The organism is Neotamlana sargassicola (assembly GCF_020523965.1).
Taxonomy (GTDB): domain Bacteria; phylum Bacteroidota; class Bacteroidia; order Flavobacteriales; family Flavobacteriaceae; genus Neotamlana; species Neotamlana sargassicola.
In genome coordinates this window covers 1-57,671 of sequence record NZ_JAJAPX010000001.1, presented here as the reverse complement: position 1 = coordinate 57,671, position 57,671 = coordinate 1, and the positions used below count along the sequence as shown (strand labels likewise).

Annotated in this window: 53 protein-coding genes (1 of these 53 running past the window's edge); 25 read left to right on the top strand and 28 right to left on the bottom strand. The window is 33.1% G+C overall.

The window, feature by feature from the left end:
- The 5 genes from metH to LG651_RS00245 form a co-directional block, all read left to right on the top strand.
- Window positions 1-2,398 carry the 3' portion of a methionine synthase gene (gene metH, locus LG651_RS00265; RefSeq protein WP_226694164.1) on the top strand. Its footprint begins 275 nt before the window's first position, so 2,398 of the gene's 2,673 nt are visible here — the last part of the coding sequence; its start codon lies beyond the left edge, outside the window; it ends in the stop codon at window positions 2,396-2,398.
- A gap of 9 nt (window positions 2,399-2,407) precedes the next feature.
- On the top strand, window positions 2,408-2,644 hold the full coding sequence (locus LG651_RS00260; protein WP_226694163.1) for a hypothetical protein: 237 nt from the start codon (window positions 2,408-2,410) through the stop codon (window positions 2,642-2,644).
- A 534-nt stretch (window positions 2,645-3,178) separates the two neighbouring features.
- The gene (gene metF, locus LG651_RS00255) at window positions 3,179-4,132 is read left to right on the top strand and encodes a methylenetetrahydrofolate reductase [NAD(P)H] (protein WP_226694162.1); all 954 of its coding nucleotides are present in this window, start codon (window positions 3,179-3,181) and stop codon (window positions 4,130-4,132) included.
- Between the two features lie 30 nt (window positions 4,133-4,162).
- On the top strand, window positions 4,163-5,263 hold the full coding sequence (locus LG651_RS00250; RefSeq protein ID WP_226694161.1) for an acyloxyacyl hydrolase: 1,101 nt from the start codon (window positions 4,163-4,165) through the stop codon (window positions 5,261-5,263).
- A gap of 14 nt (window positions 5,264-5,277) precedes the next feature.
- Window positions 5,278-6,024, top strand: coding sequence for a head GIN domain-containing protein (locus LG651_RS00245; RefSeq protein ID WP_226694160.1), 747 nt, complete (start codon window positions 5,278-5,280; stop codon window positions 6,022-6,024).
- On the opposite strand, the gene LG651_RS00240 is transcribed toward LG651_RS00245, so the two are convergent.
- From LG651_RS00240 to gldA, 3 genes are all read right to left on the bottom strand, one after another.
- Window positions 6,010-7,197 carry an acetate/propionate family kinase gene (locus tag LG651_RS00240; RefSeq protein WP_226694159.1) on the bottom strand — a complete coding sequence of 396 codons (1,188 nt, stop codon included), beginning with the start codon at window positions 7,195-7,197 and terminating at the stop codon, window positions 6,010-6,012. The genes LG651_RS00245 and LG651_RS00240 overlap by 15 nt on opposite strands.
- Before the next feature lie 5 nt (window positions 7,198-7,202).
- A complete protein-coding gene (pta, locus tag LG651_RS00235) occupies window positions 7,203-9,293 on the bottom strand; it encodes a phosphate acetyltransferase (RefSeq protein ID WP_226694158.1) in 2,091 nt (696 codons plus the stop codon).
- Between the two features lie 146 nt (window positions 9,294-9,439).
- Window positions 9,440-10,333, bottom strand: coding sequence for a gliding motility-associated ABC transporter ATP-binding subunit GldA (gldA, locus tag LG651_RS00230; RefSeq protein WP_226694157.1), 894 nt, complete (start codon window positions 10,331-10,333; stop codon window positions 9,440-9,442).
- Between the two features lie 322 nt (window positions 10,334-10,655).
- Between gldA and LG651_RS00225 the strand changes: the two genes are divergently transcribed.
- The 4 genes from LG651_RS00225 to LG651_RS00210 all read left to right on the top strand — a co-directional run bounded on the left by LG651_RS00225 (window position 10,656) and on the right by LG651_RS00210 (window position 14,647).
- Window positions 10,656-11,483 (top strand): prephenate dehydratase, encoded by an 828-nt coding sequence (locus LG651_RS00225; RefSeq protein WP_226694156.1) that lies wholly within the window; start codon window positions 10,656-10,658, stop codon window positions 11,481-11,483.
- Window positions 11,480-12,625 carry a pyridoxal phosphate-dependent aminotransferase gene (locus LG651_RS00220; RefSeq protein WP_226694155.1) on the top strand — a complete coding sequence of 382 codons (1,146 nt, stop codon included), beginning with the start codon at window positions 11,480-11,482 and terminating at the stop codon, window positions 12,623-12,625. Before LG651_RS00225 ends, LG651_RS00220 begins: the two co-directional genes overlap by 4 nt.
- Complete coding sequence (locus tag LG651_RS00215) at window positions 12,626-13,477, top strand: prephenate dehydrogenase (RefSeq protein WP_226694154.1); 852 nt, start codon at window positions 12,626-12,628, stop codon at window positions 13,475-13,477.
- A gap of 87 nt (window positions 13,478-13,564) precedes the next feature.
- Complete coding sequence (locus LG651_RS00210) at window positions 13,565-14,647, top strand: bifunctional 3-deoxy-7-phosphoheptulonate synthase/chorismate mutase type II (protein WP_226694153.1); 1,083 nt, start codon at window positions 13,565-13,567, stop codon at window positions 14,645-14,647.
- A gap of 36 nt (window positions 14,648-14,683) precedes the next feature.
- On the opposite strand, the gene LG651_RS00205 is transcribed toward LG651_RS00210, so the two are convergent.
- The gene (locus LG651_RS00205; protein WP_226694152.1) at window positions 14,684-15,136 is read right to left on the bottom strand and encodes a hypothetical protein; all 453 of its coding nucleotides are present in this window, start codon (window positions 15,134-15,136) and stop codon (window positions 14,684-14,686) included.
- Between the two features lie 87 nt (window positions 15,137-15,223).
- Here LG651_RS00205 and rsgA point away from each other — a divergent pair, with 87 nt between their 5' ends.
- The 8 genes from rsgA to rlmN all read left to right on the top strand — a co-directional run bounded on the left by rsgA (window position 15,224) and on the right by rlmN (window position 24,869).
- Entirely contained in the window at window positions 15,224-16,174 is a 951-nt protein-coding gene (gene rsgA, locus LG651_RS00200) for a ribosome small subunit-dependent GTPase A (protein WP_226694151.1), read from the top strand.
- A 3-nt stretch (window positions 16,175-16,177) separates the two neighbouring features.
- Complete coding sequence (gene dtd, locus LG651_RS00195; RefSeq protein WP_226694150.1) at window positions 16,178-16,630, top strand: D-aminoacyl-tRNA deacylase; 453 nt, start codon at window positions 16,178-16,180, stop codon at window positions 16,628-16,630.
- A gap of 160 nt (window positions 16,631-16,790) precedes the next feature.
- Window positions 16,791-18,704: a DUF3857 domain-containing protein gene (locus tag LG651_RS00190; RefSeq protein WP_226694149.1), complete on the top strand. Its 1,914-nt coding sequence runs from the start codon at window positions 16,791-16,793 to the stop codon at window positions 18,702-18,704.
- Window positions 18,705-18,725: 21 nt separating this feature from the next.
- Window positions 18,726-20,648 carry a DUF3857 domain-containing protein gene (locus LG651_RS00185; RefSeq protein WP_226694148.1) on the top strand — a complete coding sequence of 641 codons (1,923 nt, stop codon included), beginning with the start codon at window positions 18,726-18,728 and terminating at the stop codon, window positions 20,646-20,648.
- A gap of 2 nt (window positions 20,649-20,650) precedes the next feature.
- On the top strand, window positions 20,651-20,977 hold the full coding sequence (locus tag LG651_RS00180; protein ID WP_226694147.1) for a nucleotide pyrophosphohydrolase: 327 nt from the start codon (window positions 20,651-20,653) through the stop codon (window positions 20,975-20,977).
- Window positions 20,978-21,263: 286 nt separating this feature from the next.
- A complete protein-coding gene (aroA, locus tag LG651_RS00175) occupies window positions 21,264-22,487 on the top strand; it encodes a 3-phosphoshikimate 1-carboxyvinyltransferase (RefSeq protein WP_226694146.1) in 1,224 nt (407 codons plus the stop codon).
- A gap of 77 nt (window positions 22,488-22,564) precedes the next feature.
- Window positions 22,565-23,614: a tRNA preQ1(34) S-adenosylmethionine ribosyltransferase-isomerase QueA gene (gene queA, locus LG651_RS00170; RefSeq protein ID WP_226694145.1), complete on the top strand. Its 1,050-nt coding sequence runs from the start codon at window positions 22,565-22,567 to the stop codon at window positions 23,612-23,614.
- Window positions 23,615-23,828: 214 nt separating this feature from the next.
- Window positions 23,829-24,869: a 23S rRNA (adenine(2503)-C(2))-methyltransferase RlmN gene (gene rlmN, locus LG651_RS00165; RefSeq protein WP_226694144.1), complete on the top strand. Its 1,041-nt coding sequence runs from the start codon at window positions 23,829-23,831 to the stop codon at window positions 24,867-24,869.
- Between the two features lie 65 nt (window positions 24,870-24,934).
- Here the strand turns inward: rlmN and LG651_RS00160 are convergent, their stop codons facing one another.
- Entirely contained in the window at window positions 24,935-25,750 is an 816-nt protein-coding gene (locus LG651_RS00160) for a T9SS type A sorting domain-containing protein (protein WP_226694143.1), read from the bottom strand.
- 266 nt (window positions 25,751-26,016) lie between these two features.
- Between LG651_RS00160 and LG651_RS00155 the strand changes: the two genes are divergently transcribed.
- Window positions 26,017-26,994: a polyprenyl synthetase family protein gene (locus LG651_RS00155; RefSeq protein WP_226694142.1), complete on the top strand. Its 978-nt coding sequence runs from the start codon at window positions 26,017-26,019 to the stop codon at window positions 26,992-26,994.
- 24 nt (window positions 26,995-27,018) lie between these two features.
- Here the strand turns inward: LG651_RS00155 and LG651_RS00150 are convergent, their stop codons facing one another.
- Both LG651_RS00150 and LG651_RS00145 read right to left on the bottom strand, forming a co-directional pair.
- Window positions 27,019-27,423, bottom strand: a complete 405-nt coding sequence (locus LG651_RS00150; RefSeq protein WP_226694141.1) for a nuclear transport factor 2-like protein — start codon at window positions 27,421-27,423, stop codon at window positions 27,019-27,021.
- Window positions 27,424-27,580: 157 nt separating this feature from the next.
- Window positions 27,581-28,444, bottom strand: a complete 864-nt coding sequence (locus tag LG651_RS00145) for a helix-turn-helix domain-containing protein (RefSeq protein ID WP_226694140.1) — start codon at window positions 28,442-28,444, stop codon at window positions 27,581-27,583.
- A gap of 247 nt (window positions 28,445-28,691) precedes the next feature.
- Between LG651_RS00145 and ctlX the strand changes: the two genes are divergently transcribed.
- The gene (ctlX, locus tag LG651_RS00140) at window positions 28,692-29,624 is read left to right on the top strand and encodes a citrulline utilization hydrolase CtlX (RefSeq protein WP_226694139.1); all 933 of its coding nucleotides are present in this window, start codon (window positions 28,692-28,694) and stop codon (window positions 29,622-29,624) included.
- Between the two features lie 6 nt (window positions 29,625-29,630).
- Here the strand turns inward: ctlX and LG651_RS00135 are convergent, their stop codons facing one another.
- Window positions 29,631-31,712, bottom strand: a complete 2,082-nt coding sequence (locus tag LG651_RS00135) for a tetratricopeptide repeat-containing sensor histidine kinase (RefSeq protein WP_226694138.1) — start codon at window positions 31,710-31,712, stop codon at window positions 29,631-29,633.
- Window positions 31,713-32,126: 414 nt separating this feature from the next.
- On the opposite strand from LG651_RS00135, the gene argS reads away from it, so the two are divergent.
- Window positions 32,127-33,908 carry an arginine--tRNA ligase gene (gene argS, locus LG651_RS00130; RefSeq protein WP_226694137.1) on the top strand — a complete coding sequence of 594 codons (1,782 nt, stop codon included), beginning with the start codon at window positions 32,127-32,129 and terminating at the stop codon, window positions 33,906-33,908.
- 14 nt (window positions 33,909-33,922) lie between these two features.
- Here argS and LG651_RS00125 read toward each other — a convergent pair whose 3' ends face one another.
- Genes LG651_RS00125 through LG651_RS00115 form a run of 3 tightly spaced genes read right to left on the bottom strand, consistent with a single transcriptional unit; the run spans window position 33,923 to window position 37,959 of the window.
- Entirely contained in the window at window positions 33,923-34,684 is a 762-nt protein-coding gene (locus LG651_RS00125) for an NHL repeat-containing protein (RefSeq protein ID WP_226694136.1), read from the bottom strand.
- 2 nt (window positions 34,685-34,686) lie between these two features.
- Window positions 34,687-36,315: a DUF1501 domain-containing protein gene (locus tag LG651_RS00120; RefSeq protein WP_226694135.1), complete on the bottom strand. Its 1,629-nt coding sequence runs from the start codon at window positions 36,313-36,315 to the stop codon at window positions 34,687-34,689.
- Between the two features lie 3 nt (window positions 36,316-36,318).
- The gene (locus tag LG651_RS00115) at window positions 36,319-37,959 is read right to left on the bottom strand and encodes a DUF1800 family protein (RefSeq protein WP_226694134.1); all 1,641 of its coding nucleotides are present in this window, start codon (window positions 37,957-37,959) and stop codon (window positions 36,319-36,321) included.
- Window positions 37,960-38,268: 309 nt separating this feature from the next.
- Here LG651_RS00115 and ffh point away from each other — a divergent pair, with 309 nt between their 5' ends.
- Together ffh and folD are read left to right on the top strand one after the other, a co-directional pair.
- Complete coding sequence (gene ffh, locus LG651_RS00110) at window positions 38,269-39,597, top strand: signal recognition particle protein (RefSeq protein WP_226694133.1); 1,329 nt, start codon at window positions 38,269-38,271, stop codon at window positions 39,595-39,597.
- Window positions 39,598-39,700: 103 nt separating this feature from the next.
- Complete coding sequence (gene folD, locus LG651_RS00105) at window positions 39,701-40,576, top strand: bifunctional methylenetetrahydrofolate dehydrogenase/methenyltetrahydrofolate cyclohydrolase FolD (protein WP_226694132.1); 876 nt, start codon at window positions 39,701-39,703, stop codon at window positions 40,574-40,576.
- Window positions 40,577-40,626: 50 nt separating this feature from the next.
- On the opposite strand, the gene rluF is transcribed toward folD, so the two are convergent.
- Genes rluF through LG651_RS00080 form a run of 5 tightly spaced genes read right to left on the bottom strand, consistent with a single transcriptional unit; the run spans window position 40,627 to window position 44,749 of the window.
- On the bottom strand, window positions 40,627-41,382 hold the full coding sequence (rluF, locus tag LG651_RS00100) for a 23S rRNA pseudouridine(2604) synthase RluF (protein ID WP_226694131.1): 756 nt from the start codon (window positions 41,380-41,382) through the stop codon (window positions 40,627-40,629).
- Between the two features lie 3 nt (window positions 41,383-41,385).
- A complete protein-coding gene (locus LG651_RS00095; protein ID WP_226694130.1) occupies window positions 41,386-42,225 on the bottom strand; it encodes an alpha/beta hydrolase in 840 nt (279 codons plus the stop codon).
- Window positions 42,226-42,228: 3 nt separating this feature from the next.
- The gene (locus LG651_RS00090; protein ID WP_226694129.1) at window positions 42,229-42,594 is read right to left on the bottom strand and encodes a cupin domain-containing protein; all 366 of its coding nucleotides are present in this window, start codon (window positions 42,592-42,594) and stop codon (window positions 42,229-42,231) included.
- Window positions 42,595-42,608: 14 nt separating this feature from the next.
- Window positions 42,609-43,160, bottom strand: a complete 552-nt coding sequence (locus tag LG651_RS00085) for a hypothetical protein (RefSeq protein ID WP_226694128.1) — start codon at window positions 43,158-43,160, stop codon at window positions 42,609-42,611.
- A gap of 44 nt (window positions 43,161-43,204) precedes the next feature.
- Entirely contained in the window at window positions 43,205-44,749 is a 1,545-nt protein-coding gene (locus tag LG651_RS00080) for a helicase HerA-like domain-containing protein (protein ID WP_226694127.1), read from the bottom strand.
- Between the two features lie 164 nt (window positions 44,750-44,913).
- Here LG651_RS00080 and LG651_RS00075 point away from each other — a divergent pair, with 164 nt between their 5' ends.
- The gene (locus LG651_RS00075; protein ID WP_226694126.1) at window positions 44,914-45,543 is read left to right on the top strand and encodes a 7-carboxy-7-deazaguanine synthase QueE; all 630 of its coding nucleotides are present in this window, start codon (window positions 44,914-44,916) and stop codon (window positions 45,541-45,543) included.
- A 21-nt stretch (window positions 45,544-45,564) separates the two neighbouring features.
- Entirely contained in the window at window positions 45,565-45,702 is a 138-nt protein-coding gene (locus LG651_RS00070; protein WP_044632745.1) for a hypothetical protein, read from the top strand.
- 51 nt (window positions 45,703-45,753) lie between these two features.
- Here the strand turns inward: LG651_RS00070 and LG651_RS00065 are convergent, their stop codons facing one another.
- From LG651_RS00065 to LG651_RS00035, 7 genes are all read right to left on the bottom strand, one after another.
- Window positions 45,754-46,278 carry a DUF2911 domain-containing protein gene (locus LG651_RS00065; RefSeq protein WP_226694125.1) on the bottom strand — a complete coding sequence of 175 codons (525 nt, stop codon included), beginning with the start codon at window positions 46,276-46,278 and terminating at the stop codon, window positions 45,754-45,756.
- Between the two features lie 84 nt (window positions 46,279-46,362).
- Window positions 46,363-48,537 (bottom strand): DUF4962 domain-containing protein, encoded by a 2,175-nt coding sequence (locus LG651_RS00060; protein WP_226694124.1) that lies wholly within the window; start codon window positions 48,535-48,537, stop codon window positions 46,363-46,365.
- A gap of 20 nt (window positions 48,538-48,557) precedes the next feature.
- A complete protein-coding gene (locus LG651_RS00055) occupies window positions 48,558-49,814 on the bottom strand; it encodes an NRAMP family divalent metal transporter (protein ID WP_226694123.1) in 1,257 nt (418 codons plus the stop codon).
- Window positions 49,815-49,977: 163 nt separating this feature from the next.
- Window positions 49,978-50,364 carry an SMU1112c/YaeR family gloxylase I-like metalloprotein gene (gene gloA2, locus LG651_RS00050; RefSeq protein WP_226694122.1) on the bottom strand — a complete coding sequence of 129 codons (387 nt, stop codon included), beginning with the start codon at window positions 50,362-50,364 and terminating at the stop codon, window positions 49,978-49,980.
- 97 nt (window positions 50,365-50,461) lie between these two features.
- Window positions 50,462-51,253 carry an aspartate dehydrogenase domain-containing protein gene (locus LG651_RS00045; RefSeq protein WP_226694121.1) on the bottom strand — a complete coding sequence of 264 codons (792 nt, stop codon included), beginning with the start codon at window positions 51,251-51,253 and terminating at the stop codon, window positions 50,462-50,464.
- Window positions 51,254-51,430: 177 nt separating this feature from the next.
- Entirely contained in the window at window positions 51,431-51,682 is a 252-nt protein-coding gene (locus LG651_RS00040; protein WP_226694120.1) for a hypothetical protein, read from the bottom strand.
- A 172-nt stretch (window positions 51,683-51,854) separates the two neighbouring features.
- Window positions 51,855-52,193, bottom strand: a complete 339-nt coding sequence (locus tag LG651_RS00035) for a winged helix-turn-helix transcriptional regulator (RefSeq protein WP_226694119.1) — start codon at window positions 52,191-52,193, stop codon at window positions 51,855-51,857.
- A gap of 108 nt (window positions 52,194-52,301) precedes the next feature.
- On the opposite strand from LG651_RS00035, the gene LG651_RS00030 reads away from it, so the two are divergent.
- Window positions 52,302-53,039 (top strand): SDR family oxidoreductase, encoded by a 738-nt coding sequence (locus LG651_RS00030; protein WP_226694118.1) that lies wholly within the window; start codon window positions 52,302-52,304, stop codon window positions 53,037-53,039.
- A 368-nt stretch (window positions 53,040-53,407) separates the two neighbouring features.
- On the opposite strand, the gene LG651_RS00025 is transcribed toward LG651_RS00030, so the two are convergent.
- From LG651_RS00025 to LG651_RS00005, 5 genes are all read right to left on the bottom strand, one after another.
- Window positions 53,408-53,680, bottom strand: a complete 273-nt coding sequence (locus LG651_RS00025; protein WP_226694117.1) for a hypothetical protein — start codon at window positions 53,678-53,680, stop codon at window positions 53,408-53,410.
- Between the two features lie 153 nt (window positions 53,681-53,833).
- The gene (locus LG651_RS00020; protein ID WP_226694116.1) at window positions 53,834-55,051 is read right to left on the bottom strand and encodes a PorT family protein; all 1,218 of its coding nucleotides are present in this window, start codon (window positions 55,049-55,051) and stop codon (window positions 53,834-53,836) included.
- Between the two features lie 286 nt (window positions 55,052-55,337).
- Complete coding sequence (locus tag LG651_RS00015) at window positions 55,338-55,928, bottom strand: outer membrane beta-barrel protein (RefSeq protein ID WP_226694115.1); 591 nt, start codon at window positions 55,926-55,928, stop codon at window positions 55,338-55,340.
- Between the two features lie 173 nt (window positions 55,929-56,101).
- On the bottom strand, window positions 56,102-56,743 hold the full coding sequence (locus LG651_RS00010; RefSeq protein WP_226694114.1) for a hypothetical protein: 642 nt from the start codon (window positions 56,741-56,743) through the stop codon (window positions 56,102-56,104).
- Between the two features lie 151 nt (window positions 56,744-56,894).
- The gene (locus LG651_RS00005) at window positions 56,895-57,515 is read right to left on the bottom strand and encodes a hypothetical protein (RefSeq protein ID WP_226694113.1); all 621 of its coding nucleotides are present in this window, start codon (window positions 57,513-57,515) and stop codon (window positions 56,895-56,897) included.
- Window positions 57,516-57,671 lie beyond the last annotated feature (156 nt).

Sequence of the window (57,671 nt, the reverse complement as noted above, 5' to 3'; positions counted from 1 at the left end):
GCCAGATATTTGTCGTGTGCCAATCATGATTGATAGTTCTAAGTGGGAAATTATCGAAGCTGGTCTTCAAGTGGTACAAGGTAAATGTGTGGTAAATTCTATCTCGTTAAAAGAAGGCGAAGAAAAATTTATTTGGGAAGCTAAACAAATAAAACGTTACGGTGCCGCAGTAATTGTAATGGCTTTTGACGAAGTTGGGCAAGCCGATAATTATGAAAGACGCATTGAAATAGCTCAACGATCTTACGATGTTTTGGTAAACAAAGTAGGTTTTCTATCAGAAGATATCATTTTCGATTTAAATATTTTTCCAGTTGCAACAGGAATGGAAGAGCATCGAAAAAATGCTATCGATTTTATTGAAGCCACCCGATGGGTGCGCCAAAACCTTGAAAATGTGAGTGTAAGTGGTGGTGTAAGTAACGTGTCGTTCTCGTTTAGAGGAAACAATGCGGTTCGCGAAGCGATGCATTCCGTATTTTTATATTATGCTATTCAAGCAGGTATGAATATGGGTATTGTAAACCCAACTATGTTGGAAGTTTACGACGATATTCCTAAAGATTTATTAGAGCACGTTGAAGATGTTATTTTAGATAGAAGAGACGATGCTACCGAACGTTTGTTAGAATTTGCCGAAACTGTAAAAGGCTCAAAAGCCGAAAAAACAGTCGATTTATCTTGGCGAGAAAACCCGTTACAAGACAGAATTACGCATGCTTTAGTAAAAGGTTTAGATGCTTTTATTATTGAAGATATTGAACAAGCGCGACAAGAATCCGAAAAACCAATTGATGTTATTGAAGGCCATTTAATGATTGGTATGAATGTGGTTGGCGATTTGTTTGGCGAAGGAAAAATGTTCTTGCCACAGGTAGTAAAATCGGCACGTGTAATGAAAAAAGCTGTGGCTTACTTAAATCCGTTTATTGAAGCCGAAAAAACTGAAGACTCAGAGCCTGTTGGTAAAATTTTAATGGCAACAGTAAAAGGCGATGTGCACGATATTGGTAAAAATATTGTAAGCGTGGTGCTGGCCTGTAATAACTACGAAATTGTAGATTTAGGCGTTATGGTTCCACCCGAAAAAATTATTGAAACAGCCATAAAAGAGCGTGTTGATGCTATTGGTTTGTCTGGTTTAATTACACCATCGTTAGACGAAATGGTGTATTTAGCTAAAGAAATGCAACGCGAAAATTTCGACATTCCATTGTTAATTGGTGGTGCAACAACATCTAAAGCGCATACGGCTGTAAAAATAGATACGCAGTATAAAAACGCGGTAGTTCATGTAAATGATGCTTCCAGAGCGGTAACAGTTGTGGGCGATTTGTTAAACAAACAAACAGCACATGAATATGTTGCTAAACTTAAACAAGATTACGACGAATTTAGAACCAAGTTTTTAAAACGAGGTAAAGAGAAATCGTATATAACTATAAACGAAGCTAGAGCGCGTAAATATAACATCGATTGGGAAACTTCCGAAATTGTAAAGCCTAAAGCTATGGGTGTGCAAATGTTTAAGCAATTAAGCTTAAAAGAATTGTTGCCGTTTATAGATTGGAGTCCGTTTTTTAGAAGTTGGGATTTGCACGGTAAATATCCAAATATTTTAAAAGATGATGTTGTTGGCGAGCAAGCTACGGTGCTTTTTAACGAAGCGCAAGACATGATTCAAGACATTATAGCTAAACAACTATTAAAGCCTAAAGCGGTTTTTGGTTTGTTTGAAGCTAATACCATAAACGATGATGATATTTCTGTTAAAAAGAAGGGTGAAGAAATTGCCGTTTTTAGGACATTAAGACAGCAATTAAAGAAACGTGAAGGTATTCCAAACCATGCTTTAGCTGATTTTATTGCACCAGAAAGTTCAGGAAAAACCGATTATATTGGCGCATTCTGTGTCGCTATTTTCGGGGCTCAAGAATTAGCAGAAAGTTATAAGGCTAAAGACGATGATTATAGTGCTATTATGGCTCAAGCTATTGCCGATCGTTTTGCTGAAGCTTTTGCTGAATATTTGCATAAGGAAGTAAGAACCAAACATTGGGGTTATGTCGAAAATGAAGATTTAACCAACGACGATTTAATTAAAGAAAGCTATAAAGGTATTCGTCCGGCGCCAGGTTATCCGGCGTGTCCAGATCATTTAGAAAAAGAAACCATTTGGGAATTGCTGGAGGTTGAAAAAATTATTGGCGTAACACTAACAGAAAGTTTAGCTATGTGGCCAGCTGCTGCGGTTTCGGGGTATTATTTTGCTAACCCAGAAGCAAAGTATTTTGGTTTAGGTAAAATAACCGATGACCAAGTTAAAGATTATGCAGAACGAAAAGGTATAGCTTTAGAGAAAGCTAGAAAATGGTTACACCCCAATTTAGCAGATTAGAAAATAAAGATGAAATTTATAGAGTTAACTTTAGGAAGCCATATGGTATGCCATGGTTTTGATGAAAACAATAAAGAAATATTAGAACGTGTTGATTTAGATGGTTTTTCAAAAAAGTTGGTTGCTGTATCTAGAATAAAATCGGTGAGTGAAAAATATGTTTTAATCGATTATTTAGATGGTCGATGGGTGTATTGGGAATATGAAGATGGTTACGAAACAGTAAAAAATCTATTGAATAGTTAACTTAACAATTTGTTGCTTTTTCGGTAACAAATTGAAGCTATATAAATAAGAATTTTGCAGCAAAAAAACGATGAAAATGAATAGACTTAAATTTTCTACAGAGGTTAAATTTTTTATTCAGCTTTTAATGTTAACTGTTGCTGCGTTAACTGTTTCTTATTTTGTGTAATAACACGTTGGATGTGTCATCCTGAACTCGTTTCAGGATCTTTTTAAAGTTAACGTTGTTTTCTTGTTCTGATTTTTGTCGGGATTGTAACAAGATTTCGTTTTTAGACCTGTAAAGTTTTTATAACTTGATAGGTTTGAAAAAAGCCTTATACCAAGGTTAGCCAAAAGTCATGATTTTTTGAAATTGTACCTTTGGCAAGCCCGCGTTAGCGATTGTAGTGGCATCCTTTTTTGAGGAACGAGAAAAAGATATAACGGAAAGCGCGACCCCGACCCCGAATATTCGGGGCGGGGTAACGCCAAAAAAATAAATAATAATCATTGAAGAGATTTCCGCCTTTGCGGAAATTATAAAAGCGAGTTATGAAGGTAACAGAACATATTAAAAAGGCCAACGGAAAAACCTTGTTTTCGTTTGAGATTGTAACACCGGTAAAGGGAAAAAATATTCAGGATTTGTATAACAATATCGATCCGCTAATGGAGTTTAATCCGCCATTTATTGATGTAACCACCTCGCGTGAAGAGTATGTTTATGTTGAAAAAAACGGACTTTTAGACCGCAAAACAGTTAGAAAACGCCCAGGAACTCTTGGTATTTCGGTAAGTTTAAAGCATAAATATAACGTTGATCCGGTGCCGCATATTTTGTGCGGTGGTTTTACCAAAGAAGAAACCGAGTATATGTTGGTAGATTGCCATTATCTGGAAATTGATAATGTGGTGGCGCTTCGTGGTGATGCTATGAAACACCAAAAATATTTCGAGCCAACTAAAGGTGGCCATACCTATGCTTGCGAATTGGTGCAACAAATCACCGACCTTAATAATGGTAAGTTTTTGCATGAAGAAAATTTAACCCAGTTTAAAACCGATTTTTGTATTGGTGTTGCAGGTTACCCAGAAAAACATATGGAAGCACCATCGTTACAAACCGATTTAAAGCGATTAAAAGCTAAGGTTGATGCTGGAGCAGATTATGTGGTAACTCAAATGTTTTTTGATAACCAAAAGTATTTCGATTTTGTTGAAATGGCTAAAGCAGCTGGCATTAATATTCCAATTATTCCAGGTATAAAACCGCTTGCTGTTAATAGGCATTTGCAATTATTGCCCCATGTGTTTAGTATAGATTTACCAGAAGAATTAATTAATGCTGTTGATGCTTGTAAGGATAATAAAGCGGTGCGACAAGTTGGTATTGAGTGGGCCATTAAACAATCGAAAGAATTAAAAGCTGCAGGAGTACCAGTTTTACACTATTATTCTATGGGAAAAAGTGATAATGTGCAGGCTATAGCCGAAGCTTTATTTTAAATAATTACTTTTACGGTACAAAACCTATTAATGAAGTTTTTATTATCTGCCCTGTTATGTGTTAGTTTTATTGCTGTTTTTGCACAGAATAAAACACAGTCGTCTTACGTTGATGTGAGTTATTTTAAGGGTAATATTGCTTTGCATAACAACGATATTTTACATTTAATACAAGGGCATCCGGAAGGTTATATTATTGGTTGGAGTAAAAAAACTTATGGTTTTAAAGATTGGGAACAGCGCTATAATTATCCAGATTATGGCGTAACTTATGCCTACCAAAACATGAAAAACCCCGATGTGTTAGGTACGTTAGCTTCGTTGTATGCGCATTATAATTTCTACTTTTTTAACAGAAACCTTATGTTTCGTATTGGTCAAGGTTTAGCTTACGCCGATAAAACTTACGATAAGGAAAGTAATTTTAGGAATGTAGCCTACGGAAGTCATTTAATGAGCAGTACGTTTGCTATGCTTAATTTTAAAAAGGAACGTATTTTTAATAGGTTTGGCTTTATGGCTGGTGTAAGTTTAATTCACTATTCCAACGCCAATGTAAAAGCGCCAAATGCCAGCACAAATACCGTGGCCTTTAATGCTGGAGTTACGTATAATTTAGATGCAGTTGAGCCAGAATACCAAAATACATTAGATTCCACAGATAGAAAATTTACAGAACTTTTAAAATATAATGTAGCATTTAGGTTTGGTGTAAACGAAAGCGACGTGGTTGGTATGGGGCAATTTCCTTTTTATATATTTTCTGGATATGTAGATAAACGAATTAACCGAAAAAGCGCACTGCAATTAGGAACCGATGTGTTTTTCTCGAAGTTTCTGGAAGAGTTAATTTATTACCAAAGCGTATCGGTGCCAGAAGAAAATGTGTCGGGAGATGAAGACTATAAACGTGTGGGTGTTTTTGCTGGCCATGAGTTGTTTATAAATAAAATGTCCTTATTAACCCAATTGGGATATTACGTATATTATCCTTTCGATTTTGAAGGGCGCATGTACATGCGAATAGGTTTAAAACGATATTTTGGCAATAAAATTTTTGGAGCAATAACCTTAAAATCGCACGGGGCTAAAGCTGAAGCGGTTGAATTTGGAGTTGGAGTTAGGTTGTAGTTTTTTTAATATAAATGAAAAAGTTAAGTTACATAATTTGTGCATTGTTTCTTTTGGCTTGTAATAGCGAAAATGCCAATGATTGTTTTCAGAAGTCTGGAGCTGTAGTAGAGCATGAATTTGTTGTAAATGAGTTTACTAAAATTTGGGTAAATCGAGATATTGAATTAATTCTAACAGAAGGAGCAACACAAAGCGTACAGGTTGAAACCGGTGAAAATTTATTAAATGATGTTACCGCAGTTGTTACAGACGGAGAATTAGTTTTAACCGATAACAATAGTTGTAATTATGTTCGCGATTACGGTGTAACTAAATTTTATGTTACAGCACCAAATATTACAGAAATAAGAAGTTCTACCCAATATGCGGTGCGTTCTAATGGTGTTTTAACTTATCCGAGTTTGACTATTTATTCTGAAGATTTTACCGAATCTGATACCTTTTTGAGTGGAGAGTTTTATTTGGAGATAGATAATAATAGTTTTAGGTTGGTGTTCAACGGGTTATCTAATTGTTTTGTTTCGGGTAAAACCAATAGCATGAATGTAACGTTTGCTGCAGGTACGTCGCGTTTTGAAGGTCGTAATTTAGAGGCGCAAAATGTAGTTATTTGGAATCGTAGTTCCAACGATATGGTATTAAACCCGATACAATCTTTAAGAGGGAAAATATCGGGCACTGGTGATGTTATTTTAGTAAATACGCCGCCAATTGTTGAGGTTGAACAACAATATACTGGGCGATTAATTTACGAATAATTGAACGGCTTGTTTTGCAATTTCTAACTCTTCGTTAGTTGGTACAACTAGTACTTTTACTTTTGAATCTTTCGTGTTAATGGCTCTAATACTTTGTGATCTTAAATCATTTTTAGCTTCATCTAATTGTATGCCTAAAAAGTCTAAATCGTCGCAAACTAACTTTCTAATGAGCGACGAGTTTTCCCCAATTCCAGCTGTAAATACAATGGCATCTAACCCGTTTAATATGGTAGCATAGCTTCCAATGTATTTTTTTATCCGGTAGGCATTCATTTCTAAAGCCAATTTGCAATCGTCGTTGCCTTCCGAAGCCTTAAGTTCAATATCTCTTAAATCGCTATAGCCAGTTAAACCAAGCATACCACTTTCTTTGTTTAAAAGTGTGTTTATTTGTTTCATGCTATAACCTAAAGTATCTTTTAGATGAAATAAAACAGATGGATCGATTTCTCCAGAACGCGTTCCCATAATTAAACCATCTAAAGGTGAAAAGCCCATGGAATGATCGATGCTTTTTCCATTTTTAATAGCCGTCATACTACACCCATTTCCTAAATGAATGGTAATTATTTTAGATTCTGTATTGCCTAAAAAGGCATTGGCTTGCTCTGAAACATATTTATGACTAGTACCATGAAAACCATAAACACGAATATGGTGTTCGGTTAAAAATTCGTTTGGTATAGCAAATTTATATGCTTTTTCAGGAATGGATTGTAAAAAAGCCGTATCGAATACAGCAACTTGTTTGGCACTAGGAAAAATGGTTTCGGCAACCATAATGCCTTCTAAGTTTGCCGGATTGTGAAGCGGAGCAAGTGATGATAAAGATTTAATTTTTTCTTTTACATCTGCGGTAATTTCAACTGTATCGTTAAAATACATCCCGCCGTGTACAACACGATGTCCTACAATGTTTATGTCGTCGGCAGATTTTAAAACACCTTCTTTTTTATCTAAAAGATTTTTGGAAACGAGTTTTAGTGCTGCTTTATGAGTTAATATTTTAGTTTCGGTTTCAATATTAATTTGGTTAGAACTAAATTTGAAAATGGCGTCTGTAAATCCGATGCGTTCTATGGCGCCAGCACATATAATTGTTTCTTCTGGCATAGAGAATAGTTGAAATTTTAAAGAAGAACTTCCGGAATTTAAAACAAGTACTTGCATATAGTTTAGTGGTCTTGTGCTTGAATAGCGGTTATTATTACGGTGCTGTAAATATCATCGACGGTACAGCCTCGGCTTAAATCGTTTACGGGTTTATTAAGGCCTTGAAGCATTGGGCCAATGGCTAAGGCACCAGTTTCACGTTGTACAGCTTTGTAGGTGTTGTTACCGGTGTTTAAATCTGGGAAAATTAATACGCTAGCTTGTCCTGCAACTTCAGAGTCTGGTAGTTTGCTTTTTCCAATACGCATATCAACTGCAGCGTCGTATTGAATTGGCCCTTCAATTTTTAAATGTGGTGCTAATGTTTTTGCAATTTCGGTGGCTTTTCTAACTTTATCCACTTCTTCACCTTTACCCGATGAACCTGAAGAGTAAGATAACATAGCAACTTTAGGTTCTACACCAAACTTTTTTGCTGTTTCTGCCGAAGCTATTGCTATTTCTGCTAATTGTTCGGCATTTGGGTTGGGGTTTATAGCGCAATCGCCAAAAATAGATACGCGATCTTCTAAACACATAAAAAATACAGACGATACAATATTAGCACCAGGTTTGGTTTTTATAAATTGTAGAGCCGGACGCAAGGTATGTTGTGTGGTATGTACTGCACCCGAAACCATGCCGTCGGCGTGTCCTTTATGTATCATCATAGTTGCAAAATACGACACATCGGACATGGCATCTTTTGCCATATCTAGATTTACATTTTTATGCTTTCGCAGTTCGTAAAAGGTATTTACATAATCATCGAAATGAGGTGATGTTGTTGGGGAAACTATATTCACTTTTTCGATATCTAAAGGAATGTCGTATCTAATTAATCGCTCTTTAATTTTATCTTCTTCACCAATTAAGGTAATGTTTACCACTTGCGTTGCAACTAATTTAGTTGTTGCGCGTAACACACGTTCGTCATGACCTTCGGGTAAAACAATATGTTTTTTATTTTTTAATGCAGTTTGTAATAAATTGTATTGAAACATTCTTGGTGTAAATATTTCTGAAGTAAAAGTTATTAAACTGTCTGCTAGTTTTTTAGTGTTTACATGCTTTTCAAAAGTGGCAATGGCAATATTAATTTTATCTGTGTTTTCTGCGTAAATTCTCGATTTTACTTTACCAATAGCATTTGTAGCATTAAAGGTGCCTTTGTTTACGCTTAAAATAGGGACTACACTAGAAAGCCCTTCAATTAATTTTAAAATGGATTCTTCAGGAATTAATCCACCAGTTAAAACAATTCCAGAAATGGCAGGGTAATTTTTAGAAATATGAGCTTGTAAGGAGCCTAAAATTATATCGGCACGATCGCCCGAAGTTATTACAAGCGAGCCTTCTTTTAATTTGGTAATATAATTGCGTAATTGCATGGCACCAACACCCGAGCTTTGTACTTGGTTGTTTAACATGTCTTTACCAAATAAAACTTTAGCATCTAAGGCTTTCGCAATTTCTTTTAAAGTTGGGTTTTCAAGACTATTTATTTTAGGGATTACCGAAATACTGGTTTTAGAGTTTATACGCTCTTTTAATTTACGTTTTAAGGTTTTAAGATCTTCTGCGTTTACCTTATTGGCCATTATGGAAAGTACATCGACTTCTTCGGTAAAGGTATCGTGGGCAAGTTGCACACTGTCTAATAAATCTTTTTCTTTTTTACCGCTTCCATTAATAACAATAATTACAGGTAACCCTAAGTTTTTAGATATTAGCATGTTAATGTCTAACTCTAAACTAGAATTTTCATGCGAAAAATCGGTGCCTTCAACTAAAACTAAATCGAAATTTTCTTCGAGGCGTTTGTATTTTTTTATAATCTCATCAATTACGAAACCTGCTTTACCTTGGTTATAAAGATCTAAAACTTCACTGCGTTTAAAAGCAAAGGTTTTTTTGTAGTTTAAATCTATTTCGAAATGCGAAATAACCGTGTTAATATGGTTGTCCATCTGGCCTTCTTCAACATCTTCTATAATGGGGCGAAAATAGCCTACTTTTGCTGTTTTACCTAGTAGCATACGCATAAGACCTAAAACTACAACAGATTTTCCGCTGTTCGATTCCATGGTTGCTACATAAATACCTTTACTCATTTTGTTTTCTTTTGGGTTTGCAAATATAGTTATTTAGAATGAGTTTGAATAACGGTATTTGCTTTTTGAGTTATTAATATTACAAAATTAAAACTAAAAATAAGGGTGAGAGTTGATAATTGTCATTTAATTAAAACTAAGCTTTGTTATGAGGTTAAATCTCGAAATAGGCTTTCTAAATTTGCGTTTTTTTGATTTAGTTGAAGAATTTTTAGTTGGTTATCGTGTGCAAAATCGAATACATGTGACCTCATGTCTTCTGAGGTTTTAAACGTAATTTCATAAACAAAATCGTGCGTGTTTACAACATGACTAACCTTTGGTAATCGTTTTAAAAAGGCATCTTCAACACGGTAATCAAATTCTACAATTACGACTTGTTCTTGTTCGTTACGCAAATCTTTAAGTTTTTTATCGGCAACAATTTCTCCTTTATTAATTATTATTACACGTTCGCATATGGCTTCAACCTCTTGCATAATATGTGTAGATAAAAATATAGTTTTTGTTTGGCCAATGGTTTTTATTAATTGTCTAATATCAACCAACTGGTTTGGGTCTAAACCAGTAGTGGGTTCATCTAAAATTAAAACATCCGGATCGTGTAACATGGCATTTGCTAAACCAACCCGTTGACGATATCCTTTTGAGAGTTGTCCTATTTTTTTATCAGATTCGGGCGTTAATCCGGTGAGTTCTATAACCTCTTTTATTCGTTGTTTGCCAACCGTATAAATAGATGCGTTAAACGCTAAATATTCTTTTACATACATATCTAAGTATAGCGGATTGTGCTCGGGTAAATAGCCTACACTTTGCTGTACTTGTTTTTTATTTTGGTTAACATCATGGTTGTTAACTTTTGCTTCACCTTGATTTGCATTAATATAAGTAGTTAAAATCTTCATCATTGTCGATTTTCCAGCACCATTAGGTCCCAAAAAACCAACAATTTCAGGTTTGTTTACTTTAAATGTTACATTGTTTAGAGCTTTTTGGCTTCCGTAAAGTTTAGTTATCCCGTTAACTTCAATAGACATATTTAAAAATATTTATTCAAAAATAAATTATTATACAATGTAATGCGAGTTTTGCTGTAAAATCTTAAAAAATTTTAATATGTACATAAAAAATCTATACAAGTGCTTTGTGTTTTTAAATAAATAACTACTTTAGCAGCATAATTAAGACGATGACAGTACATTATACATATTTTATCAATTTCTTTTATTTCTTTTTTAGCGGAAGAAACGAGGCGTTGTATGTATAATTTATAAAATAAATTTTAATATGAGTCTCGATGAAAATCGGGACTTTTTTTTGTTCAAGAATTACTTGAAAAATTAAAATAACTAAATAAAGTTGATTAAAACAGTAGCTATACAAGGTGTAAAAGGGTCGTTTCATCATATTGTTTCAGAGCAATTTTTTGAAAACCAAGTGTCTCTTATCGAGTGTTTAACGTTCGATAGAGTGGTAGATGCCTTAATAACTAAAGAATGTGATGCCGCAATTATGGCGTTAGAGAATTCTATAGCGGGTTCTATAATTCCTAATTATGCGTTAATCGATAATTATGGTTTACATGTAGTTGGTGAGCATTATTTAGATATTCAGCACAATTTAATGGCGCTAAAAGGACAAAATATTGAAGATATAAAAGAGGTTTATTCGCACCCTATGGCATTATTGCAGTGTAAGGCCTTTTTTAGAAAATATCCGCACATTAAATTGGTTGAAGACAAAGATACAGCCGAGGTTGCGCAACGTATTAGCGAAAAGCAATTAAAAGGAGTAGGAGCAATAGCTAGTGTTTTGGCAGCAGAAATTTTTGATTTAGATATTGTAGCACATAGCATACAAACTATAAAGCATAATGAAACGCGTTTTGCCATTGTAAAACGTAAAAATTCTGAAGTGCCTCAGAATGAAATTAACAAAGTGTCGTTAAAGTTTACTGCAAATCATAAACGCGGTAGTTTGGCAACAATTTTAAATGTGATGAGCGATTGTAAATTAAATTTAACCAAAATACAATCGTTACCCATTGCCGAAACACCGTGGAAATACGCCTTTTTTGTTGATGTTACTTTTGAAAGATATTCAGATTTCGATAAAGCGAAATCGATAATAAACATAATGGCCGAAGACTTTAAAGTTTTAGGCGAATATAAAAATGCAAAGCTATGATTGAAGTAGCAAACCGATTACATACCGTTGAAGAATACTACTTCTCGAAAAAATTACGGGAGGTTAATTTAATGATTGCCAATGGTAAACCCGTAATTAATTTAGGTATAGGAAGCCCAGATTTACAACCACCACAAAAGGTTGTTGATGCTATTGTAGATAGCTTAAAAAATCCTGCGGCACACAAATACCAAAGTTACCAAGGTTTACCAGAGCTAAGACAAGCCATGGCTAATTTTTATAAATCAAACTTTAAGGTAAGTCTTAGTCCAAATACCGAAATATTACCGCTTATTGGTAGTAAAGAAGGTATTATGCATATTTCAATGGCATTTTTAAACGAAGGCGACGAAGTGTTAATTCCAAATCCAGGTTATCCTACATACCAATCGGTAACAAAATTAGTAGGCGCAAAAGGTGTTTTGTACAACTTAGATGCGGCGAATAATTGGATGCCAGATTTTGAAGCTTTAGAGCAACAAGATTTAAGTAAAGTAAAATTAATGTGGGTTAATTATCCGCATATGCCAACAGGAGCAAAACCTTCAAAATACGTGTTTGAAACGTTAGTGGCTTTTGCTAAAAAGCATAATATTTTAATTGTTAACGACAATCCTTATGCGTTTATTTTAAACCAAGAACCAACAAGTATTTTAAGTGTTGAAGGTGCCAAAGAGGTGTGTTTAGAGTTAAACTCTTTAAGTAAAACATTTAATATGGCTGGCTGGCGTGTTGGTATGGTTGTTGGCGATGGTGAGCTAATTAGCCATGTGTTAAAGGTAAAGAGTAATATGGACTCTGGAATGTTTTACGGTATTCAAAAAGGTGCTATAGAAGCTTTAAACTGTTCTAATATGTGGTTTGCAACCTTAAACAGTGTGTACCAAAAACGTCGCGAATTAGTTTGGCAATTAGCCGAAGCTTTAAATTGTACATTTAGTAAAGAGGCATCGGGTATGTTTGTTTGGGCAAAATTACCGGCATATATGAAGTCCGAGGAATATATAGATATGATTTTAAAAGAGCATTATATTTTTATAACACCAGGTACTATTTTTGGTAGTCAAGGCGAGGGATATATTCGTTTTTCACTTTGTGCCTCAACCGAAGATTTACAAGAAGCCATAACACGAGTTAGTTAAATGAAAAACATATTTGTAATAGGCATTGGTTTAATAGGAGGAAGTCTTGTAAAGGATATTAAAAAACAAGACCCGAGCGTTACGGTTTACGGAATCGATAAAAAGGATGCGGTTTTAAGCGAAGCATTATCATTAAGTTTAATTGATGAAAAAGCCACTTTAGACGATCTTGAAAATGCCGATTTGGTGATTGTTTCGATTCCTGTTGATGCTACCGAAAAATTATTGCCAGTTATTTTAAATAAAGTAAATGACAATGCTTTAGTTGTAGATGTTGGTTCAACAAAACTAGATATTTGTAAAGCGGTTGAAAACCATGAAAAACGTCGTAATTATTTAGCAATGCACCCTATAGCCGGAACCGAATTTTCTGGCCCGAGCGCAGCAATTAACGATTTGTTTGTTGGTAAAACAAATATTATTTGCGAAGTAGAAAAAACAGCATTTAAGCTTCAAGAAAAGGCTCTAGAACTGTTTAGAAATATAGGCATGCGTATGTGTTACATGAATCCGGAAGCACACGATAAACACATTGCTTACGTGTCACATTTATCGCACATAAGTTCGTTTATGTTGGGTAAAACGGTAATAGAAAAAGAAAAAAACGAGCGCGATATTTTCGATATGGCAGGAAGTGGTTTTGCTTCAACAGTACGTTTAGCAAAAAGCTCGCCAGCCATGTGGACGCCAATTTTTAAGCAAAATAAAGCAAATGTAATCGAAACATTAGAAGAATATATTGCCAACTTAACACAGTTTAAAGAGTTAATGAAGCAAGATAATTTCGAGGCCATTTACAACGAAATGGAAAACACAAATTATATAAAAGATATTTTAAAAGGAATAAATTAAATAACACAGAAACTAAAAAAATTAAATACCAAGACTAATTATAACATAAATCCCTTTGGAATTTTATTTTTTGAAATTTTAAACACTATGGAAAACACAAAAGAAATGAGAACATGGTTAGATGATTTAAATCTAGATCATCCATTAGTAATAGCAGGACCATGTAGTGCAGAAACCGAAGAACAAGTACTAAAAATTGCTCACGAGCTAAAAAATACAGATGTAAGCTATTTTAGAGCAGGTATTTGGAAACCAAGAACGCGCCCAGGAAACTTTGAAGGTGTTGGCGCTTTAGGTTTAAAATGGTTACAAAAAGTAAAAGCAGAAACCGGAATGAAGGTTTGTACAGAGGTTGCCAACGCGGCTCACGTAAAATTAGCTTTAGAGCATGATATCGATTTATTATGGATTGGTGCACGTTCAACAGTATCTCCTTTTATTATGCAAGAAATTGCAGATGCTTTAAACGGTACAGATAAGCCAGTTTTAATTAAAAACCCAGTAAACCCAGATTTATCTTTATGGTTAGGTGGTATCGAGCGTATTTACAAATCTGGTGTAAAAAATATTGGAGCTATTCATAGAGGATTCTCAACATACCAAAAAACAAAATACCGTAACATTCCAGAATGGCAGTTAGCAATCGAATTTCAGAATAAATTCCCAGATATTCCATTAATCAACGATCCTTCGCATATTACAGGTAAGCGTGATATGATTTTTGATGTATCGCAAACTGCTTTAGATTTAAATTTTGATGGATTAATGATTGAAACGCATTACGATCCAGAAAATGCATGGAGTGATGCAGCACAACAAGTAACACCAGAAACTTTAGTGCAAATCATGAAAGATTTAAAAATTCGTAAAGAAAGCGATGAAGAAGCAGAGTACAACAGTGCTTTAAATAACTTAAGAACACAAATTGATGTTATCGATAACCAAATTATCGAGCAAATCGGTAAGCGAATGGTTGCTGCCGATGCTATTGGTGCTTTAAAGAAAAAGAAAAACGTAGCTGTTTTACAATCTAAACGTTGGAACGAAATTTTAGGTAAAATGGTACTTGAAGGAGAGCAACATGGTTTAAGTGAAGAGTTTATTTTAAAAATGTTTAAGGCGATTCACCAAGAATCAATTAACCATCAAGAAAAGATAATTAACGGATAAATTTAAAAAGCCTCGCATTGCGAGGCTTTTTTGTTTTTATTTTTTAAGTCTTTTAAAGATGTATCTGGTAATAAAAATACCTTGGCCATCATCTTTTCCACTATCACTTTCAACAGCGCTTGTAACAAAAGCTAATTCCCAGCCTTCTTCTGTCATGGTATTTAGTTTAGAACCAATAATAGCATCGTTCGATACGATATTTTGAAAACGAATACCGGCAATATTGTAAAAATTTAAAAGTTTTGTTTCTTCAAAATCTTTTACTCTTATGTCGCCGCGTTTCGATTTATTTCTGGTATTATCTTCTTCAGTTTGTTCCGAGGTAAAATCTTCATAATCTCTTTCAGCATTTGCCGAAATTAGTCTAGAGCGTCCCAACCCGCTAGGAACAATAGATTCAACACTTGTTATAACTTTGTACTCTACTTGAGCATTAATTTCAAAAAAAGCAAATAAAGAAAAGCTTAAAGCAATTAAAATTTTTTTCATGTTTATTGATTGATTTTATTAATAGTGAGCGAATATAAATCTTTTATTAAGTTTAAAAGTTGTTATTTTGTAACATAATTGTAATTAATGACAGGTAAAGTTTATAAATCTACCGGAAGTTGGTACACCGTTAAAACCGAGTTAGGTAAAAGCTACGAATGCCGAATTAAAGGTAAATTTCGTATTAAAGGTATAAAAAGTACTAATCCTATTGCGGTCGGCGATATTGTAGATTTTGATTTAGAAACTAACAATAACGAAGAAACCGGCGTTATACATAAAATACACGATCGCAAAAATGTTATTGTACGTAAATCTGTAAACCTATCTAAACAAACACATGTTATTGCATCAAATTTAGATTTGGTTTTTTTAATGATAACCATAAACAATCCGCCAACATTAACCAGTTTTATCGATAGGTTTTTAGTTACAGCCGAAGCCTATTCTATTAAAACCATTCTTCTTTTTAATAAAATTGATGCTTACGATAAAGAAACCCTTGATGAGGTACGTTATTTAGCGCATATTTATCGTGAAATTGGTTACGAATGTATCGGTGTTTCTGCAAAAACAGGAAAAAATGTAGATAAGGTTAAAGCCTTAATGGAAGGGAAAGTGAGTATGTTTTCTGGTCATTCTGGGGTTGGTAAATCTACTTTGGTAAATGCTATAGAACCATCCTTAAATTTAAAAACAAAAGAAATTTCAACCCAGCACATGCAAGGGCAACATACAACAACATTTGCCGAAATGTACGACTTAAGTTTTAATGCTAGTATTGTTGATACGCCGGGTATAAAAGGTTTCGGAGTTGTAGATATGGATAAAGAAGAAGTGGGCGACTATTTTCCTGAAATATTTAAACTTAAACAAGATTGTAAGTTTAATAACTGTTTACACGTAAAAGAACCAAAATGTGCTGTAAAAGCCGCTTTAGATAACGATGAGATTGCCTTTTCGCGCTACCGAAGCTATTTGCAAATTATTGAAGGAGACGAAGAGCATTACCGAACAGATAATTGGGATAACGATTAAAACATGAAAATTGTAATACAACGTGTAACCAAAGCAAGTGTTACTATTGAAGGTGAAAAAGTAGCCAATATTAAAACTGGGCTTTTAATTTTACTGGGCATTGTAAACGAGGGCTCGCAAGACGATATAAAATGGCTTACCAATAAAGTAGTTAATCTGCGCATATTTGGCGACGAAAACGGAGTTATGAATAGGTCTGTAAAAGATGTTGAAGGCGATATTATTGTTGTTAGCCAATTTACCTTACATGCTTCTACAAAAAAGGGCAATCGTCCTAGTTATATAAAAGCAGCAAAACCAGATGTTGCCATTCCGTTATATGAAAGTTTTGTTAAGCAAATAGAGGTCGATTTAGGAAAAAGAGTACAAACTGGACAATTTGGTGCAGACATGAAAGTAGAGCTTCTTAACGATGGTCCTGTTACCATTATTATAGATTCAAAAAATAGAGAATAATTTACCTTTTATCGAAAAGTTCTTAAATAACTAAATAACTTTTTATAAATTTCTCAACAGAAATAAGAATTTTAATAAACCTAAACATAAAAGTGGTTTGTCTCTCAATTAATTTTTCTTATCAATAGATATAGTAATTAAAAAGACTTAAAACTTTTTTATGGTTAAAATTACCAAGGTTTGTTATCTGCTGTTTTTAGTGGTAACTTTTTCATTTTCTCAAGAAAACTTATTAACAAGTTTAACCCTTCCCGACCATCTTACAAAAAATGCAAACGCCGTTTTACGTTACGAAAATTTAGATGTAGTTATTAACGCTGTCGACAACGTAACTTTTACTGAAAAACGTATTATAACAGTATTAAACGAAAGTGGCGATTATTTGGTGCAAGCTAGTGCTGGGTACAGTAAACACTTTAAAATAAAGAAAATTGAGGCCGTTGTTTACAATGCTCTAGGTTCCGAAATTAAAAAGTTCAAGAAAAAAGATTTTATAGATCATAGTGCTGTAGATGGTTTTTCGATATACACCGATTCTAGGGTATTATTTATGGGGTATACACCTACAACTTACCCATATACAGTAGAATTCGATTTAGAAATAGAAACGTCAAACTCTGCTGGTTTGCCTTCATGGAGCCCAATAACCAATTATTACTTTGCAATAGAAAAAAGTAGTTACAGTTTAACCGATAATGCAAATTTAGGACTTCGATTTAAAGAGAAGAATATTAATGGTTTTAAAATTGAAAAAAACACCACTACAAATACTTTAAATTATACTTTATCAGATATGAAGGCTTTAAAACCGGAAGATTTAAGTCCGTCCTTCGAAAATTTTACACCTCATGTTTTAGTAGCTGTCGATAACTTTCAGTATTACGGCGTTTTAGGAACAGCTAAAAATTGGTTAGAATATGGCGATTGGGTAAATAATGCGCTTTTAAAAGGAAGAGATGCGGTTACCGATGAAACCAAACAAAAAATTTTGGAATTAACTGCTAATATTTCAGACCCTATCGAAAAAGCAAAAAAAATATTTCAGTTTGTACAAAACAATACGCGTTACATAAGTGTGCAAATTGGTATAGGTGGTATGCAACCTATTTCGGCATTAGAGGTCGATCAAGTTAAATACGGCGATTGTAAAGGGTTAACCAATTATACTAAAGCATTGTTAAATATTGCCGGGGTAGAGTCGTATTATAGCATTGTGCAAGCTGGTAGAGATATTGTAGATTTTGAAACCGATTTTGCCTCCCTAGCACAGGGAAATCATATTATTTTGGCAATCCCGAAAGCAGACAACGATTTAATTTGGGTAGATTGTACAAGTCAAGTACACCCATTTAATTTTATTGGCGAATTTACAGATAATCGAAATGTATTAATGGTAAAACCAAATGCCAGTGAAGTTGTTAAAACAACAATGTATCCCGATTCTTTAAATGCACAAATTACAAATGCCGAGATAAAAATTTTAAACGACGGTAGTATGAGTTCGGTTTTAAAACGAACCACTTACGGTACCCAATACGATAATAGGTTTACGCTCGAACGAGAATCAGATAAAGACATAAAGGAATATTACAAAGAGCATTGGGATTATGTAAATAGCCTTGATGTGGAACAATATAAATTCAATAACGATAAAAATAGGGTAGTGTTTGAAGAAGATTTAAAGGTATCGGCCAGAAATTACGCAAAAATTACAGGCGATAGGTTGTTTATGACTATAAATGCGTTTAATAAAAACACGTATGTTCCTAAGCGGTATGTAAGCCGAAAATTACCTTTAGAAATACAACGTGGTTATTTAGATGAAGATAGCTTTGTTTACCAAATACCAGAAGGTTATAAAATTGAAGCTTTACCCAAAAATGTAACTATTAAGAACAAATACGGTGTTTATAATGTTGCTGTAAAATTTGAAAACTCTAAAATTTACTATCACCGTAAACTTCAAATTAATAGCGGTACATATCCAAAATCCGAATACGATGAGTATCGCGATTTTAGAAAACAAGTTGCTAAAAACGATAATTCTAAAATTGTATTAAAAAAATCTAGTTAACCAACCAATCAATTCTATAAAATGAAAAACCTTTATTTAATTGCTATTTTAATAGCTCAAATAACTTTTGCTCAAGATTTTAAATTCGGCAAAGTTTCAAAAGAAGAATTACAAGAAGAAAAGTATTTGCAAGATCCATCGGCAAATGCAGCTGTACTATATAAAAAACAAAGCACTTATTTTTCGTTTAACGCGGTAGAGTCAACTTTAGTAACCGAAATTCATGAGCGTATAAAAATATATAATAAAGATGGGTTTGATTACGCAACGCACTTTATAGATTTATATCAAAGTGGAAATTCTGAAGAAATAGTTAGCGGTTTAAAGGCTGTTACTTATAATCTTATAGATGGACAAATAGAAAAAACAAGTTTAGACAAGAAACAAATTTTTGAAACAGAAGTAAATTATAACTATAACGAGGTTAAGTTTTCTATGCCTAACATAAAAGAAGGCTGTGTTATCGAGTTTAAATACAAAATTACGTCACCATTTATCTGGAATATTGATGAGTTTGTATTGCAATACGACATCCCGATTAAAAAAGTAGAAGCTTCAATTAGCACACCCGATGGTTTAAATTTTAAAGAAACAATAAAAGGATTTATTCCTTTTTATGGTAAACCTGGTAAATCTTATAACGATACACGTGTTAAGGAGTATAATTTGGTGCATGTTCCAGCTTTAAAAGAAGAACGTTTTGTAGATAATATTGATAATTACCGAGCAGGCGTTGTTTTTGAGTTAAAATCTATTATAATTCCAGGTGTAGTGCATAAAACATACTCATCATCTTGGGCCGATGTAGCTAAAACTATTGGTAATACTAACGATTACGAAACACAACTAGATAAATCACGATCGTTCGACGACGAGCTTGACCCTATTTTAGCCAATGTAGCATTACCAGAGGATAAAATGAAAGCTGTTTTTAATTATGTTAAAAGCCATATTAAATGGAACAATATGGACGGTAAATACTTTTATCAAGGAATAAAAAAAGCATTGCAAGAAGGTAAAGGAAATGCTGCCGATGTTAATTTAACTTTAGTTGCAATGCTGCGATATGCAGGTATTAACGCAAACCCTGTTGTGCTGAGTACTAAAGACAATATTATACCTATTTTTCCAACAATAGACAGGCTAAACTATGTTATTGCACATGCCGAAATTAATGGTAAAGCATACTTTTTAGATGCCACTAGCGAGTTTAGTGATATTAATATTTTACCAATTAAAGATTATAACTGGAAGGGTATTTATATTGATAATAATAATATGGTTTGGAAAAGTATAGATATTAGTAAACCGCCAATTGCCGAAGAATTAAATATGCTAAGTGGAACGTTAACTGAAGATGGGGCGTTTGAAGGTAAAATACGAGCCAGATACACAAACCATAATGCACTGTTATTTAGAAAGCGTTTTAAAAATGAAGATATTGACGCGTTTGTGGCAAAAAAGGAAGAAAAACTAGATAATATTGAAATTTCTAATTACGAAGCCAAAAATACCGATACAGCAGAAGGTTACGTTATGGAAACCTTCAATTTTAAACATGAAAGTTTAGCCAGTAGTGTTGGAGATAAATTGTATGTTAATCCAATATTGTTTTTAAAACAAAAAGAGAACCCTTTTAAATTAGAAAAAAGAGAATTTCCTATGGATTTTGGGTTCCCATTTCAAGACAAGTATAATATCACGGTAAAATTGCCAGAAGGTTATGTTGCCGAATCTGTACCAGCTCCACTTTATCTTAAAATTCCAGACAATTTAGGTTATTTTAAATTTAAAGTAGTTGTTAATGGTAGTATGATGCAGTTAGCTGCTTCGTTAGAAATTAATAGAGCTATGATAGGTCCGGATAAATATTTATTTTTGAAAGAATTTTTTAATCAAATAGTGATTAAAGAAGAGGAGCAAGTTGTATTAACTAAAGTTTAAAAATGGATATTAAAAACGCCCAAAAAGACGTAGACGATTGGATTAATGAACACGGTGTTCGCTACTTTAACGAACTTACAAATATGGCTCAACTTACCGAAGAGGTTGGTGAAGTAGCAAGAATTATAGCGCGACGTTACGGCGAACAAAGCGAAAAAGAAAGCGATAAAAATAAAGACTTAGGCGAAGAGCTTGCCGATGTACTTTTTGTAACCTTGTGTTTAGCGAATCAAACAGGTGTAGATTTGCAAGCCGCTTTCGATAAGCGCATGTATAAAAAAGGAAAACGCGACCACGATCGTCATCACAATAACGAAAAGCTTAAATAGCATAGACGACTAATTTTATAGGATAAATATATTTGAAGGTGTCATGCTGAACTCGTTTCAGCATCTCATCTTCAACTATTCCTAAAACACACATTAAATGTCTTCAATGTCATGCTGAGCGCATTCGAAGCATATCAGCGATTAAATTGGCTAGCAAAAAAACGCTGCTATATTTTCTAACTTTTTTTAAAAATCTGTTAAGTATTTAAAAAAAAGAAAATTACTTAGCATTCCTCTGTATTATCGAGTAAATTTGCCGTTTTCAATATTACAATACAAAAGAAAAATGCAACTAAAGCTTCATAAATCTCAAATAGCCAAACAATCTTCAATACAAATTACAGGTTCTAAAAGTGAATCAAACAGATTATTGCTTTTACAAGCACTTTATCCAAGTTTAAAGCTAGATAATATTTCAAATTCAGATGATAGCAATTTAATGACGAATGCGTTAAGTACAGAATCAAACGTAGTTGATATTCATCATGCCGGAACTGCAATGCGTTTTTTAACAGCATATTTTTCGGTGCAAGAAGGTAGAGAAACAGTTTTAACAGGATCAAAACGCATGAAAGAGCGGCCTATTAAAATTTTGGTTGAAGCTTTACAAGATTTAGGTGCAGAAATAAGTTATGTTGAAAACGAAGGTTTTCCGCCAATAAAAATAAAAGGAAAAAAACTAACGCAAAGTAAAGTAACGTTAAAGGCAAACGTAAGTAGCCAGTACATTTCCGCATTATTGTTAATCGCTTCAAAACTAGAAAATGGTTTAGAGCTAACGTTAGATGGCGAAATAACATCAATTCCATATATAAAAATGACGCTCAGTTTACTTGAGGAAATTGGCGTTGAAACGGCATTTACAGGTAATGTTATTACGGTAAAACCAAATAAAGAAAAACCAACAAAAACTAATTTAGTTGTAGAGTCAGACTGGTCATCAGCATCTTATTACTTCAGTATTGTGGCTTTAAGCGAGGTAGGAACTCAAGTTACTATATCATCTTATAAAGAAAATTCGCTTCAAGGCGATTCTGCTTTAATCAATATTTACAAGCATTTTGGTGTTAAATCTGTATTTAATGGTAATAGTTTAACCTTATCTAAAGAAGAAAAAACTTTAGAAACCTTAGAGTTAGACCTAAAAAATGCACCAGATATTGCGCAAACCATTGCGGTAACTTGTTTCGCTTTAGGTATAGCTTGTAATTTAACCGGGCTTCATACTCTAAAAATAAAAGAAACCGATAGGTTAGTAGCTCTTAAAACCGAAATAGAAAAATTAGGAGGCGAGGTTGAAATAACAGATAAATCGCTGCATTTAAAACCTTCAAGTAAAATTATTGAAAACGTTTCTATTGCAACATATAACGACCATCGAATGGCTATGGCATTTGCGCCAATAGCTTTAAAATCGCCTGTAGAGATTGAAGATGCTATGGTTGTATCAAAGTCATATCCAACATTCTGGGACGATTTAAAAACCCTGGGTTTTAAAATATCTGAATAATAATTACTTAATTACTTGACAACCCCTTGTTCCAGATTGTATATTTGCAATCTTTGTTATAAAATAAAATATCACGTATGAAATTATCAAACTTTGGTTTCGATTTACCTAACGAATTATTAGCTGAGTATCCAGCAGAAAATAGAGACGAATCACGCTTAATGGTTTTAAACAGAAAAGAGCAAACCATCGAGCATAAAATGTTTAAAGATTTAATAGATTATTTTAATGAAGATGATGTATTAATCCTTAACAACACCAAAGTATTTCCAGCAAGATTATACGGAAATAAAGAAAAAACAGGAGCAAGAATTGAAGTGTTTTTACTTCGCGAATTAAACGAAGAACAACGCCTTTGGGATGTTTTAGTAGATCCTGCACGTAAAATACGTATAGGTAATAAACTATATTTTGGAGATGACGACACGCTAGTAGCAGAGGTTATAGATAATACAACCTCTCGTGGGCGTACATTACGTTTCTTATACGATGGGTCTTACAGAGAATTCCGTTTAAAACTTAACGAATTAGGCGAAACACCATTACCAAAATACATAAAAAGAGATGTAGAGCCAGACGATGAAGATCGTTACCAAACCATTTACGCGAAAAAAGAAGGAGCTGTAGCAGCACCAACAGCAGGTTTACACTTCTCTAAACATTTATTAAAGCGTTTAGAAATTAAAGGAATAAACTTTGCCGAGGTAACATTACACGTAGGTTTAGGTACTTTTAATCCAGTTGAGGTTGAAGATTTATCTAAACATAAAATGGATAGCGAAGAAATTACAATAGATAGTAAAGCTGTAGATATTGTAAACCGTGGTATAAACGAAAAACGTCGTGTTTGTGCCGTAGGAACAACAGTAATGCGAGCTATAGAAAGCTCTGTGTCGTCAAGTGGTATGTTAAACGAAATGGAAGGTTGGACAAACAAATTCATTTTCCCGCCATACGATTTTAGTATAGCAAACTGCATGGTAACAAACTTTCATACACCAAAATCAACGCTATTAATGATGGTTTCTGCGTTCGCAGGGCATGATTTTGTAAAACGCGCTTACGAAGAAGCAGTAAAAGAAAAATACAAGTTTTATAGCTACGGCGATGCCATGTTAATCATATAATTCAATAAAAAGCCTTGGTTAATTCAAGGCTTTTTTATTTTTATGGCATTACCACGCTTTGGGCGCGGTCGGGCTTTCGGTGGTCGCTTCCCAATTTTATAAATTGGGAGAGCTCCAACAATACCTCAATCCCTAATGCAAAGGCTAACTTCAATTTATAAATTGTAATTCAAGAAACACATTTCGTGTACTATTCCGTATTTTTGCATCCAGTATGGCAACAAGTAAAAAAGACATTCGCGCATTAACAAAAGAGCAACTGCGTAATTTTTTTGTAGAACACGGCGATAAAGCCTTTCGTGGAAATCAAGTTTACGAATGGCTTTGGCAAAAATCTGCACACAGTTTCGAGGATATGACAAACATATCTAAAGAAACACGCGAAATGTTAGAAAACAATTTTGTAATCAATCATATTCAAGTAGATCAAATGCAGCGCAGCAGCGATGGAACCATTAAAAATGCTGTACGCTTACACGACGATTTAATTGTAGAATCGGTTTTAATACCCACACCTACAAGAACTACCGCATGTGTATCAAGTCAAGTAGGTTGTAGTTTAGACTGTAAGTTTTGTGCAACCGCACGCTTAAAACGAATGCGTAATTTAAATCCAGACGAAATTTACGATCAAGTTGTAGCCATAGATAACGAAAGTAGATTATACCATAACAGGCCATTAAGTAATATTGTATTTATGGGAATGGGAGAACCACTCATGAACTACAATAATGTAATAAAAGCCATCGATAAAATTACATCACCCGAAGGTTTAGGTATGTCACCTAAACGAATAGTAGTTTCAACCTCTGGTGTGCCTAAAATGATAAAAAAAATGGCCGACGACGATGTTAAATTTAAGCTCGCCGTTTCCTTACACTCCGCTATCGATGAGGTGAGAACATCCATAATGCCATTTAATGCTACGTTTCCATTAGCAAGTTTAAGAGAGGCATTGCAATATTGGTATGCAAAAACAAAAAACAGAATTACCTACGAGTACGTAGTTTGGAAAGGCATAAACGATAAAAGAAAAGATGCCGATGCACTTGTAGAATTTTGCAAGTTTGCACCAAGTAAGGTAAATATTATTGAGTATAACCCAATTGACGATGGCGAATTCCAGCAAGCACAATCCTCTGCTATAGATATGTACGTAAATGTACTTGAAAAAAATCATATTACCGTTACAGTAAGGCGTAGCCGAGGTAAAGACATTGATGCTGCTTGTGGGCAATTGGCAAATAAAAGTTAATAAAAAATGTAAACAAAAAAAGCTGCAAGTGCAGCTTTTTTTGTTTTGTAGATTTTAAATTAAATTTAGTTTTTAATAATTTTTACAGTAGCCGATTTAGTTAAAGATTTAACAGTCATAAAATATAAACCACTTTCTAAATTCGATAAATCAATTTTATTGTTTGTTATAGCATTGGGTTGTATCTCGATAATGCTTTTTCCAGTTGGGCTATACACAGATGCAGTTTCAATAGTTTCATTTGTGTCAATAGTAACAACATCGTGTACAGGGTTAGGAAAAATTCTTGCGATGCTAAGTGTGTTTTCAGAAACCGATAATGATGTAGAATACGTAATTTCAAAATCATCAACAATTAATGCATATTCATCTGTAGTGTCGAAATGCAGAACTACAAATTGAATGTTTTTTGAAGCAAAAGAGGCAGGAATTTCTGCGCTTATAGTTTTTGCTGTGTTTTCACCTCCTTCGGTTAATGTATCAACAAAAATAGGAGTAGCGTCTGTTTCTGTATCCTCCACATCATATACCAATACGGCATATTGCTCTGCATAGTAAGTAGGTTCTGGTGAACCAGCCTTCATTTTAAAAGTTATTACGGCGGCATCAGATGGAATTGTTATTGTTGGAGAGTATAAATAGTTTTGAGGCGTTAAGGCAACCCCATTCGTCCAATCGTAAGACTGAGATAAGAAACAGGTTCCTGTAAAGCCATAAATTTCAAGGCCGGAGGAGTATGCTCCCCAATTAAATCCATCAGCGTCTCCATCAAAAATAGACCATCCTGTTAAGTCATCCGAGTTTGAAGACCAAAGAGCTGTTTGTGCATTTACCAAAATAGCACAACTAAAAAATAAGTAAAAAAAAGTAATTTTTTTCATAAAGGGTGTGTTTGAATTAATTAACGTTAGTGATACATTATAAATATAAGAATAAATAAGCGGAGAAGAAAGTGTCTGATTTTTGTTTTTACTGAATTTTGAAAGTGTTTTTAAGGTGTTAACTTTATAAATTATAGTTATTTGCGTTTTAAATAGTTTTCTAAGTAAATTTTAAAGTTTTAAGATGTTAAAATATAGTTTTGTTAAACCTTTAGGAAGAATTTATACTTTATTATTAGATTTGTGGAAACCCAGAAGAAATTAGTTTGAAAATAGTAGAACAAATAAAACAGCCTATAGCTTTCGAAATGGAACTTTTCGAGAAAAAGTTTAAACTTTCCATGTCGAGTAAAGTGGCTTTGTTAAACCGAATTACCCACTATATTGTTAATCGTAAGGGTAAACAAATGCGACCAATGTTCGTTTTTCTGGTGGCAAAAATGGTGTCCGGTGGAGAAATAAGCGAGCGTACTTATCGTGGAGCGTCGGTTATCGAACTTATTCACACGGCGACCTTAGTTCATGATGATGTGGTGGACGATAGTAACCAACGTCGTGGATTTTTCTCGGTAAATGCACTTTGGAAAAACAAAATTGCCGTTTTAATTGGTGATTACTTACTCTCAAAAGGGCTATTGCTTTCTATTGATAATAACGATTTCGATTTACTTAAAATTATTTCTATTGCAGTTCGTGAAATGAGTGAAGGGGAATTGCTTCAAATTGAAAAAGCAAGAAATTTAGATATTACCGAAACTGTTTATTACGAAATTATTCGACAAAAAACAGCTACTTTAATTGCAGCTTGTTGCAGTTTAGGTGCTGCCTCGGTTATGCCAAACTCCGTGCATGTTGAAAATATGAGAAAATTTGGAGAACTAATAGGGATGGCTTTTCAAATTAAGGATGATTTGTTCGATTATGGTGAAACCCAAATTGGTAAGCCAACAGGGATAGATATAAAAGAGCAAAAAATGACTTTACCATTAATTTATGCACTTAATCAAGCATCTAAAACCGAAAAAAAATGGCTAATAAACTCGGTAAAAAACCATAATAAAAATGCTAAACGAGTAAAAGAGGTTATTACCTACGTGAAAACGAATGGTGGATTAGATTATGCCGTAAATAAAATGAAAGATTTTCAAGATGAGGCTTTAAAAATTTTAAGTATTTATCCAGATTCTGAATACAAAAGGTCCTTGCTTCTTATGGTAAATTATGTGATTGACAGGAAAAAGTAGCTTTAATAAACAATAAGTCCTGTTTTAAATTTTTATTTTAGTTAAAGGGTAAAAAATTTCAACAAATTTTTCAATTTTATTATCACTATCAAAAACTAAACTGGTAAAGCTTAATGTTTTACTTTCTATGGGTTTGTTTAGTGTTTTAATATTTGTTACATGTTTAATTATGTAAGTATTTCGTTCGTTAACTTTTTCAATTTCTTTTATTGTTAAGTCAGAAATATTATACTCCGAAAATATTTTATTCCAGTATTGGTTAATCTTATCTTTTCCTATTAGGGTATATGGGTAGTCAAACGCTTGGTTTGGTCTACTCATCATCGCGTTAGGGCTAAATAAATCAGTTAATATTGTTGCATTATTTACTTTTAATGCATTAAAATAAGACTCTATCAATTTATGTTTCGTAAGTAATGACTTATTCATGGGTAGTTAATAGGATTAGAAGGTTATAATTTTAGCTCATAAAATGCATATTTAATCGTTAAGTTGTATTTGTTTGTAGGTTTTTATTTCCATTTAACCAAAGATGGTTAAAAGTTTTAAATTGAAACTATCAATTTCACATAGAAAAGTTTAAAAATTAAAGACTATTATTTTTTCTAAACGTATTTGGGGTTAAATGGGTGTGTTTTTTAAAGAAGCTACTAAAACTGTTAGGTGTTTTAAAGTGTAATTGGTAAGCGATCTCTTTTATGCTTAATGTAGTTTGTATAAGCCTTGATTTAGCCAATACAATAATATAGTTATTTATATACGATTTGGCTGTGTAACCAGAAGTTTGTTTTATAATAGCATTTAAATGATTGGGGTGTATCGCTAAAATATCTGCATAGTATTTAGGCGAATGTGTGTTGGCTTTATTCGAATTGTTAAAGCTTTCGTTTAGCAAAGATTGAAACTTTAAGAAAATAACGGTTTTAGAACTGTGAGCATTATTTGTTTTAAGGTTTATATGTTTAAAATAAAATCGTTGTACTAAATTTAATAAAACTATTAACTGAGATTCTATTACTTTACTAGATTGTAATTCACGGTTATTATTTTCGTGTTCAATACTATTGAATATTGATAATAATTGGTAAGCTTCAGTTTTTTCAATTTCAAAAGGTATGGCTTTGTCAATTTTAAAATAATCAAATTCGTTAATTACAGCATTCAAAAGTTTAGATTGTGCTATAAAGTCTTTTGTGAAAATAATGTAATAGCCTTTCCAGTCTAAATTAATATCCCATGAAATTATTTGAAACGGGGTATAAATCATAATGGAAGGATTACTTAGGTTCTTCACGTAAGGGCCATGTGTAGTTTTTCCGCTTCCTTCCAGTTTCAATTCAATGGCGTAAAATTCATGTTTTATAGGTTTAAATTCATTTTTAATATTAAGCATAAGGTCTTCTAGCCTCCTAATGTCAAAATTTGGGTTAGGTGGGGTGGTTAGATTCATAGCTTTATAAAATGAGGCAAGCGTTTTAAAGTGCAACATAAGCTTAAATTAGGTTATTCAGTTAATTAATGTTAAAAGCTGCATTTATGATCTAAAAACAGAGTTGAGCTTCTTGCTATTTTATTCGTTATTAGGGAGAAAGAATAAATATACTTATTATGTAGGAAAAAATCTAAAAATAAAGAAGTTATGTTTGGGTTTTTATTTAATATAAATCCTTTAATTTTACATTTTAATGTTAAAGAAAATGAATCAAACAACAAATGCCATTTTAATGGTGCGTCCTATTAATTTTAGGTTAAACGAGCAGACGGTGGTTAATAATTATTTTCAGAAATCAATATCTGAAAATGATAATTATATTAATGAAGAAGCTCAAAGAGAGTTTGATGCTTTCGTTAAAAAATTAAAAGCGGTAGGAGTTAATGTTATTGTTGTAAATGATAATGATGATACCGACACCCCAGATTCTATTTTTCCTAACAATTGGGTGTCTTTTCACGAAAATGGCGATGTAGGGTTATATCCTATGTTTGCCGAAAACCGTCGATTGGAGCGTCGCGAAGATATTTTAGAAACACTCGAAGCCGAAGGTTTTATAATTAATAATATTATAGATTATACAAGCGCTGAAGAAGCGCACGTTTTTCTAGAAGGAACGGGGAGTGTTATTCTCGATAGAGTTAATCAAAAGGCGTATTGTGCTTTATCTCCAAGGGCAGACGAAGATTTATTTATAGAATTCTGTGAAGATTTTGAATATTCGCCAATTATTTTTACCGCCTACCAAACCAATAAAAACCAAAGAAAACCAATTTATCATACGAACGTAATGATGTGTATTGCGGAAACCTTTGCTGTAATTTGTTTAGGTTGTATTGATGATAAAAAGGAACGAAAAGCTGTGGTAAAAAGTTTAAAAGACAATAAAAAAGAAATTATTGATATTACCGAGGACCAGGTAAAGCAATTTGCAGGAAATATGTTGCAAGTAAAAGGTGCTAACAATCATCAGTATTTGGTTATGAGCGAATCGGCATATAAAGCCTTAACTCCGGTACAAATTAATACAATTGAAAAGCATTGTAAAATTTTATCTAGCAACTTGTTTACTATTGAAACTTGTGGTGGTGGCAGTGCCAGATGTATGATGGCAGAAGTGTTTTTGCCTAAAGGATAATAATAATTAGTCTGTATTGGGTCTGCTTTTTGGTAATTGTACATAAAAGCTGCTACCAACGCCTAGTGTACTTTCAACCCAAATTTTTCCATTATTTAGTTCAACGAGTTCTTTACAAATAGAAAGCCCTAAACCAGTCCCTTTTTCATTATTGGTTCCAATAGTAGTAAACGAATTTCCTTTAAATAGTTTTTCAATATTATCTTTTGAAATGCCTACACCAGTATCGGCTACACTAATTATACAATTACCATTGCTAATGTAATTAGAAACCGTAATGGTATCTCCTTTTTTGCTAAATTTAAGGGCATTTGCAAGTAGGTTTTGTACCACGATTTCAATCATGCTTCTATCTGCATAAGCAAAATCGCGTAACGATTGGTCGTTAACAAAAATGCCTTTACTGTCCAGGCGATTTTCAATTATTTTTACCTTTTCTTTAAAAACCTCTTGTACATCAAAAAGAGTTGGTTTAGGTTCTAAAGATTGCATTTGCGATTTCGACCAATTTAATAAGTTAAATAAAAGTAATGAGGCGTTGCTTGCGTTTTCACTAAGTTCGGGTATAAGATTTTCAAACTCATCTCGCGACAGCGATCCGTCTCTTAGCAGTTCAATAAAACCGGTAATAGAAGAGAGTGAATCTTTTAAATCGTGCGAAACTATAGAGAAAAGTTTGTCTTTTACATTATTTACGCTTTCAAGGTGTTTGGTTTGCTCTAAAAAAGCTTCATTTTGTAATTCTATTTTAATATTTTTTTCTTCTAATTCTTGGGTGTATCTAATTGTATTATTGCGTTTTACATACATAAAAATTAAGAAAGTAGAAACAATTGCAAGTGCTGCTAAAACTGCGTAAAATAAAAGTTTTAATTTATTGTAGTTTTCGTTGTCAGAATAAGTGTTTTCAATTGGCTTAACAATTGGTTTGGTTTCGGTTTCATTAATTAAACTATCGAAACTCGATACATTAGTTTCGTTAATTGTAGATGATGCAATTTGATTTGATAGTTGATTTTGTTCTTTAAGTATCGCTGTATTTAATTCGTAATATTTTTGTTGCCAAATGTAAGCTTTATCAAACCGCTTTTTAATAGAGTCTAAAGTTTTCATTAGCATATAATGCCTTAGTAACTCTTTGTTGCTATTTAACTTTTTAGCCAATTCTCCCGATTTTTGTAATTGTTTTTCGGCAATAACTAGTCTGTTTTTATTAATATTAAGTTGGCTTAAATGATTTAAAACAATTAAAAAGTCTTCGGTTTTATTATTGTTAACATTTAGGTTATATCCTCTAATAAGGTATTTTGAAGCATTTTCAAAATCGTTAAATTTTAAATATTCGCCACCAAGTTTGGGGTAAAGGTGGGCGCGGTCCGAACGATTTAAGCTGTCGTTAGCTAGCATGTTTTCATACACCTCAATTGCTTTTCTGTGTTCCTTTTTAAGCGAATATAATTCGGCTAATTTAAAATTTGTAGCAACTCTATCGGTTGTGTTATTTAACAATTTTTGCAAGTTTAAGGCTTTTGTATAATAGTCAATGGCCTTATCGGTTTCGTTAAAATAATTGTAGGTGTTTGCTAAATTGGTGTATGCAATATTTAATTCGTTATAATGTGTTGTGTTTTCTAGATGTTTTACAGCAATCAAGGTGTGTTGTAGTCCCTTTTTGTAGTTGCCTTTTTTTACTTCAATTAAACCAATGCTATTGTTTACTTTAGCAATGTTAATAGTGTCGTTAAGTGCTTTATATAAATCCTTGCTTTTCGAAAAGCCGCTAATAGCATTAATGTAATCGCCTTTTTTATCGTAAATTAAAGATTTGTAATAGGTTATTTCGGCTTGAGCATCTTTGTAGTTTAACGTATTCGATAGTTTTTCACTTTCAATAACATACTGTAGTGCTCTATCGTACGAACCATTATTGTAAAGGGATTTTATAAGCTTTAAAGAAGTCTTAACCTTAAGAGAATCTTGTTCTTGAAAGGCAAGCTCAATGGCTAACGAATCAATATCATCATCTTTGGTTTGAGAGAATCCAATAAAGGTTATTAAGTATAAAAATATTAAAAAATTTATCCTCATAAATTATTCCATTACATTTTACGCAACTTTGTAAATGGCATTTAAGTTTGAGGGACTTTTAAATGCGTAAAGGTTGTAAATTATACTAGGTTAATAGTTTGCCGCTTTATAGCGAATTTAATAATAGCATTACAAGACAAAAAAATGAAAATTGCTATGTTCAATTCTAATTTCTACGTTTTAACGCTAATAAATTAGACGAATAGCATCGACAAAGTGAAGCTTTTAATTCGTAGCCTGAAAATGAGTAAATTGATGTTATTTGTAATGATTATTTAAAATTTATGCGAAATCATTAACAAATGTTATTTTGTGCTAAATACCTTGCATTTATAACGTGCTTCAATCTTCTTAATTGTGTTAAACAAAAACAACAAAAACTTACTATATTTGCGAGCTTAAAAACACTTTGCAATGAGTCTTCAAAATACCTTAACAAATTTTGTAAAAGAAGCTGTAAAAGCTAAATACGACGTTGATATTGAAACTGTAGAATTTCAAGCGACCAGAAAAGAATTTGCTGGAGATATTACTGTTGTAGTTTTTCCTATGTTACGTTTTGTTAAAGGAAATCCAGTACAAATTGGTGAAACAATTGGTGATTATTTAGTAGAAAATGCTAATGATGTAAAGGCATACAATGTTGTAAAAGGGTTTTTAAATATTGAAATAAACGAAAGTTATTACATCGATTTTTTCAATAAAATAAAAGACGAAACTCAATTTGGGTTTGTTTCTCCTGCGGCTAATGAAAAAGCTGTTATGGTAGAGTATTCTTCACCAAACACAAATAAACCATTGCATTTAGGGCACATTCGAAACAACTTATTAGGTTACAGTGTTGCCGAAATTTTAAAGGCTTCGGGTAAAAAAGTTTATAAAACCCAAATTATAAACGACCGTGGTATACATATTTGTAAAAGTATGTTGGCTTGGAAACGTTTTGGAAACAACGAAACACCAGAAAGTACAGGCTTAAAAGGCGATAAGTTAGTTGGTAATTATTATGTTAAGTTCGACCAAGAATACAAAAAGGAAATACAAAACCTTATTAATTCTGGAATAGATGAAAAGGAAGCAAAAGCAACAGCTCCAATTTTATTAGAAGCTCAAGATATGCTTCGTAAATGGGAAGCAGGAGATGATGAAGTAGTGGCGCTTTGGCATAAAATGAACAATTGGGTATACGACGGGTTTAACCAAACATATAATAATTTAGGTGTAGATTTCGATACGCTTTATTACGAAAGCAACACCTATTTATTAGGAAAAGAGTTTGTTGCCGAAGGTTTAAAAACAGGTGTTTTTTATAAAAAAGAAGACGGTTCTGTTTGGTGCGATTTAACAGAAGATGGTTTAGACGAAAAAATTGTACAGCGAGCCGATGGCACTGCTGTTTACATGACCCAAGATATTGGTACGGCTATACAACGTGTAAAGGATTATCCAGATGTTGGCGGTATGGTTTACACAGTTGGTAACGAGCAAGATTATCATTTTCAAGTGTTATTTTTAATTCTGAAGAAATTAGGGTTCGATTGGGCCGAAAATTTATATCATTTAAGTTACGGAATGGTAGATTTACCTAGCGGAAAAATGAAAAGTCGCGAAGGTACTGTTGTTGATGCAGATGATTTAATTGTTGATATGGCAACTACGGCCGAAGAAATTTCGGAAGAGTTAGGGAAGCTAGATGGTTATTCTGAAGCTGAGAAAAAAGCACTTTATAAAACTATTGGTTTAGGTGCTTTAAAATATTACATATTAAAAGTTGATCCTAAAAAACGCATATTATTCGATCCAAAAGAGTCTATCGATTTTCAAGGAAACACAGGGCCTTTTATTCAATATACTTACGCAAGAATTCAATCTATTTTGCGAAAAGCTGATTTAAAGGAATCAAAAGATGTAGAATATTCTATTGCTTTGCATTCAAAAGAAAAAGAGCTTTTAAAGCAAATACAATTATTTCCAGAAGTAGTGCAAAATGCAGCGCAAAATCATAGTCCAGCATTGGTTGCAAATTATACCTACGATTTGGTGAAAGAGTTTAATTCATTTTATCAAAATGTATCAATTCTTGGTGCCGATAATGAGCAAGAAAAAGTATTTAGAGTACAGCTATCTCAAGTTGTGGCAAATACTATAAAAAACGCCTTTGGCTTATTAGGAATTAATGTGCCAGAGCGCATGTAACTTCTAATTTAGGTTTATTCTACTGTAAAATGAGGTGTTATCGCAGTTATCCAACCTTCAAAATTAGTTGGGGAACTGCTAAGTAAATCGCCGTTTTGTATGCTATTATGGTTTATTTCGTTTAGGGCAGATACAGTAATTAGTTCATAATCGAAATAGGTTAAGCAATACGTTCCAGAGGTGGTTAAGCCAGTTATTGGAGTTTCAGAATATGTGTTTAAATTTAATTTTATAACGGGGTCAGTTTCAGAATAACGTAAATAATATAGGTTGTTTTCGAAAATGGTAATATCAGAAATATTTAATGCTGTGTTTTCTGTTTCAAACGCGTCAACAAAACTTCCATTTTTTGTAATAATATTAATGGTGTTTAGGTTAGAGTAATAAATGTAATCATCTTTTACTGCAATACCTTCAGTAATAATATTAGAAATTGTGTTAACCACTTCGCCAGTTTCAGGATTTATTTGGTACATCGATTCGTTTTCTCCGTTGCCGCCAACCCATAAATATTCTCCGTCAAAAGCAAGAGCGTGTGGAGATTGTAAATCGTCTGGTAAGCTAATTTCTAATTCTATTAAACCGGTTTCTTCATCATATAAATAAATACCTGGTTTTTGATAGTTTTTATGAGTCAAAATCCACCATTTGTACGTTACAGGTTCGGTGGGCGTTCTATCAATATTGTAAACAGGCTTGTTGCGATTACAGGAAATTAGGCAGTAGCCCAGTAAAAATGCTACAAAAAGACGTCTTAAAATTTTTGTGCCGACCATATTTACGATTTTATAATTTTATGAACCTCTTTTTTATCACCATAAAGAATAACGAAAAAATAAACACCATTACTAAATTGAGAAAGGTTTAAGGTAACTTTACCTTCGTCTACCAAATCAGTACTTTCAATTAATAGCACACCAGAGGCGCTATAAATTCTATATGAAATGCTTTCTACCACATTAACGCCAGAAATATTAACGGTGGATCTGAAAGGGTTTGGGTAAACCAACCATAGTTTATCTTCTCCTAAAGGATTGTTGGTTATAGGAACACAGCCTGTTGTAACATCGTAGGCACTTTTTATTAAGTTTTCTACTTTTAAATTATTGAAGCTTTCGTTAAGTGTATGATTAAAAAATGTGGCATCAATTATGGAATTATCTGCCCCAATAAAATTTTGAAGTAGCGTAGCAAACGTTTGTCTATAATCGAATTGTACGGTTTTTAATTGGTAGTTATTGTAGCTAGTAGCTTCGGTTAAATCTGGGTTTTCACCAGATACGCCGCCTTTAACAGCTTTACCAAAAACAAACATGGGGGCAATTTCACCATGGTCGGTTCCCATGTTGCCGTTTTCTTTAGCTTTCCTTCCAAATTCTGAGAAAGTTAAACCAACTACATCTTCCGATAGGTTTTGTCGATCTAAATCTGTAATAAAGGCTTCAACACTTTCAGATAAATTAGATAATAAGTTGTAATGTGAGCCATTAACGCCGCCAAGGTCTTCAACTTGAGCGTCGTGCGTATCAAAACCAGAAATACGAACTAAGTAAATTTTAGTACCTAAATCGCCACTAATTAAGCGAGCTACAGTTTTTAGTTGATTTGATAAATCGGTATCTGGGTATGTTACGGTGTTTTCACCTTTTTCAAAAGCGGCAGAAATATACTGGGCGTATGTGTTGGTTAAAGAATCTGTATCTGTTAAAAAGCGAAGTTGATCGCCATAATCTGAATCTGGAAAATTTAACGGTGGCTCGCCTGCTAAACCATTTAAAACAGAATAAAAACCTGCGGTATCTTGTCGTGTTAAATTTATTGATAAGCCATGAGCTTCTTCTCCATGAAATCCTAAAGATGTATTGTTTGAGCCTATTTGAATGCCTAACGGATATGATTCTACAATTAAATCGGAATAATATAGTTCCATGAAACGTCCCATCCAGCCTGTTTCTGCACCGTTTAATAAGCTATTACCGTCGTTTCCTGATAAATATAAATCGGTTGAAGTGAAATGTCCGCGATTTTGCGAAGGATAGCCAACCGATTGTAAAACACGAAGCCAACCTTTATCGTATAAGCTTTTCATGCCGGTTAAAGCGGGGTTAAGTCCAATTTGTTGGTTGTCTGGCAAAGTGCTATCTAGTGTTAAGTATTTGTTGCTTCCAGAAATAGGTACTTTTATAGTGGGGCGTAAGTTGCTGTAAAGATCATATTGATTTAAAGGAACAACAGTGTTTAGGCCATCGTTACCACCTGCTAAGTTTATTAAAATAAGTTTACGGTTAGAAATATCGGGACATTCTAAATAAGGAGTAAACGTTTTTAAAGCGGCTTGAAGCTGTATAGGTGTTAAGCCCATAACAGAAGCAGTTGCCGAAAGTTTTATAAAGTTACGTCTGTTCATAGTTTACATTAATTGAAATTCGGCAGCATTAACCATAGCTGTAATTAAGGCGTCGAGGCGTATTTTTACGGTTACATTGTCGTTGGAACTTAAGTAGTTGTTCCAGGTGCCTGTCCAATAATAGTCAGGAAAGCCTTCTTCTACTAAAAAACTTTTAAAGTAGTTTGTTCTGTCTTCGTCTATAGCTTCAGGGTATAATAAATCGGCAATTTCGGTAACGAGTAAAACCGGATCTGAAGCGTTTGCAATATTATCTTCAACAAATTTTACGGTATCGAGTAGCGCATAAGTATCACCATTGCTAATGGTGTTTTCTCCAGCAATGAAGCTTTCCACGAGTCTGTATCTGCCTATAATTGTGTTAGATGAAAACCAGTTTCTGTCGTAAAGTGGTTCTTGGTAATAAGCAGGATATCCAGCAACTTCTTCTGGACTAAAAAATCCCATACCGGCATACGAAAAATAGGCATTGTGTATAAATCTGTAAAAAAACGTGTTATAAAAATTTAAGGTATCGGTATTTGGGTCAGGGTAAGTAACATTAAACATCGCGCACATTTCAGAGAGGTGTTGCATAGGGTTTTTTATAATGCTACCAATAATTTCATCTGAAGCATCTGTGTCATCTGCATCATAAAAGTGTTGGCTACATAATAAGGTTTTTACAACGGGCTCAATATTGTAGTCGTTACTTATAAGTTCTTGAGCTAGAGGAGTAATAATATCGGTTTCAACTTCTTCATCCCAATTACTCTTAACAAAATATCTATATAATTTTCGGCAGTATGCTTTAGCTGTTTCTTCTTGCGAAAAAACCATATCTACAAAATCGCTTAATTCATCTAGAATATCAGTAGGTGTTTCTCTGCCTGTAATGGTTGCGCCTCCAAAAGCAGCGCTAAAAGTTTTATTATCGGTATCGTGGAGTTCTTCATTTATATAGCCTGTTGGTAGGCCTGTTTCAGCATCAATAATACTCCTATCTTCTTGTTTTTTATAACCAGAAAGTACTTTTGCGGCTTGTTGTATATCTGTTTCTGTGTAGTTAGTATAATTTCCTGCGCCTATTTGTTCTCCTTCTAAAATTGTAAATAATTCGAAAAACTCTCTGGCGTAATTTTCGTTAGGGTTGTTTTTGTTGTTTCTAGTATTATCTAAATACTCTAGCATTGCGTTATCTAGAGTCATTTTTTTAGCTAAAGTTTTTATACTACCAAAAGCATAAAAATCAAGTAACCGTAAATAGTCATAATAATACGTTGCGGCTCCTGCGCCATCGTCTTTGGCAACGGTAAAACAGGTGTGCAGAAAAAACGATAATTTGTGTTTTAAACTTGTTTCGTTCATGGCATTATACCACCACCATCCTGTTACTATAGCGCGCTTTCTGGGTTGATTATCAAAAGAATTTGGTAATGCAGTTGCCGATGTCCAAAAACCATCTGGTGCATCTGCAGGAAGCGGGTCGTAAGGTTCTGCTAAGGTATTAGTTGTTGGGGTGAATAAGGTGTTTACAGCATTGAGAGCGGTTGTGCCGATAAAACTATCTAATTGGTTTTTCGAAAAGTTAAAAGTTGCTCTTCGTAGTAAGTGCTTAGCTTTTCGTTGGTCTAAATTACTTGTAAGCGGATTGAGTGACGCCATAAAAAATAATTTTCGGTTAGGTTATTACAAGGCTTTAAAAAATATACAGCAATAAAGTTTATATTTTGTGAAATATATCAAGGGAGGATTAATTGTTTAAATATACGTCTATGATATATAAATAGATGTCACTAGAACAATAAAAGTTGATTTTTTTTAAAAAAGTGTTAAATGGTCGATTAATTAGAGGCAGATTTAGAATAATGTATAAAGTTTAAAACAATTCTTTTTGCTCACTTTATGGGATGAAATATCAAAAATTAAACATCAAATTACTAAATTTGCAGTTCTTAAAATTTAAAGAGCATTATGTTTAATAATTTAAGCGATAAATTAGATAAAGCCTTACACGTATTAAAAGGGCATGGAAGTATAACAGAGGTTAATGTAGCAGAGACTTTAAAGGAAGTTAGACGTGCCTTACTTGATGCCGATGTTAACTTTAAAATAGCTAAACAATTTACTAATACTGTTAAAGAAAAAGCACTTGGGCAAAACGTATTAACTACGTTACAACCAGGGCAATTAATGGTGAAAATTGTAAAAGATGAGTTAACCGAACTTATGGGTGGCGATGCAGAAGGTATTAATTTATCGGGAGCACCAAGCGTAATTTTAATGTCGGGTTTACAAGGTTCGGGTAAAACCACTTTTTCTGGTAAGCTTGCTAATTATTTAAAAAATAAAAAAACAAAAAAACCACTATTAGTAGCTTGTGATGTATATCGTCCTGCGGCGATCGATCAGTTGCATGTTGTTGGAGAGCAAATAGGTGTAGAGGTTTTTAGCGATAGAGGAAATAACGATCCGGTGGCTATTTCGCAAGCGGCAATTGCACATGCAAAATCAAACGGAAATAATGTTGTAATTATAGATACCGCTGGTCGTTTAGCTGTAGACGAAGCAATGATGACCGAAATATCGAATATTCATAAAGCTATTCAACCTCAAGAAACCCTGTTTGTTGTAGATTCTATGACAGGGCAAGATGCTGTTAATACAGCTAAGGCCTTTAACGATGTATTGAATTTCGACGGTGTTATTCTTACCAAGTTAGATGGTGATACTCGTGGTGGTGCAGCAATTTCTATAAAATCTGTAGTAAATAAACCGATTAAATTTATTGGTACAGGTGAAAAAATGGAGGCGATAGATGTTTTCTATCCATCGCGTATGGCCGATCGTATTTTGGGTATGGGTGATGTTGTATCACTTGTAGAAAGAGCTCAAGAGCAGTTTGATGAACAAGAAGCAAGAAAACTTCAAAAGAAAATTGCTAAAAATCAATTTGGTTTCGATGATTTTTTAAGTCAGATTCAGCAAATTAAAAAAATGGGTAACATGAAAGACCTTATGGGCATGATACCTGGAGCTGGAAAAATGCTTAAAGATGTAGATATAGATGACGATGCGTTTAAAGGTATTGAAGCTATTATACATTCTATGACTCCAGGCGAACGCTCAACACCTTCAGTATTAAATGCTAGTAGAAAAAAGCGTATTGCAAAAGGATCTGGAACATCTGTTCAAGAGGTTAATCAGTTATTGAAACAATTTAACCAAATGAGTAAGATGATGAAAATGATGCAAGGTGGTGGCGGCAAAAAGATGATGCAAATGATGAAGAATATGCGTTAATTTGTTAGAAGTTAGAAGTTAGAAGTGTCATGCTGAGCGCAGTCGAAGCATAAAAAAATAATAAATAAAATTTGGCGTCTTTTGCGCCTTTGCGAGAAAATTTATGACAATCTTAGACGGTAAAAAAGTAAGTAACGACATTAAAAATGAAATTGCAGAACATGTGTCTGCAATGATTTCTAAAGGAGAAAAAGTACCACATTTAGCTGCAGTTTTAGTAGGAAGTGATGGCGCTAGTATGACTTATGTAAACGCCAAAGTAAAAGCCTGTGAAAAAATAGGTTTTAAATCAACACTTATTGAGTTACCCGAATATACCTCTGAAGAAGAATTGTTAGATACCATCAATAAATTAAATAAAGATGCTGATATTGATGGTTTTATAGTTCAATTACCATTGCCTGATCAAATTGATGAGCAAAAAGTTTTAATGGCCATAGATCCTGATAAAGATGTTGATGGATTTCATCCTACAAATGTTGGCCGTATGGCTTTAGATTTACCAACCTTTTTACCTGCAACACCATATGGAATTATGGAATTACTTGAGCGTTACCAAGTAGAAACATCGGGTAAAAATGTTGTTGTTATGGGGCGCAGCCATATTGTTGGTCGCCCAATGAGTATTTTAATGAGCCAGAAACGTAAGGCAGGAGATGCTACAGTAACAGTGGTTCATAGCCGTTCTAAAAACTTAAAAGAGATTACCTTAGGTGCCGATATTATTGTGGCCGCCATTGGTATTTCGGAGTTTTTAACTGGCGATATGGTTAAAGAAGATGTTGTGGTAATAGATGTTGGTATTACGCGTGTACCAGACCAAACCAAAAAGAATGGTTACAGACTTGCAGGCGATGTGCATTTTGAAAGCGTTAGCAAAAAAGCTAGCTACATTACACCTGTTCCTGGTGGTGTTGGGCCAATGACGATTGCGATGCTATTAAAAAACACACTACTTGCTAGAGAGCGTCACGGATAGTAAACGCTTTTAGAGAAGAATATAATATAGAAAAGGAATTAATATTTTTATTAATTCCTTTTTCTTGTTTTAGGAGTAAACGTTTTTGTAGAATGCTCTAAAAGTTTATTTAAGTTTATAAACTCTTCTTTGGTTAGTTCTCGATATTTTCCAATGGGCATATCGAGTGTTATATTCATTATTCTAACGCGTTTTAAGGTTTGTACTTCGTAGTTTAAATAGCTACACATGCGTCTAATCTGGCGGTTTAAACCTTGGGTTAAAACAATTTTAAATTTGTAAGTGCTTAATTTTTCAACCTTACATTTTTTGGTAGTTTGTTTTAATTCTTCCAAGAAAATACCACCGCGCATACGCTCTAAAAAGGTTTGCGAAATAGGCTTATCAACTGTAACTATATATTCTTTTTCGTGGTTGTTGCTAGCACGAAGAATTTTGTTTACGATGTCGCCATCATCGGTTAATAAAATTAAACCTTCACTTGGCTTGTCGAGTCTTCCAATGGGGAAAATACGCTTGTGATAATTTATAAAATCTATAATATTGTCCTTTTCAATATTCGTATCTGTTGTACAAACAATACCAACTGGTTTATTAAAAGCTAAATAAACAAAACTCTTTTTTGTGTTTTTAATAATTTCACCATCAACAGCAACCACGTCGTTGGGCGCAAATTTGGTTCCCATTTCTGGTACGACACCGTTTATAGTTACTCTGCCCGCATCAATAAGTTTATCGGCTTCTCGCCTAGAGCAGTAGCCAACTTCACTTAAATATTTGTTTAATCGTGTTAAATTATCGCTCAAAACTTAGTTGTTTATAAAGTTAATTATAGCATCATCAATACTATCATCTTTTAAACCATGGCCAAAACCTTCTGTGGTTTTTAAGGTTGAATTTTTATAGTTTCTCGCTATGAGTTTGGCTTCATCGTAGCCAATAATTTTATCCTGCTTATCGTGAATAATTAAGCCTTCGGTTTCTATTTTTTTAGTAAAATTAGCCGATGAGAAATAGGCCGTTTCATTATCAAATCGTTTTTCAACCATCTTATTAAGTCCATCTTCAATTTTACTGTTATAATTCAGCATTTTTACATAGGACTTAAAAATTTTGGTAAATTCTGATGGAGCTCCTAACAATACTAATTTTTCTAAAGTTTTAATTTGATAATTATGCTGAAAAAAAATAGAAGACATGCCACCAACGGAATGACCAATTATAATATTAGGTTTGTAATGGTTAGCGACTACATTTATAAATTCGGAATATAAAATGGCATTAAACTTAGTGCCACTCGATTTTCCATGTGCAGGCCCATCGAGCGCAACGAGATTGTAGTTGAATTTTTTGAGTTTGTTAATTAAAACTTTCCAGCGGTAGCTATTACTTTCCCAACCATGAGCTAATAAAATTGTTTTTTCGGTTCCAGGCCAATTATAGGTTTGAATGCTATGGTTTTTATAATCTAATTTAAGCTGGGAGGCAGTGTTTAAAAATTCGTGTTGTTTTTCTTGAATGCGCCCTTTTCTTGGCGTCATGAAAATATCTAAAGCTTTTGTAGTCGCATATTTTGGTGCGATAAAGCTTATGGTATTTAACGATGTTCCAATTATTTTTGGAAGATTTTTTTGTATGATTTTTTTCATTTGCTATGCTTCTCGATGAACCAAATCCATTGAAAATGCCGGTAAGCATATCGCCAAATACTCGCAGTCTTCTTTAAAAGGATTGGAGTATTGAACGCGCGTGTTTTTTTCAATTTTAATAGATTGTCCTGCTTGCAAAGTTACAACCTCGTCTTCAATTATAAATTGTTTTTTGCCTTTTATAATAAAAGTGTACTCGTCGAATTCTGGGGTTTGAAATGGTTCGCTCCAACCGGGAGGCGCAACCATGTGGGCAATACTAATTTGTGAATTGCCTGTAGTTGCGTTTCCAAAGTGTTCTTTTATTGTTTTACCGTCGGTAGTTGGCACAATAAAAGGGTTGTTTTGAATAACGTACTTCTTGCTCATTAATTTAATTGTTATTACCAGTTAATAAAAAAGTATTTTATTTTAGCATTATCTGGAATATGAGTTTCTTCTATTTGCAGCTTCATATCGAATCGTAAATTAGCAGGAAGCTCGTCTTTACTAATGGCAAAACTGGCATTTAGTTCGTTTACGGTAATTAATACCGAATTAATTAAGTTGCTAATTTTAGATATTTTATATGCCGAAGCTATATCTTTAAACGTGCTTAAGGTTGAAATATTTTTATCGGTTTTAAAACGAGAGTCTACAATTTGAACACCTTGGATAACCGAAGTGGAATCTAAAATACGTTCAGGTGTTAGTACCAAAAGTTTTTTGCCTCCTTTTTCAAAAATTTCTATTGTGTTTATATCTCCAGAAAAGTCTTCGCCGCTTTCAAATTTTGAAATAGAATCGTTGGCAAAAATAGTTTTTAAGTCTTTAACCTGTGTAGAATCGGTTAATAACCCAACATTTTGTTTTTCAATTTTAAAAGGGTCTTGCTCATTTTTACAATTTGTAAGTATGAGAGATAGGGCAATAGTGCCAAAAATTAATTTTCGCATTAAATAATAGTATTAGTGTTGTTTGTTTTGCCGTTTAGGCTTGTTTATTTGCTCATTACTTTAGTTAAAATACCAAATACGCTTCGTATAAACGTGGCACTTGTAAGTACTTTAACAACAGGATTTATTCGGGTGCTAGTTCTACGTTTTGTTGTAGTTGTTTTTCTTTTTGCTTCTGCTTTTTTAAGAGCTTCTTTCTCTTTTTTGGCTTTTTCTTTAGCTTCTTCGGCTTCGGCGGCTTTTATTTTATCGTTTAGCATTTCGTATGCGCTTTCACGATCTATAGTTTCGTTATATTTTTTAACCAACTTAGAGTTTGATAGTAACGTGCTTAACTCGGAGCTAGTTAACACATCCATACGGCTCATTGGTGCGCGCATCATGGTGGCTGCTAGCGGTGTTGGTCGGCCTTTTTCGTCGAGAGCAGAAACCAAGGCTTCACCAATTCCTAAAGATGTTAAAACTTCGGTGGTATCGTAATATTCGGAATCTGGATAGTTCTGCGCTGTTAATTTTATAGCTTTCCTGTCTTTTGCTGTAAATGCACGTAAGGCATGCTGAATTTTTAAACCTAATTGGCCTAAAACTTCCTCTGGAACATCGGTTGGGTTTTGGGTTACAAAATATAAACCAACGCCTTTGCTACGTATTAGTTTTACAATGCTTTCAATTTGATTTAATAAGGCTTTCGAAGCTTCATTAAAAATTAAATGTGCTTCGTCTATAAACATAACCAACTCTGGTCGGTCACTATCGCCTTGTTCAGGAAAAGTAGAATAAATTTCGGCGAGTAAACTTAGCATAAACGTTGAAAATAGTTTTGGTTTATCTTGTATATCGGTTAATCTTAAAATATTGATATAGCCACGACCTTCATCATTTACACGAAGTAAATCTTGTACATCGAAAGAGGTTTCACCAAAAAATAGATCGGCTCCTTGTTGTTCTAATTCTATAATTTTTCTAAGAATTGCACCGGTTGAAGCGGTTGAAATTCGACCATAAGCCTCTGTAAATTCCGCTTTTCCTTCTTGCGTAGCGTATTGTAATATTTTTTTGAAATCTTTTAAATCTAAAAGTGGTAGTTTATTGTTGTCGCAATATTGAAAAATTACCGAGACAATGCCCGATTGGGTTTCGGTTAAATCTAAAATTCTAGATAATAAAACTGGTCCAAATTCGCTTATCGTAGCACGTAAACGCACCCCGTTTTGTTCCGATAAGGTTAAAACTTCAACAGGAAATTGTTTAGCTTCAAAAGGTAATCCAATTTTTTCATGGCGTTCATCAATTTTAGCATGTCCGGGACTTGGTTGGGCAATACCACTTAAGTCGCCTTTTATATCCATGAGTAAAACAGGTACACCTTTATCGCTTAAATTTTCGGCTAAAACTTGTAACGATTTTGTTTTTCCAGTACCAGTTGCGCCGGCAATTAAACCATGGCGATTCATGGTTTTTAAAGGTATTTTTACATGTGCTCCGGTTATGGTTTCGCCGTCTAACATTGCTGCCCCAACAGGAATGAATTCGCCTTTGGTAGCATTGCCTTCTGTAATAAAATTATAAAATGTCTCTTTTTTACTCATGTTATAAAATTTGTATAAAAATACATGAAAAATAAAGAAGAAAAAAAATGCCATAGTGTAAAGTGTCTAAATAATTTTTAACCGATATTCGTTTTATTTAGGCCTTTAAATTGATTGTGAAAACCTTAAGTTTTGCGTTAAACTTATGTGTATATTTGCAGCCTATGAAAAATGAAGTGAAAGAATTGGTAAACAAGGGTGAAATGTTGCCTTTAATGGAAGAATTTTACACCATACAAGGTGAAGGTTTTTACAAAGGAACAGCTGCTTATTTTATTAGAATAGGTGGTTGCGATGTGGGTTGCCATTGGTGCGATGTAAAAGAAAGTTGGAATGCCGAATTACACCCACCAACCAACATTAATAACATTGTTGAAAATGCAAAAAAATACAGTGATACCATTGTAATTACTGGAGGTGAGCCGTTAATGTGGGATATGAATCCTTTAACAAATCAATTGAAATCTGAAGGTTTAAAAACACATATAGAAACTTCTGGAGCATACAAATTAACAGGTATTTGGGATTGGATTTGTTTGTCACCAAAAAAGATGAAGCTTCCAACCGAAGAGGTTTCAGCTAAAGCCAATGAATTAAAAGTTATAGTTTATAATAAAGACGATTTTCGCTTCGCGGAAGAACAAGCAGCTAAAGTAAACAGTAATTGTATTTTATATTTACAGCCCGAATGGAGCAAGCGTGATAAAGTGGTACCGTTAATTGTTGACTACGTTATGCAAAACCCAAAGTGGAAGGTGTCGTTACAAACACACAAATATTTGAATATTCCTTAACTAATTAATAGGCAAAACAATATGGAAAAATTACTAAGAATAATTGGAGCGGCATGGGGCGCAAAAAAAATAGGAGGAGGAAAATGCGGTTGTATTGGTACTTTTGTTGTTTTTTTAGTGTTATACTGGTTGCTTGGATACGTATTTAAAGTTATTTAGAAATAAAAAAAGCCTTGATGTTCAAGGCTTTTTTTATTGATTTTAATTTTATTATTTAACAGGAACAGCAACGCGAACAGTATCCCAAGCTAAAAACATTTTGCCAGCATCGAAGGCAATAGAGAATGCTTCAACAGCATCTCCTTTATGTACAGGAGCTTTTACACGAACCACATCTTTAGAGTCTTTATAATTGTAAGCTCCCCAAACATCGGTATCGTTGCTTAAAATGATAGTCCATTCGTTGTCTCCAGGAATAGTAAATAACGAGTAAGTTCCAGCTTTTACAGGTTTTCCTCCAAAATTTACATCTTTATAAAATTTAATTTCGGCAGCTTCGTTGGCTCCTGTTCTCCAAACTTTTCCTTTAGGTGCTAATTGCTCTAAACTTCTTCCTTTTAATTGCGGACGACTGTAAATTACTTTTGCCGTAGGCTTTTCGTTTCGGCTAGCTCTTAAGTATGCAATGTCTAGTGGGCTAGCATCTAATTTAGAAAATTTTTGCGCCTGAGTTTCAATTGAAAATACTAAAGCTAATACAAAAGCTAAAGCTGAAATGTAAGTTGTCTTTTTCATTATTTTTATTTTTTAATTTAAAGTTTAAAATTAACGGTAAATAGTCTTAAAATAACGTTAAACGAAAAATGAATTGTTAAAGTTTTAGTTTGCTGTATAGCGCGTCGATTTTATTGTTTTACCTGTTTTATCTTTTACAACAGATATCCATTTAGCATTAGCACTAATTTGTTCGTATTTTATTTTGTTGTTTTCAGAAAATAGAAAGGTTTCCACGGTAGTGTCTGCAGTAATTTCTACACCAATACAATTTTTTCCTTTTAATCGTTTTACACTTATTGGCGCTTTTACAAGCACATCTTTAGGCTGCATAACATTTATAAAACAAGTGTTTTTTGCTTTTTTAGTGTTTTCAATTTTTAGTGTTTTTAAACTTATACGACGAATATCGTTAGGACGTTGAGGTGTCATTACTTCTTCAACTAAAGTTTCGCTAATGCTTGTTTTTGGTGCTTCAGGAAATATATTGAATACTTTTAAAGCGCCAGTTCCGTTTAAAATTTCATATTCATCATCTGCAATTTCATTGGCATATTTTTCCGAATGAATGCGCCAAGTGTACGTGTGTTCTAATTCGCTCTCGAGTTCGTCTAACAAAATAAAATAACCATTTTCGCTATTTATTATGTGACGCGCATTTCGGGTTAGTTGCATTTCTGGATAATACATTTTGCTGGCTTCGCCAACGGCAAAGGTATAGCCATCTTCATTGGAGAAAGCTTCAATTTTAGCAATGGCTGTTTCTGGTACATTTTTCCAAACGTTATAAATGCCTTTACAGTTTAAATCGAATAAAACAGGGTCGCTTAAATCGCCCTCATCCCAAATTTTTTCACCAACACAACCGGTGCCATCAACTGTAATGAGGTTATGAATTTCGGCTTTCGATGTTCGGTTATAGCCTTCGTCTATAGCTAATGCGGCATCACCTTTTAATAATGTAAAATGATTAAAATCAACATGGTAATGCGTTAAACTACGTGTTCGCCAGTTATTTTTTTTATCTATTTCCCAACTTAATTTCCATTGTTTATGACCTCCAGGAGGGCTGGTTTTAAACGATAGGTGTGTGGCATCGGTATCCCAACCAGAGCGTATAACGACTAAGCCAAGATCTTCGAAATATTTGGTGGTTGGTAAATTTGCGGGCGATTGTTGTTTTATTTCTGGGTTGTACCAAAGTAACTCTAAAAAGGCTTCTGGTAAAATACCAGGGAATATTTTACTTTCGTAAGCTTCTCTAAATAAAAATTTATTTCGAACCAATTCTCCTAGCCATTGGGCATAGGTGTTGTTATGTTCGGAGGCTAGTTTGTAATAAGCCGCAATGGAGTGCGAACTTTTACGATCGTGCGAATCGCCAAAGTTTACGTTTTCTTCCCAGTTTGGAGCCGATTGATACAAACGAAAGAAAAACGTGTTTTTCATAAATTCGGTGTCGAAATAGTTAGGACCACCATGAGCACGTATTAACTCAGCAGCCGATAAAAATGAATTGATTGCATAACGCCAATACACGGTGCCTTCGTAGTTCGAGCCATCTTCTGGTAAATATTCGAATACGGTTTTAAAATTGTCATGAATTTCTGCAATCCATTTATTAGCGCCTTCATATTCATTTTCTATTGCATAAGCAGTTGTTAGAATTCCGGTATAGTTAATCCAGTTGTGGTTTTGCCAATAGTCGGTAGACCAGCAGTTGCCTTTGTTTTCTTGTCCGTAATTAAATATTTTGTTGCCTTGTAGAATGAGTTTATCTAAAAAAAGTTGTTTTTCTTGAGGCGATAAATCATCTTTAATCCAATCGTACGATAGACCTAAACCATACAACAGCCATGAGGCGCTTAAATCGACATCAACCAAAAAACCATAACCCCAAACATCGTAACCAACGGCGGTAAAAATCCAACGTTTGGCTTCATCTAAATAATGTTTCTGTCCTGTTAGTTTGTAAGCTAAACTTAAATTGGCAGCCGCCATTCCCATATAGGTAATACTTGTTGGCGGGGGTGTTTTTGATAGTTTTTCGCTTTCGTAAGATTTACATTGTTGCAATAAACGTTTAAAATGAGGTTTATGAGTGGTTTTAATTTTTTCTTTTAACTCATCTAACCTGTCATTTATCAATAAATAAGATTCCGTATTATTGGCATTTAAATTTGGTACTCTTTTGTATGCCGATGCGTTATTGTTTGTTGCCGAAATTACAACGGGTAAAAACAATAAAACAAAACATAGTTTTTTAAAATGTTTTTTCATGTGTAGTAAGTGCTTATTTTTTAGTTAGTAATAATTTGCCATATGTAGTACATTGAAAGTAACGACAAAAACGTAATGCCCAAATAGGTAAGTATTTGCAGTGGTTTTGTAGGCTTGAGTTTTTCTGGGATATCGCTACTTGTTACAATTTTTAAATTTAAATACCCAACAATTGGGGCTAAAACAAAAGAAATAAAAGTGGCTATTGCAATAATTAAACTCATATTTCCGCTTAGGCTATAGAGCACAAAAAAGTTTATTGCAGCTAAACTTATAATGCCAATGGCATAATATTTTCTGTCGGTAAGAGGTTTGCGTTTAACAGATAATTTTTCGACAATGTCTATACTTACACGAGCAATAGCGTCGTGTGCCGTTAAACAAGTGCTAAACATGGTAGCAAATGCAGAAATGGCTATAAATAAATAAGCCCAATCGCCAATATGTTGAGTAAAAAGTGATACCACTTGGTCGGCAAAAGTTACGGCGTTTCCGCTAAGTTCTGTGCCAGAGCCATACAAGGTCATGCATCCAATTATTAAAAAGAAAATCGCCAATAAGGTTGTTATAACATAACCTGTGTTAAATTCTTGTAAGGCTTCTTTTAAAGGCGGCTTATTTTTGTTAATTCTATATTTTTCGGCACTCCATAAACTTAGCCAGCTGCTGGCTTCAACCGCAGTTGGCATCCATCCAATAAGTGTAATTAAAAAAAGAATACCCAAATTGTCTAGAAGTTCTGGAGCTTTGAAATTTACGACTGGTGCTACTTGGCCTTCGTTTATAACAAGTCCTGTAGTTACTAAAAGTGCTGCAAATAATACAGGAATTACAAATTTTAGTGTTGTTTCTAAAAGTTTATATTTTCCTATAATTAAGATGATGCTGTTAAAGGCAAATAAGGCGAGAGCCACCGTTGCGATAGAAGTGTTTTTTAGGTCTAATAAATTTATAAGAAGCCCTGATGTAATTGAATAAAGAGCTGCAGGACTAGCCAAGGTAGTAACAAAAGTTATAAAAGCATAAAGCCACAAATAACCTTTGCCACGGTTTAAATACCCTTGAATAATACTTTTTCCGGTGATGTTTGTATAGCGTATTCCAAATTCGAAGAAGGGATATTTTAAAATATTTGCTAGCAATAAAGGAATTACCATTATCCAGCCATATTTAGCTCCAGCTTTTGTAGATAATACTAAATGCGAAGTACCAATGGCCATACTTGCAAACAAAAGTCCTGGACCAAGGTTTTTTATTATTCTTATAAGAACTTGCATGGTTATTTTAGTTGGTTGTGGTATGTTTTTTTAATTGGTGCACCAATTTGGTTTACCAAATATAATCATTTCCATGAATATTTAAAGGCTTAGTTGTTAAACTTTTATTTTAATTTTAAGATGTAGTTGAATTTACGAGTGAAAGAAATAGGCGTGTGCTATACTATACTTCATAAATTTCTATAGGTAAGTTATCGGGGTCTGAAAAAAAGGTGAATTTTTTTCCTGTAAATTCATCTATACGAATGGGTTCTACGGGAATATTTTGAGATTCTAAATAATTTTTTTCATTCTCAATGTTTTCAACAGCAAAAGCAATGTGTCTTAATCCAACGGCTTCAGGTCTTGATGGGCGTTTTGGTGGGTTGGGAAATGAGAAGAGTTCGATGATGTAATCATTATTTATCGCTAAATCTAGTTTATAGGAATTCCGAGGTTCACGATATACTTCATTTTTTATTTTGAGTCCCAAAGTTTCAGTGTAGAATTTTTTTGAAATTTCGTAGTTCGAGCAGATTATTGCAATATGGTGTACGTGTTTTATTTTCATGTATGAACAAGTTTAAAATCTATAAAAAAATCCCAACATTATGCTGGGATTAAATAGGTGTTTATCTGTAAAGATTTACTCATTGTTTTAAAGGAAATTAGTTGATTTTTACATTGGAATGCATGTTCCTGAGTATACTAACTACACTTTTTACGGCTAAAAAACTGGTTTTAGGATTACTTGGGCTTGGTTTATTTTCGGTGCGCGTATAAATTTTTCCAAAATCGCCTTCACAAGTTATCTCATGCATATTGCTAGTTGCATTTGGGTCGGCGACGATGTTAATGGTTAATTCTTCACATTTCGATGCAAAATAAATACTTGCAGCAACATTTATGTTTTTTGGAAACATGCTAATGGCTTCGTCAACTTTACCTGTCCAAATGGTTTCGGCTGTTGTAATTGATGATAAATCTATGTTCGAGCTATCAAAAAAAGGTGCGCCTTCTAAGCTTTTCGGGTGTTTGGTGGTTTTAATGTTTATGGCTTTAATTTCATCGTTTACAGCTTTTATAGCGTCTAAACCAGCTATGGCACCAACTGGTAATATTATTTCGCAATATTTTAATGTGTTTAAAGCAGCTCTGTTTTGGTAAAGTCCACCAGTGCTAATTACAATTAATTTTTTGCCCGCTTTATCTAGTTCATCAAATTTTAGTAGTTGCGTAACTACATCTTTGTTGGCGCATTCAATAATAATATCGGTGTCTTCAATAAGATCTGAAGTAATTTCTTTTCTAAATTCAATGGGTTTATCTTTTAAATTAAATTCTGGGTCGTTAACTTCTTTTCTTGCAACAACATATTTTAATTGAAAATTAGAATCGTTCATAATCCATTTTCCGAGATATTTTCCAATATTTCCAAAGCCTATTATGGTTACTTTCACAGGGATAATTTTAATGTTTTGGTTTTAATTTTTTTTAAAGATAGAATAAAATTTTAAATAGAAAACTGGCGCGTTATTAAGGGATTGAACTTGCGGTGAAAAGTAAGTTGTAGGGCCTTTTATTGATTTAAAATATTCTTTTTGGGTTATAACATAAAGCTTAATGATAGTGCTAAGTTACCCTTTGTTGTATTTTTTGTGTTCTATTTTTTTTGCTTTTAAAATTGCATAAAATTTTCGTGGAGATATTTTTAAGTCTTTTGTTATATCACGAACTTTTTTCTTACCTTTTCTATACAGCTTTAAATTCTCGTTTACTTTTTTATTGAAATAATGTTTTTCTAGTTTCTTAACGATTTCCGATTCCGTTAACTTAGAGTTTTCTGCATATTTTTCAATTTCCGATTTAATGTCTTTTAAACTACTCATAATTGTTGTTTTTAGGGGTTTGCTATACACATGCCAACGTATTTATAAGAGTGAGAGGACGTTGGCTAAGATGTAAATTTAGTGAATAAAAACAGATTAATAAAATCCGAAAGGATTTTTATAAAAACCTAGGAATAAGAGTTTGCCTTTAGGCAATTTTAGCTCTTATAATTTATTTTAGGTTTTTGTTACTCCATTCCATAATCGATGTTAAATTCTCTTTTAAAGACTTTCCTTTTTCGGTTAGTCTATATTCTACTTTAGGTGGTATAACAGGATAAGATTTTCTTTTCACTATTTTTAATCTTTCCAAGTCTTTTAATTGTTGTGAGAGCATTTTTTGGCTAATGCCGTTAATGGCTTTGTCCAATTCGTTAAATCGCATGACTTCGTTTAATATTAAAAGCCAAATAATTACAGGTTTCCATTTACCTCCAATCTGCTCCATGAAAATAGTAATGGGACATTCTTTTGCTTGTTGGTATTTTTTTTCAATTAATTTTTCGGCCATATCCGCACAATTTACATTTTTCCGAGTTTGTGGTAAGTAACTTACTAAAAAGTAAGTACTTGTTAAATTTATAGTTATTTAACAAATTTGCAAATAAAATCTTGAATAATGAGCAACAAAACAATTGTAATTACGGGTGGAACTACTGGAATTGGTTTTGCATGTGCAGACTATTTGGTAAAAAATGGCTACAACGTAGCAATTACTGGAAGAACCAGGGAAAATTTAGATATAGCGGTTTCTAGATTAGGAAAAAACGCTATCGGGGTTTTATCGGATACTTCATTGCTGGATGATATTGACGAACTGGTATTAAAAATAAAAAATGAATTTGGAAAAATTGATGGGTTGTTTATAAATGCAGGTATTTTTAAAGCTTTAAATTTTGAGGAAACTACCGAAGCATTGTTTGACGAAACCATGAATATAAACTTTAAGGGGGCATATTTTACTGTGCAAAAATTTCTTCCTATTTTGAAGAATCCTTCGAGTGTGGTTTTAAATACTTCTATTGTAGTTTTTAAAGCATTTGCAGATACCAGCGTATATACCGCAAGTAAGGCAGCGCTTGAAAGCATTGCTAAAGTTTTAAATATTGAACTTGCCGAAAGAGGAATTAGGCTAAATGTTGTTAGCCCGGGTGTAACGCAAAGTCCGATACAAAAAAAATCGGGAATGAGCGACGAAGCAATTGATAATTTACTTGAGCATTTTTCTTCAACTTCTCCAATAGGCCGAATTGTTCAACCAACAGATATAGCTCCAATTGTTGAGTTTTTATTGTCTGACAAATCTGCGGTTTTACGCAATGAAAAAGTTATTGTAGATGGTGGTACGACCATGTAAGTGTGTGGTAGTAATGGAGTGCTGATTTTGTTTTTAAGGTCACGTATAACCGTCAATTACGGGATTTTGGTTAATGTTTTTTTTTAGTATGGGCGTTAGTGATTTTAAGTAGATAGCGACCTAGTTGAATTTGCTGAAGTAGTGGTTTTACATTTTAGGTAACTTGAATTTTAACTATCAGACATATTAGTTCCAATTGTTTTAGAACATTCTGAAAACCATTTAAATAATTTTGATTTAGTATTAATATGGGGTTTTACATCAATTTTATCTGAAGTTACATCTACATGTTCAATAAATTTAATATTCAAAACTTCTTCAATTGGTTTTATAAGTTTAGGGAAATCATCAATATCATTTAATTTAGGCTATTTTATGAACGTTGAATATTTCATTTGTTGAGATTCTACTCTAAAATCATTATTCGCTCTCCATTGTGAGATATATAATTTGTCATGTCTTTCAAGATTAACAGTCCATGACCCAAAAGATCGAACAGACAAAGATATTCTTGTGTCTTCAGGCTTTAGTTTATTTCTTCTGTAAAGCCATTTCTCTATTTCGGTAGAGCTTAAAGTGAATGTAATATCCCAATATTTGCTTGTAGGCGTTAACCCTAATGAAGATATCCAATTATGCACCTTTTCGTTTTTAAACGCTTTCATTTTTAATTTGGTTTGTTGCGTAAATTTAGTCTCTAATTTGGCGTGGATAAGGCGATTATAAAATTAACTAGGACTTTTGCGAATTTTCTAAAACCAAGTGATTAAATGAAAGCCTTGTAACTATTTTTATTAAAATAACGAATATCCAAATATTAGTGATAATGTTTTGTATTCTGAATTCCAATATAAATAGTTCCCTATAATTTCTCTATTGGTTTGGTATCTTATTTCTACACTGTATCTGTCATTATGTTTGTAACCAATTCCTAGTGCTAAGTTATTTCTGGAATTAATTTCTAGAGAATTTACACTTGAACCATCAGATCTTGTAAGCTCGATTGATGATTTTGAAAATAAATCTAATACGTAAGAAGCATTTATAAAAATTTTAGAATTATTATTTAAAAAGAAATAATGGCGTAAGCTTAAGGGTACTTCAATGGAGCTATAATCTACATTTGCTATTAATACGCCACCAGAAACATTACTTGAGTTAGTTGTTTTTTCGGATTTATAACTTTGATAAGTTGGCTCAATGCCTACAGCCCATTTGTTTTTGTTAAAAGGTAAAATAAACTCAGTTTCTAACCCAAATCCAAACCCGATTTTATTTTCAAAATCAATATTTTCAGAATTTGGGTCTTGCATTGATAATGATGAACTATTTATACGTGGCCTTAATGTTAAATTAAACCAATCTCTTTTTTCCTTTGGCTCGAAATTCGTTATGTCGTAGTTGTGGCAATTGCTGTACTCAGTAAAAAATCGTACTAAACTATTTTTTTTATATTCTAAATTCTCAATTTTACGCGATTTAAAATTTGCACAATTTAAATCAATAAACAACTGTTGTTTAAATCTATTATTTTTAGCGACGTTATTATCTTCGGTTTTATAACTTTTAAATATTAATTGTTCAATATCAGAATTGTCTTTATTGTAAAAATAGCGTTTTAAGTTACTATCGGCGTATTGATATAAGGTTGCTTTACCATCAACTAATACCTTTAAAAAAAGCTGTTCTTCTTTAAATATTGGGTTTTTGTCGGAGCTTAATTTATTAATGTTCTCGCTCGATCTGTCAATATTTACAGTGCTTCGTACATATTTTGAAATATTATCAATACCAAATTCTTTTACTGATTTTATAGTTGCTTTTTTAGGCTCACTATTTTCGGATAGTTTATATTCAAATTCAGTTGGGTTATTTTTCCAATCAACATTTTTTATTAAACAGTTAACTGCTTGGTTTGTATTATCAATGTAATATCCTTTTTCAAAAGAGATTTGCGAATAACAATTAAGGCTTAAAATTGTTATTAAAAGACATAAAATTTGTGTTTTCATTTGCTAATAGTTGTGTAGCTGTTGCTTAAGGTTTATGTATGGTTTTTTAGGTGTTTTAGTTAGCTAATATAGTACAATATAAGCCTGAATAGAAATTCTGCTAGGGCTTTTTGGTAAACCTATTCTAACAATTAATTTATGAGGTGTTTGCAAAAGTTATCTTTTACTTTTTTTGGTCAATCTTCCTGTTGCAAATAGAATTCTATAGATCAGACTGTTAGTGTGTTCATTTTTGAAAATTCTGAAGTAGTCTTCGCATTCGATCATAATTATTTATAGTTATTTTTCATAATTTATATCCAATTCCAAATTTCAGAATATTAATGTTCGTGTTGTAACTTATATCTGGAACTCCATTTTCAACTCTAATTTTCACAAAATCATATTGTGCCTGTAAAAAGAATTTTTCAGATAAATTATATGCAATACCTAAATTAGAATTAAAACCCTCTTCGCTATTGTCAATATCAGCAGGTAATTCATCATCTCGATTGTCCGCCCAATCTGCATTAAAAATAAGTATTGAATATCCAATTCCAACTTGAGGACGCAGTTTTTCTAAATTCGGAATGTTGAACTCTGCAAATAAGCGCGGTTGAATAGGAATAGTTTTTACATCAAATAATTGATTCAGGTGGGTTGCACTTGATTTAGTGTTTTTAAAGAACCCAAAATTCGCGGACACTCCTAAATTCAATATTTCTTTTTGTAGAAATCTGTAATTGATTCCCAAGTCAATAATTCCATTATGGTTGTCTCCTAAAAAATTATCTCCAATAGCGATTGGGAAATTAACCTCAATGTCAAATTTAGATTCTTGGGCGTTTAAATTTAGAGCTAAAACTAAAATTAACATCCAATAGAATTTTGATTTCATAAGTTAAGTAAAGTTTTGTTTATGTTTTATTTTGGTTTATGGGAACGTGTTTGTATATGGCTTGTTGCGTGATTTAGGCGTAATTTAGCAAATAAAAACCGAATAGGAAATCTGTAAGGATTTTCGTGAGTAAGCTAGAACTTGCAATAAATTATAGACGTTGTTACCAAAAGTTATTTTATTACTTTTTTAAATCTGTTCCAAATGTTTGTTCCAGTTTTAAATTCATTTTCATTCACTTTTTCCCAATCCCAAGAAATTTCTTTATCGGAAATGACCTTTGCTTGATCAGGAAATAAATCAATTTCAATTATTTTATCAGAACTGTTATCAATTTTCAACTCAATTGTTTCATAACCAATAAATTCAATTTTGTAGTTTACTTTCGGACTATTTTTATCGACTAAAAAAACTTTGTTTACTTCATCAAAAAAAAAGTGTTTTCGGTCAGATGTTCGTATAATATTCGCTGGAATTTCAATTCCGTTTTCGTCCTTAACTTTGAATTTAAGTTTAACTTCTTTTTCTGATTCGACTTTAGAATCAGTTATTTTAATTTCACTTTTTAGAACTTGTTCTGCTTTATCAAAAATCAAGTTTAGTGTTTCTTCCTTCAATTCAAATTTTCCACTACCAATTGTCGACACTCCTAAACATCCAGAAACCATATAATCAAATCGATTATTTTCTTTAAAATTAATACACGTTACATTCGATTCACCTATTGGAACAGAACAATATTTTCCTTCTAATTTTTTTTGAGAAAAAGTTGCGATAGAAAACAGAAGTATTATTGTTTGCAGAATGATTTTCATAATTTTTGCAACGTGTTTGTATATGGTTTGTTGCGTAGTTAAGCACTTAATTTAGCAAATAAAAACCGAATAGAAAATCCGAAAGGATTTTAGCAAGTAGGCTAGAACTAGCAATAAATTATATCCGGCTTAAGTTTGTAATTCATTAAATTTAATTCTTTATATGATAAATTGCCTCTAAAAATTTTCTCTTTACACCTTTTTCATCTTTTTCGAGTTCTTTCAATACTCCTGCAATAACCATTTTCTCATTTGGTAATTTTTCAGAAGTTTTTGAATGAGCTATAATAAATGTTTCCGAAGTTCTTTCGTCTCTCAATTCGTAAACGTCATAATTGTCAATCAAAGGAATTAATGAGAAAGTTGTCACTTTTCCAGTCATAATAGGAATCATTATAAATCCGTTAAAATCCGATTTCGAATCTATCAATTCAGGAACTCCAGTCAAAATCATATTTGAGGATAAAATTCCTTTTTTATCAACTTCAGATGGAAGTAGGTTTTGAGGTTTGTACTTTAAATAATCTTCTTTTAAATTTTTATCTAATTTTGAAATAATGATTTCTTTTTCATTTTGGTTTAATTTTGAAATTGACAATTCTAAAAAAAGTATCATTTTCTGTTTGTCATTAAATATTCCGCCTAATTTCCCTAATTCTGCTTTACTAATTATTCCGTCTTCCGCTTTAGTAAGTAGATTGTAAAATCTTCCTCCATTGTCTAGGGAAATGATAGCTTTATTAATTTCCGTATAAGGTTTTACTATTTCCATTATTTTTATTTCGTGAGTTGGTTTGTAGTTGTCTAGTCCTGAAATATGGCTACAGGTTAAAGATTGATTTACGCTGTTTTTAAATATACCATATTCGGTGTTTTATAGTCTAAAGATACATGTAATCTTATTTGGTTGTATAGATTAATTGCACTT

What these genes read in the sequence shown, in the direction of transcription:
- LG651_RS00040 (WP_226694120.1), bottom strand. Translation starts at nt 51,682, where the DNA reads ATGAGTAGTTTAAAAGACATTAAATCGGAAATTGAAAAATATGCAGAA.
- LG651_RS00185 (WP_226694148.1), top strand. Translation starts at nt 18,726, where the DNA reads ATGAAAAACCTTTATTTAATTGCTATTTTAATAGCTCAAATAACTTTT.
- LG651_RS00115 (WP_226694134.1), bottom strand. Translation starts at nt 37,959, where the DNA reads ATGGCGTCACTCAATCCGCTTACAAGTAATTTAGACCAACGAAAAGCT.
- dtd (WP_226694150.1), top strand. Translation starts at nt 16,178, where the DNA reads ATGAAAATTGTAATACAACGTGTAACCAAAGCAAGTGTTACTATTGAA.
- LG651_RS00095 (WP_226694130.1), bottom strand. Translation starts at nt 42,225, where the DNA reads ATGAAAAAAATCATACAAAAAAATCTTCCAAAAATAATTGGAACATCG.
- ctlX (WP_226694139.1), top strand. Translation starts at nt 28,692, where the DNA reads ATGAATCAAACAACAAATGCCATTTTAATGGTGCGTCCTATTAATTTT.
- LG651_RS00250 (WP_226694161.1), top strand. Translation starts at nt 4,163, where the DNA reads ATGAAGTTTTTATTATCTGCCCTGTTATGTGTTAGTTTTATTGCTGTT.
- LG651_RS00035 (WP_226694119.1), bottom strand. Translation starts at nt 52,193, where the DNA reads ATGGCCGAAAAATTAATTGAAAAAAAATACCAACAAGCAAAAGAATGT.
- LG651_RS00055 (WP_226694123.1), bottom strand. Translation starts at nt 49,814, where the DNA reads ATGCAAGTTCTTATAAGAATAATAAAAAACCTTGGTCCAGGACTTTTG.
- aroA (WP_226694146.1), top strand. Translation starts at nt 21,264, where the DNA reads ATGCAACTAAAGCTTCATAAATCTCAAATAGCCAAACAATCTTCAATA.
- LG651_RS00260 (WP_226694163.1), top strand. Translation starts at nt 2,408, where the DNA reads ATGAAATTTATAGAGTTAACTTTAGGAAGCCATATGGTATGCCATGGT.
- gldA (WP_226694157.1), bottom strand. Translation starts at nt 10,333, where the DNA reads ATGTCTATTGAAGTTAACGGGATAACTAAACTTTACGGAAGCCAAAAA.
- LG651_RS00080 (WP_226694127.1), bottom strand. Translation starts at nt 44,749, where the DNA reads ATGAGTAAAAAAGAGACATTTTATAATTTTATTACAGAAGGCAATGCT.
- pta (WP_226694158.1), bottom strand. Translation starts at nt 9,293, where the DNA reads ATGAGTAAAGGTATTTATGTAGCAACCATGGAATCGAACAGCGGAAAA.
- LG651_RS00190 (WP_226694149.1), top strand. Translation starts at nt 16,791, where the DNA reads ATGGTTAAAATTACCAAGGTTTGTTATCTGCTGTTTTTAGTGGTAACT.
- rlmN (WP_226694144.1), top strand. Translation starts at nt 23,829, where the DNA reads ATGGCAACAAGTAAAAAAGACATTCGCGCATTAACAAAAGAGCAACTG.
- ffh (WP_226694133.1), top strand. Translation starts at nt 38,269, where the DNA reads ATGTTTAATAATTTAAGCGATAAATTAGATAAAGCCTTACACGTATTA.
- LG651_RS00160 (WP_226694143.1), bottom strand. Translation starts at nt 25,750, where the DNA reads ATGAAAAAAATTACTTTTTTTTACTTATTTTTTAGTTGTGCTATTTTG.
- LG651_RS00215 (WP_226694154.1), top strand. Translation starts at nt 12,626, where the DNA reads ATGAAAAACATATTTGTAATAGGCATTGGTTTAATAGGAGGAAGTCTT.
- gloA2 (WP_226694122.1), bottom strand. Translation starts at nt 50,364, where the DNA reads ATGAAAATAAAACACGTACACCATATTGCAATAATCTGCTCGAACTAC.
- LG651_RS00010 (WP_226694114.1), bottom strand. Translation starts at nt 56,743, where the DNA reads ATGAAAATCATTCTGCAAACAATAATACTTCTGTTTTCTATCGCAACT.
- LG651_RS00065 (WP_226694125.1), bottom strand. Translation starts at nt 46,278, where the DNA reads ATGAAAAAGACAACTTACATTTCAGCTTTAGCTTTTGTATTAGCTTTA.
- LG651_RS00085 (WP_226694128.1), bottom strand. Translation starts at nt 43,160, where the DNA reads ATGCGAAAATTAATTTTTGGCACTATTGCCCTATCTCTCATACTTACA.
- queA (WP_226694145.1), top strand. Translation starts at nt 22,565, where the DNA reads ATGAAATTATCAAACTTTGGTTTCGATTTACCTAACGAATTATTAGCT.
- LG651_RS00030 (WP_226694118.1), top strand. Translation starts at nt 52,302, where the DNA reads ATGAGCAACAAAACAATTGTAATTACGGGTGGAACTACTGGAATTGGT.
- LG651_RS00020 (WP_226694116.1), bottom strand. Translation starts at nt 55,051, where the DNA reads ATGAAAACACAAATTTTATGTCTTTTAATAACAATTTTAAGCCTTAAT.
- LG651_RS00090 (WP_226694129.1), bottom strand. Translation starts at nt 42,594, where the DNA reads ATGAGCAAGAAGTACGTTATTCAAAACAACCCTTTTATTGTGCCAACT.
- LG651_RS00145 (WP_226694140.1), bottom strand. Translation starts at nt 28,444, where the DNA reads ATGAATCTAACCACCCCACCTAACCCAAATTTTGACATTAGGAGGCTA.
- LG651_RS00060 (WP_226694124.1), bottom strand. Translation starts at nt 48,537, where the DNA reads ATGAAAAAACATTTTAAAAAACTATGTTTTGTTTTATTGTTTTTACCC.
- LG651_RS00075 (WP_226694126.1), top strand. Translation starts at nt 44,914, where the DNA reads ATGAAAAATGAAGTGAAAGAATTGGTAAACAAGGGTGAAATGTTGCCT.
- LG651_RS00245 (WP_226694160.1), top strand. Translation starts at nt 5,278, where the DNA reads ATGAAAAAGTTAAGTTACATAATTTGTGCATTGTTTCTTTTGGCTTGT.
- rsgA (WP_226694151.1), top strand. Translation starts at nt 15,224, where the DNA reads ATGACAGGTAAAGTTTATAAATCTACCGGAAGTTGGTACACCGTTAAA.
- folD (WP_226694132.1), top strand. Translation starts at nt 39,701, where the DNA reads ATGACAATCTTAGACGGTAAAAAAGTAAGTAACGACATTAAAAATGAA.
- LG651_RS00210 (WP_226694153.1), top strand. Translation starts at nt 13,565, where the DNA reads ATGGAAAACACAAAAGAAATGAGAACATGGTTAGATGATTTAAATCTA.
- LG651_RS00150 (WP_226694141.1), bottom strand. Translation starts at nt 27,423, where the DNA reads ATGAATAAGTCATTACTTACGAAACATAAATTGATAGAGTCTTATTTT.
- metF (WP_226694162.1), top strand. Translation starts at nt 3,179, where the DNA reads ATGAAGGTAACAGAACATATTAAAAAGGCCAACGGAAAAACCTTGTTT.
- LG651_RS00015 (WP_226694115.1), bottom strand. Translation starts at nt 55,928, where the DNA reads ATGAAATCAAAATTCTATTGGATGTTAATTTTAGTTTTAGCTCTAAAT.
- LG651_RS00120 (WP_226694135.1), bottom strand. Translation starts at nt 36,315, where the DNA reads ATGAACAGACGTAACTTTATAAAACTTTCGGCAACTGCTTCTGTTATG.
- argS (WP_226694137.1), top strand. Translation starts at nt 32,127, where the DNA reads ATGAGTCTTCAAAATACCTTAACAAATTTTGTAAAAGAAGCTGTAAAA.
- LG651_RS00220 (WP_226694155.1), top strand. Translation starts at nt 11,480, where the DNA reads ATGATTGAAGTAGCAAACCGATTACATACCGTTGAAGAATACTACTTC.
- LG651_RS00180 (WP_226694147.1), top strand. Translation starts at nt 20,651, where the DNA reads ATGGATATTAAAAACGCCCAAAAAGACGTAGACGATTGGATTAATGAA.
- LG651_RS00125 (WP_226694136.1), bottom strand. Translation starts at nt 34,684, where the DNA reads ATGGTCGGCACAAAAATTTTAAGACGTCTTTTTGTAGCATTTTTACTG.
- LG651_RS00005 (WP_226694113.1), bottom strand. Translation starts at nt 57,515, where the DNA reads ATGGAAATAGTAAAACCTTATACGGAAATTAATAAAGCTATCATTTCC.
- LG651_RS00205 (WP_226694152.1), bottom strand. Translation starts at nt 15,136, where the DNA reads ATGAAAAAAATTTTAATTGCTTTAAGCTTTTCTTTATTTGCTTTTTTT.
- LG651_RS00240 (WP_226694159.1), bottom strand. Translation starts at nt 7,197, where the DNA reads ATGCAAGTACTTGTTTTAAATTCCGGAAGTTCTTCTTTAAAATTTCAA.
- LG651_RS00135 (WP_226694138.1), bottom strand. Translation starts at nt 31,712, where the DNA reads ATGAGGATAAATTTTTTAATATTTTTATACTTAATAACCTTTATTGGA.
- LG651_RS00070 (WP_044632745.1), top strand. Translation starts at nt 45,565, where the DNA reads ATGGAAAAATTACTAAGAATAATTGGAGCGGCATGGGGCGCAAAAAAA.